The organism is Erwinia sp. (genome assembly GCF_049696395.1).
Lineage (GTDB): Bacteria > Pseudomonadota > Gammaproteobacteria > Enterobacterales > Enterobacteriaceae > Erwinia.
Window position 1 is genome coordinate 1 of the sequence record NZ_JBAVTT010000012.1, and the last position, 56,463, is coordinate 56,463.

At 52.4% G+C, this 56,463-nt stretch carries 52 protein-coding genes, 1 pseudogene and 1 other annotated feature; of the genes and pseudogenes, 24 read left to right on the plus strand and 29 right to left on the minus strand.

What is annotated here, in order from left to right:
- Nucleotides 1–86: 86 nt before the first annotated feature.
- On the minus strand, nucleotides 87–383 hold the full coding sequence (locus tag WCC56_RS01575; protein ID WP_424690689.1) for a YciI family protein: 297 nt from the start codon (nucleotides 381–383) through the stop codon (nucleotides 87–89).
- A gap of 205 nt (nucleotides 384–588) precedes the next feature.
- Between WCC56_RS01575 and tonB the strand changes: the two genes are divergently transcribed.
- A complete protein-coding gene (gene tonB, locus WCC56_RS01580) occupies nucleotides 589–1,329 on the plus strand; it encodes a TonB system transport protein TonB (RefSeq protein ID WP_424690690.1) in 741 nt (246 codons plus the stop codon).
- Nucleotides 1,330–1,392: 63 nt separating this feature from the next.
- On the opposite strand, the gene yciA is transcribed toward tonB, so the two are convergent.
- From yciA to WCC56_RS01595, 3 genes are all read right to left on the minus strand, one after another.
- Nucleotides 1,393–1,824 carry an acyl-CoA thioester hydrolase YciA gene (gene yciA, locus WCC56_RS01585; protein WP_424690691.1) on the minus strand — a complete coding sequence of 144 codons (432 nt, stop codon included), beginning with the start codon at nucleotides 1,822–1,824 and terminating at the stop codon, nucleotides 1,393–1,395.
- Nucleotides 1,825–1,874: 50 nt separating this feature from the next.
- Complete coding sequence (locus WCC56_RS01590; protein WP_424690692.1) at nucleotides 1,875–2,411, minus strand: septation protein A; 537 nt, start codon at nucleotides 2,409–2,411, stop codon at nucleotides 1,875–1,877.
- A gap of 68 nt (nucleotides 2,412–2,479) precedes the next feature.
- Nucleotides 2,480–3,217, minus strand: a complete 738-nt coding sequence (locus tag WCC56_RS01595; RefSeq protein ID WP_424690693.1) for a YciC family protein — start codon at nucleotides 3,215–3,217, stop codon at nucleotides 2,480–2,482.
- A 342-nt stretch (nucleotides 3,218–3,559) separates the two neighbouring features.
- Between WCC56_RS01595 and ompW the strand changes: the two genes are divergently transcribed.
- Nucleotides 3,560–4,192 carry an outer membrane protein OmpW gene (ompW, locus tag WCC56_RS01600; RefSeq protein WP_424690694.1) on the plus strand — a complete coding sequence of 211 codons (633 nt, stop codon included), beginning with the start codon at nucleotides 3,560–3,562 and terminating at the stop codon, nucleotides 4,190–4,192.
- A 59-nt stretch (nucleotides 4,193–4,251) separates the two neighbouring features.
- On the opposite strand, the gene WCC56_RS01605 is transcribed toward ompW, so the two are convergent.
- From WCC56_RS01605 to WCC56_RS01630, 6 genes and pseudogenes are all read right to left on the minus strand, one after another.
- Nucleotides 4,252–4,566, minus strand: a complete 315-nt coding sequence (locus WCC56_RS01605; protein ID WP_424690695.1) for a BON domain-containing protein — start codon at nucleotides 4,564–4,566, stop codon at nucleotides 4,252–4,254.
- A gap of 156 nt (nucleotides 4,567–4,722) precedes the next feature.
- Nucleotides 4,723–5,529, minus strand: coding sequence for a tryptophan synthase subunit alpha (gene trpA, locus WCC56_RS01610; protein ID WP_424690696.1), 807 nt, complete (start codon nucleotides 5,527–5,529; stop codon nucleotides 4,723–4,725).
- Nucleotides 5,529–6,719 (minus strand): tryptophan synthase subunit beta, encoded by a 1,191-nt coding sequence (gene trpB, locus WCC56_RS01615; RefSeq protein WP_424690697.1) that lies wholly within the window; start codon nucleotides 6,717–6,719, stop codon nucleotides 5,529–5,531. Before trpB ends, trpA begins: the two co-directional genes overlap by 1 nt.
- Before the next feature lie 46 nt (nucleotides 6,720–6,765).
- Nucleotides 6,766–8,127, minus strand: coding sequence for a bifunctional indole-3-glycerol-phosphate synthase TrpC/phosphoribosylanthranilate isomerase TrpF (trpCF, locus tag WCC56_RS01620; protein ID WP_424690698.1), 1,362 nt, complete (start codon nucleotides 8,125–8,127; stop codon nucleotides 6,766–6,768).
- 2 nt (nucleotides 8,128–8,129) lie between these two features.
- Nucleotides 8,130–9,722: pseudogene (gene trpD / locus WCC56_RS01625) on the minus strand (bifunctional anthranilate synthase glutamate amidotransferase component TrpG/anthranilate phosphoribosyltransferase TrpD).
- The gene (locus WCC56_RS01630) at nucleotides 9,722–11,284 is read right to left on the minus strand and encodes an anthranilate synthase component 1 (protein WP_424690699.1); all 1,563 of its coding nucleotides are present in this window, start codon (nucleotides 11,282–11,284) and stop codon (nucleotides 9,722–9,724) included. The pseudogene trpD and the gene WCC56_RS01630 overlap by 1 nt, the downstream one beginning before the upstream one ends.
- Nucleotides 11,285–11,309: 25 nt before the next feature.
- Nucleotides 11,310–11,409: a sequence feature (Trp leader region), on the minus strand.
- Between the two features lie 122 nt (nucleotides 11,410–11,531).
- Here WCC56_RS01630 and rnm point away from each other — a divergent pair.
- Together rnm and WCC56_RS01640 are read left to right on the plus strand one after the other, a co-directional pair.
- The gene (gene rnm / locus WCC56_RS01635) at nucleotides 11,532–12,443 is read left to right on the plus strand and encodes an RNase RNM (RefSeq protein ID WP_424690700.1); all 912 of its coding nucleotides are present in this window, start codon (nucleotides 11,532–11,534) and stop codon (nucleotides 12,441–12,443) included.
- Nucleotides 12,444–12,476: 33 nt separating this feature from the next.
- Nucleotides 12,477–13,097 (plus strand): L-threonylcarbamoyladenylate synthase, encoded by a 621-nt coding sequence (locus WCC56_RS01640; RefSeq protein ID WP_424690701.1) that lies wholly within the window; start codon nucleotides 12,477–12,479, stop codon nucleotides 13,095–13,097.
- Between the two features lie 99 nt (nucleotides 13,098–13,196).
- On the opposite strand, the gene WCC56_RS01645 is transcribed toward WCC56_RS01640, so the two are convergent.
- Nucleotides 13,197–13,823 carry a serine protease gene (locus WCC56_RS01645; protein WP_424690702.1) on the minus strand — a complete coding sequence of 209 codons (627 nt, stop codon included), beginning with the start codon at nucleotides 13,821–13,823 and terminating at the stop codon, nucleotides 13,197–13,199.
- Between the two features lie 913 nt (nucleotides 13,824–14,736).
- On the opposite strand from WCC56_RS01645, the gene rluB reads away from it, so the two are divergent.
- Nucleotides 14,737–15,705, plus strand: a complete 969-nt coding sequence (gene rluB / locus WCC56_RS01650; protein WP_424690703.1) for a 23S rRNA pseudouridine(2605) synthase RluB — start codon at nucleotides 14,737–14,739, stop codon at nucleotides 15,703–15,705.
- A 79-nt stretch (nucleotides 15,706–15,784) separates the two neighbouring features.
- On the opposite strand, the gene cobO is transcribed toward rluB, so the two are convergent.
- Together cobO and WCC56_RS01660 are read right to left on the minus strand one after the other, a co-directional pair.
- Nucleotides 15,785–16,375: a cob(I)yrinic acid a,c-diamide adenosyltransferase gene (gene cobO / locus WCC56_RS01655; protein WP_424690704.1), complete on the minus strand. Its 591-nt coding sequence runs from the start codon at nucleotides 16,373–16,375 to the stop codon at nucleotides 15,785–15,787.
- Entirely contained in the window at nucleotides 16,375–17,136 is a 762-nt protein-coding gene (locus tag WCC56_RS01660; protein WP_424690705.1) for a YciK family oxidoreductase, read from the minus strand. Before WCC56_RS01660 ends, cobO begins: the two co-directional genes overlap by 1 nt.
- A gap of 217 nt (nucleotides 17,137–17,353) precedes the next feature.
- Between WCC56_RS01660 and sohB the strand changes: the two genes are divergently transcribed.
- The gene (sohB, locus tag WCC56_RS01665) at nucleotides 17,354–18,403 is read left to right on the plus strand and encodes a protease SohB (RefSeq protein ID WP_424690706.1); all 1,050 of its coding nucleotides are present in this window, start codon (nucleotides 17,354–17,356) and stop codon (nucleotides 18,401–18,403) included.
- A gap of 31 nt (nucleotides 18,404–18,434) precedes the next feature.
- Here the strand turns inward: sohB and WCC56_RS01670 are convergent, their stop codons facing one another.
- A complete protein-coding gene (locus tag WCC56_RS01670; protein ID WP_424690707.1) occupies nucleotides 18,435–18,680 on the minus strand; it encodes a DUF2498 family protein in 246 nt (81 codons plus the stop codon).
- 408 nt (nucleotides 18,681–19,088) lie between these two features.
- On the opposite strand from WCC56_RS01670, the gene topA reads away from it, so the two are divergent.
- From topA to acnA, 4 genes are all read left to right on the plus strand, one after another.
- Complete coding sequence (gene topA, locus WCC56_RS01675; protein WP_424690708.1) at nucleotides 19,089–21,803, plus strand: type I DNA topoisomerase; 2,715 nt, start codon at nucleotides 19,089–19,091, stop codon at nucleotides 21,801–21,803.
- A 207-nt stretch (nucleotides 21,804–22,010) separates the two neighbouring features.
- The gene (cysB, locus tag WCC56_RS01680) at nucleotides 22,011–22,985 is read left to right on the plus strand and encodes an HTH-type transcriptional regulator CysB (RefSeq protein ID WP_424690709.1); all 975 of its coding nucleotides are present in this window, start codon (nucleotides 22,011–22,013) and stop codon (nucleotides 22,983–22,985) included.
- A gap of 504 nt (nucleotides 22,986–23,489) precedes the next feature.
- A complete protein-coding gene (locus tag WCC56_RS01685; RefSeq protein WP_424690710.1) occupies nucleotides 23,490–23,648 on the plus strand; it encodes a YmiA family putative membrane protein in 159 nt (52 codons plus the stop codon).
- Nucleotides 23,649–24,306: 658 nt separating this feature from the next.
- Nucleotides 24,307–26,991 (plus strand): aconitate hydratase AcnA, encoded by a 2,685-nt coding sequence (acnA, locus tag WCC56_RS01690; protein ID WP_424690711.1) that lies wholly within the window; start codon nucleotides 24,307–24,309, stop codon nucleotides 26,989–26,991.
- Nucleotides 26,992–27,056: 65 nt separating this feature from the next.
- Here acnA and ribA read toward each other — a convergent pair whose 3' ends face one another.
- Nucleotides 27,057–27,650 (minus strand): GTP cyclohydrolase II, encoded by a 594-nt coding sequence (ribA, locus tag WCC56_RS01695; RefSeq protein ID WP_013202380.1) that lies wholly within the window; start codon nucleotides 27,648–27,650, stop codon nucleotides 27,057–27,059.
- Nucleotides 27,651–27,880: 230 nt separating this feature from the next.
- Between ribA and pgpB the strand changes: the two genes are divergently transcribed.
- The 5 genes from pgpB to yciH all read left to right on the plus strand — a co-directional run bounded on the left by pgpB (nucleotide 27,881) and on the right by yciH (nucleotide 31,534).
- Nucleotides 27,881–28,642 carry a phosphatidylglycerophosphatase B gene (gene pgpB / locus WCC56_RS01700; RefSeq protein WP_424690712.1) on the plus strand — a complete coding sequence of 254 codons (762 nt, stop codon included), beginning with the start codon at nucleotides 27,881–27,883 and terminating at the stop codon, nucleotides 28,640–28,642.
- A 143-nt stretch (nucleotides 28,643–28,785) separates the two neighbouring features.
- The gene (locus tag WCC56_RS01705; protein WP_424690713.1) at nucleotides 28,786–29,094 is read left to right on the plus strand and encodes a LapA family protein; all 309 of its coding nucleotides are present in this window, start codon (nucleotides 28,786–28,788) and stop codon (nucleotides 29,092–29,094) included.
- A 6-nt stretch (nucleotides 29,095–29,100) separates the two neighbouring features.
- Complete coding sequence (gene lapB, locus WCC56_RS01710; RefSeq protein WP_424690714.1) at nucleotides 29,101–30,270, plus strand: lipopolysaccharide assembly protein LapB; 1,170 nt, start codon at nucleotides 29,101–29,103, stop codon at nucleotides 30,268–30,270.
- 221 nt (nucleotides 30,271–30,491) lie between these two features.
- On the plus strand, nucleotides 30,492–31,208 hold the full coding sequence (gene pyrF, locus WCC56_RS01715; RefSeq protein WP_424690715.1) for an orotidine-5'-phosphate decarboxylase: 717 nt from the start codon (nucleotides 30,492–30,494) through the stop codon (nucleotides 31,206–31,208).
- The gene (gene yciH / locus WCC56_RS01720; RefSeq protein WP_053142860.1) at nucleotides 31,208–31,534 is read left to right on the plus strand and encodes a stress response translation initiation inhibitor YciH; all 327 of its coding nucleotides are present in this window, start codon (nucleotides 31,208–31,210) and stop codon (nucleotides 31,532–31,534) included. The genes pyrF and yciH overlap by 1 nt, the downstream gene beginning before the upstream one ends.
- Before the next feature lie 91 nt (nucleotides 31,535–31,625).
- On the opposite strand, the gene osmB is transcribed toward yciH, so the two are convergent.
- Nucleotides 31,626–31,844 (minus strand): osmotically-inducible lipoprotein OsmB, encoded by a 219-nt coding sequence (gene osmB / locus WCC56_RS01725; protein ID WP_424690737.1) that lies wholly within the window; start codon nucleotides 31,842–31,844, stop codon nucleotides 31,626–31,628.
- 387 nt (nucleotides 31,845–32,231) lie between these two features.
- On the opposite strand from osmB, the gene araD reads away from it, so the two are divergent.
- Together araD and WCC56_RS01735 are read left to right on the plus strand one after the other, a co-directional pair.
- Nucleotides 32,232–32,933, plus strand: coding sequence for an L-ribulose-5-phosphate 4-epimerase (gene araD, locus WCC56_RS01730; RefSeq protein WP_424690716.1), 702 nt, complete (start codon nucleotides 32,232–32,234; stop codon nucleotides 32,931–32,933).
- Nucleotides 32,934–33,130: 197 nt separating this feature from the next.
- Entirely contained in the window at nucleotides 33,131–34,000 is an 870-nt protein-coding gene (locus WCC56_RS01735; protein WP_424690717.1) for a crotonase/enoyl-CoA hydratase family protein, read from the plus strand.
- On the opposite strand, the gene pdeR is transcribed toward WCC56_RS01735, so the two are convergent.
- The 5 genes from pdeR to WCC56_RS01760 form a co-directional block, all read right to left on the minus strand.
- Nucleotides 33,997–35,979 carry a cyclic di-GMP phosphodiesterase gene (gene pdeR, locus WCC56_RS01740; RefSeq protein ID WP_424690718.1) on the minus strand — a complete coding sequence of 661 codons (1,983 nt, stop codon included), beginning with the start codon at nucleotides 35,977–35,979 and terminating at the stop codon, nucleotides 33,997–33,999. The genes WCC56_RS01735 and pdeR overlap by 4 nt on opposite strands.
- A gap of 159 nt (nucleotides 35,980–36,138) precedes the next feature.
- The gene (locus WCC56_RS01745; RefSeq protein ID WP_424690719.1) at nucleotides 36,139–36,429 is read right to left on the minus strand and encodes a YbdD/YjiX family protein; all 291 of its coding nucleotides are present in this window, start codon (nucleotides 36,427–36,429) and stop codon (nucleotides 36,139–36,141) included.
- Nucleotides 36,422–38,488 carry a carbon starvation CstA family protein gene (locus tag WCC56_RS01750; RefSeq protein ID WP_424690720.1) on the minus strand — a complete coding sequence of 689 codons (2,067 nt, stop codon included), beginning with the start codon at nucleotides 38,486–38,488 and terminating at the stop codon, nucleotides 36,422–36,424. The genes WCC56_RS01745 and WCC56_RS01750 overlap by 8 nt, the downstream gene beginning before the upstream one ends.
- Before the next feature lie 177 nt (nucleotides 38,489–38,665).
- On the minus strand, nucleotides 38,666–40,606 hold the full coding sequence (locus WCC56_RS01755; RefSeq protein WP_424690721.1) for an exoribonuclease II: 1,941 nt from the start codon (nucleotides 40,604–40,606) through the stop codon (nucleotides 38,666–38,668).
- Between the two features lie 116 nt (nucleotides 40,607–40,722).
- On the minus strand, nucleotides 40,723–43,032 hold the full coding sequence (locus WCC56_RS01760) for an FdhF/YdeP family oxidoreductase (RefSeq protein ID WP_424690722.1): 2,310 nt from the start codon (nucleotides 43,030–43,032) through the stop codon (nucleotides 40,723–40,725).
- Between the two features lie 286 nt (nucleotides 43,033–43,318).
- Here WCC56_RS01760 and WCC56_RS01765 point away from each other — a divergent pair, with 286 nt between their 5' ends.
- Nucleotides 43,319–44,866, plus strand: a complete 1,548-nt coding sequence (locus tag WCC56_RS01765) for a PTS transporter subunit EIIC (RefSeq protein WP_424690738.1) — start codon at nucleotides 43,319–43,321, stop codon at nucleotides 44,864–44,866.
- A 55-nt stretch (nucleotides 44,867–44,921) separates the two neighbouring features.
- Here the strand turns inward: WCC56_RS01765 and WCC56_RS01770 are convergent, their stop codons facing one another.
- A complete protein-coding gene (locus tag WCC56_RS01770; protein WP_424690723.1) occupies nucleotides 44,922–45,092 on the minus strand; it encodes a hypothetical protein in 171 nt (56 codons plus the stop codon).
- 178 nt (nucleotides 45,093–45,270) lie between these two features.
- Here WCC56_RS01770 and WCC56_RS01775 point away from each other — a divergent pair, with 178 nt between their 5' ends.
- Nucleotides 45,271–46,182, plus strand: a complete 912-nt coding sequence (locus WCC56_RS01775; protein WP_424690724.1) for a LysR family transcriptional regulator — start codon at nucleotides 45,271–45,273, stop codon at nucleotides 46,180–46,182.
- A gap of 13 nt (nucleotides 46,183–46,195) precedes the next feature.
- Here WCC56_RS01775 and WCC56_RS01780 read toward each other — a convergent pair whose 3' ends face one another.
- The 7 genes from WCC56_RS01780 to pspF all read right to left on the minus strand — a co-directional run bounded on the left by WCC56_RS01780 (nucleotide 46,196) and on the right by pspF (nucleotide 54,171).
- The gene (locus WCC56_RS01780; protein WP_424690725.1) at nucleotides 46,196–47,359 is read right to left on the minus strand and encodes a CMD domain-containing protein; all 1,164 of its coding nucleotides are present in this window, start codon (nucleotides 47,357–47,359) and stop codon (nucleotides 46,196–46,198) included.
- Nucleotides 47,360–47,578: 219 nt separating this feature from the next.
- Complete coding sequence (sapF, locus tag WCC56_RS01785) at nucleotides 47,579–48,388, minus strand: putrescine export ABC transporter ATP-binding protein SapF (RefSeq protein ID WP_424690726.1); 810 nt, start codon at nucleotides 48,386–48,388, stop codon at nucleotides 47,579–47,581.
- On the minus strand, nucleotides 48,388–49,380 hold the full coding sequence (sapD, locus tag WCC56_RS01790) for a putrescine export ABC transporter ATP-binding protein SapD (protein WP_424690727.1): 993 nt from the start codon (nucleotides 49,378–49,380) through the stop codon (nucleotides 48,388–48,390). Before sapD ends, sapF begins: the two co-directional genes overlap by 1 nt.
- Nucleotides 49,381–50,271: a putrescine export ABC transporter permease SapC gene (gene sapC / locus WCC56_RS01795; RefSeq protein ID WP_424690728.1), complete on the minus strand. Its 891-nt coding sequence runs from the start codon at nucleotides 50,269–50,271 to the stop codon at nucleotides 49,381–49,383.
- Nucleotides 50,258–51,223, minus strand: coding sequence for a putrescine export ABC transporter permease SapB (sapB, locus tag WCC56_RS01800; protein ID WP_424690729.1), 966 nt, complete (start codon nucleotides 51,221–51,223; stop codon nucleotides 50,258–50,260). Before sapB ends, sapC begins: the two co-directional genes overlap by 14 nt.
- A gap of 2 nt (nucleotides 51,224–51,225) precedes the next feature.
- Nucleotides 51,226–52,848, minus strand: coding sequence for an ABC transporter substrate-binding protein SapA (sapA, locus tag WCC56_RS01805; protein WP_424690730.1), 1,623 nt, complete (start codon nucleotides 52,846–52,848; stop codon nucleotides 51,226–51,228).
- Between the two features lie 327 nt (nucleotides 52,849–53,175).
- A complete protein-coding gene (gene pspF / locus WCC56_RS01810; RefSeq protein ID WP_424690731.1) occupies nucleotides 53,176–54,171 on the minus strand; it encodes a phage shock protein operon transcriptional activator in 996 nt (331 codons plus the stop codon).
- 174 nt (nucleotides 54,172–54,345) lie between these two features.
- On the opposite strand from pspF, the gene pspA reads away from it, so the two are divergent.
- From pspA to WCC56_RS01835, 5 genes are all read left to right on the plus strand, one after another.
- On the plus strand, nucleotides 54,346–55,011 hold the full coding sequence (gene pspA / locus WCC56_RS01815; protein ID WP_424690732.1) for a phage shock protein PspA: 666 nt from the start codon (nucleotides 54,346–54,348) through the stop codon (nucleotides 55,009–55,011).
- A gap of 72 nt (nucleotides 55,012–55,083) precedes the next feature.
- The gene (gene pspB / locus WCC56_RS01820) at nucleotides 55,084–55,311 is read left to right on the plus strand and encodes an envelope stress response membrane protein PspB (protein WP_424690733.1); all 228 of its coding nucleotides are present in this window, start codon (nucleotides 55,084–55,086) and stop codon (nucleotides 55,309–55,311) included.
- A complete protein-coding gene (gene pspC / locus WCC56_RS01825) occupies nucleotides 55,308–55,673 on the plus strand; it encodes an envelope stress response membrane protein PspC (RefSeq protein ID WP_424690734.1) in 366 nt (121 codons plus the stop codon). Before pspB ends, pspC begins: the two co-directional genes overlap by 4 nt.
- Before the next feature lie 53 nt (nucleotides 55,674–55,726).
- The gene (gene pspD, locus WCC56_RS01830; RefSeq protein ID WP_424690735.1) at nucleotides 55,727–55,963 is read left to right on the plus strand and encodes a phage shock protein PspD; all 237 of its coding nucleotides are present in this window, start codon (nucleotides 55,727–55,729) and stop codon (nucleotides 55,961–55,963) included.
- A gap of 63 nt (nucleotides 55,964–56,026) precedes the next feature.
- A partial coding sequence (locus WCC56_RS01835) for a YcjX family protein (RefSeq protein WP_424690736.1) occupies nucleotides 56,027–56,463 on the plus strand: 437 nt, incomplete at its 3' end.

A 56,463-nucleotide genomic window follows, 5' to 3' on the forward strand; every position in this document is an offset into this window, starting at 1 on the left:
TTGTGTACTTGAATGTGTACCATTAGTATTTTCTGGCTCAATCAATTCAATCTAACTAATTGATTTTGATGATTTATGTAAGCTAATCAAAAGACTCGTTTGAATGGCTTCACCGCAACTTGCTTATAAACGCCAGCGGCGATATAAGGATCATCCTGAGCCCAGGACTGAGCTTCTTCCAGTGACGAGAACTCCGCGATAACCGTGGATCCGCTGAAGCCCGCTTTTCCCGGTTCATTACTGTCCACGACTGGCATCGGGCCAGCGACAATCAGCCGACCTTCATCCTGCAACAGTTGCAGACGCGCAAGGTGAGCAGGGCGTACAGCGGTACGCTTCTCGAGTGAATCAGCATTATCTTCCGCGTAAATTACATAGAGCACGTTTACAACTCCTGTCAGGTCAATATAGTCGGCCCTCACGTTAAGTGATCGTTAACGAATCTGCAAATTAAAGCGCACTCTGGCTTGATTAGGGTCAGTGCAAGGCGTTTTTCTTGCGAAATCGACGGCCTAAAGCTGAGAGGTTGTTGAAACTGATTGCTATTTGCATTTACACTTACGCTTCAACACTAACAGCAGAAAGATTATGACGACGCTTGCAGAACATTCTTTACCCCGCCGCATTTCGCTGCCAATGCTGTTCTCAGTAGGACTGCATGCCGTGGTGATTGGGGGGATCCTTTATGCTTCTTTTCACCAGGTTGTTGAAGTGCCAAAAGCGTCGCAGCCGATCAGCGTGTCTCTGGTCGCTCCTGAAGTGCAGCCAGAGCCTCAGCCTGCGCCGCAACCTGCTCCAGAGCCGGTAGCAGAGCCAGAGCCGGAACCGGTGCCTGAGCCAGCACCAGAGCCGCCAAAGCCGGAGCCGGTGCCAATCCCTAAACCGGTGCCTAAGCCCAAGCCTAAGCCGGTGAAGAAGGAAGTGGTTAAGCCAAAGAAAGAGATCAAGCCGCACACTGAACCGCGTCAGGCTTCGCCGTTCAATAATGAGAAGACGGCTACCGCACCGAAGCCTTCAACGGCACCTAAAACGTCGCCAGCGCCGGCTACAGCCGTTTCCACCGGGCCTAAGGCCGTCAGCGTTGGTAAGCCAGCCTATCCAGCTCGTGCCTTTGCCTTGCGTATGGAAGGGCGTGTGCGTGTGCAGTTTGACGTAGACGGTTCAGGTGAGGTGAATAACGTGCGCATTCTGTCGGCAGAGCCGCGCAATATGTTCGAACGTGAAGTGAAGCAGGCGATGAAGAAGTGGCGCTATGAAGCCAATAAGCCAGGTAAGGATTTGACGATGAACATCGTCTTCAAAATCAACGGTGGCAGCAGCATCGAATAGAAAAAGGCGGGGAAACCCGCCTTTCTGTGATCGGTAACCTTCCACATTGAAAGCGAAGGAAACTCACTCCTGCTCTACGTAACTGAAGTGGCTTTTCCCTTCAGGCAGAGGGCGGGATTTTCCTGCACCATCCACCGCGACATAAACGAAAACGGCTTCCGTTGTACAGTAGCGCTGACCTATAGGTTCTGAAGAGACTTTCTTGATCCACACTTCAATATTGATGGTAATAGAGCTGGTTCCGGTGCGGATGCAGCGAGCGTGACAGGACACAACATCCCCTACAGCAACCGGCTTCAGAAAGGTCATGCCATCGGCACGCACGGTGACCACACGACCATTGGCAATCTCTTTAGCCAGGATCGCGCCGCCCATATCCATTTGTGACATCAGCCAGCCACCAAAGATATCGCCATTGGCGTTGGTATCTGCAGGCATGGCTAACGTACGAAGCACCATTTCGCCCTGCGGCACTCTGTTGTTGTCATCATTCATTGTCAGGCTTCTCAGTAAAAAAAGGCAAAAGGCCCGAACGGGCCCTGTGGTTATTTTTCTTCTTGTGGCATCAAACGATAAATATACAGACCGCTGATGACGGTAAAGAGCAGGGTGAGTCCGGTCAGGCCGAACACTTTAAAATTAACCCAAAACGCCTGAGATAACCAAAACGCGACGTAAATATTGGCCAGGCCGCAGGCGAGGAAGAAGATGGCCCAGGCAATATTCAGTTTTTTCCAGGCGAATGACGGCAGGGTCAGCTCTTTACCCAACATGCTCTGGATCAGCGGTTGCTTCATCCAGAACTGGCTGAACAGCAGCGCAACGGCAAACAGCGTGTAAATCACGGTCACTTTCCATTTGATGAACTCATCGTTATGGAACACCAGCGTCAGGGTGCCAAACACGGCAACCAGCACGAAGGTGATAATGGTCATCTTTTCCAGCTTGCGATACACCACCCAGCTGATCACTAACGTCAGCGCGGTAGCGGCGATTAACGCGCCTGAGGCGACAAAAATATCGTACAGCTTATAGAAGATGAAAAAGACCACGAGTGGGAGGAAATCGAGTAACTGCTTCATAGAGGCTTCCGGATACCAGGCTTGGAAATTACGTAGCGTCTGCACGCCCTGAAGCGCGCAGACAGCCATCAACGTAATAGCATATACAGACGATAGAGGTAAATGATCAGTATCGCTGAGATAAGGTTGCTGAGCGCGTTCAGTAGCACGGAGGCTACATTGGCCGGCAGAATAGTCAACGAAGAGGCCAGGAACAGCACCACAACTTTTGCCAGCAGCCAGACAGCGATAGCCGGAGCGACTACCTTCATATGGCGCCAGACCAGACGTGTGCTGGTGCGCATGGCGGCAAACACACCGATCTTTTCTGTGGCAAGGATCACTGGCGACAGAGCCAGCACCACAGCAAGGATCAGCCCCGGTACAACCAGTGCCATAAACCCTAACTGAATAATCAGCGTCATCAGAAACACCAGCAGCAGCAAACGTGGCAGGGTCGGTGCAGAAGCACCAATCGCACGCAGTGCACTGACGCGCTCACCGGCTGACACCATCGGCAGCAGGCTAAGCATGCCACCCAGCAGCAGAGTGTTACCCACCAGAGAGGCAAATGTGCCAGCCGCAGAAGCTTTCAGCAGAACGCTTTGCTGATCGGGTGACATGTTTTGCACCATTTCGATCAGGCTCATGCCAGAGCCACTGTCACCGTCGGTCAGGATCGACAGCTGATCGGCACCCGGCGTTAACGCATGGCCAATCAGCACGGTGATAAATGAGGTGAGCAACGCCATCAAAATGATGGTAACCAGTTGATGGCGGAAAAAATTCCCCGTGTCACGGTATAACGAACCCGCCGTGAATGACATGTAGACTCCTTGAAAAGCCGATTATTGCGATCCGGCGATTGTACATGGTCTGCAGGCAACCTGGCACCCTGACTTACATAACTTTCGATTAAAGAAGACATTAGCGGTCAAAAATGCGGGTTTAACGTCACCAGGTCTATTTGTCTGATTGCGTCAGCAAGGGAGAAAGTCGACAGAGAGATTACTCAATCAGGCTGGAAAATTGATCCAAATCAACTCTATGTTTTTTAAGGACTTTGAAAGAATTGATTCGGATGATCTTTGTGAAAATTAAAGTAAAACTGTCGCCAATAAAAACAACGATGGCGCTAGTGCGCACTTTAACTTTGCAAAGGAGTGATTATGAAAGTGAAAGCTTTGGTTCTGGCCGTGGCGGCATTACTGCCGGTAGTGGCTTCTGCTCATCAGGCAGGGGATTTCTTTATGCGTGCGGGTTCGGCTACGGTTCGTCCTACCGGTGGCTCTGATAACGTGCTGGGTCTTGGTGAGTTTGACGTCAGCAATAACACCCAGCTGGGTCTGACCTTCACGTATATGGCAACCGACAATATAGGTATTGAACTGCTCGGCGCAACACCCTTCCGCCACAAAGTTGGGCTGGGGGCGACGGGGACGCTGGCTACCGTTCACCAACTGCCGCCAACGCTGATGGCACAATGGTATTTCATGGGCAATACCAGCAAAGTTCAGCCGTATGTGGGGATTGGTGTTAACTACACCCTGTTCTACGATAACGACTTTAACCAGACAGGGCGTGATGCCGGTTTAAGTAACCTGAGCGTGAAAAACTCGTGGGGCATGGCCGGACAGGTGGGTCTGGATTATCAACTGACCCCAGACTGGATGCTGAATGCTTCCGTTTGGTATATGGATATCAAAACCAAAGTTGGCTTCGATTCACCAGCCGGTCACCAGAGCATCGATACCAACATCAATCCTGTGGTGTTCTTCTTCGGCGCGGGTTACCGCTTCTAATCCGTCCTGAGACCATAAAAAAAGGCGCTAATCAGCGCCTTTCGTTATTAGCAGATAAACTACTTAATCTGCATATTGTTCGTTACAGAGGTTACACCTTTAACAGTACGGGTGACTTGCACCGCACGGTTAGCAGCTGCTGAACTGGACACGAAACCACTCAACTGTACGCGACCTTTGAAGGTTTCTACATTGATCTCGGTAGATTTCAGGTCTTTAGTATTAAGCAGTTCAGATTTAACTTTAGTGGTGATCACGGTGTCATCAAGGTAGCCGCCGGTGCCTTCTTTGGTTGAAGTAGGCGCACAGGCGCTGACACTGATCGCGACAACAGCCGCAACAACCATACCCGTCAGGATTTTAAACAACTTCATTGTATTCTCCCTGTCATTCAATATTTGGCTTAAGCCGTGTGTACAGAGTCGCTCTGTCTCAGAAGCTTAGCCTCAGTCAGGGATATTTCCAGCGCAGGATGTCATAAAGAGTGAAAAAGTAATGCCTTATCCGCAGGATAAGGCATGTGAGGGGAATTAACGCGTGGCGGCTTTCAGTGAACCAGTAAAGGCTTTCAGTTCTGCCAGCATGACCGGCGGATTGGCGTGGTTTTTCTCAATAATCTTCACCACAGCGGAGCCGGAAATTGCCCCGGCAGCCCCGGCCTGCAGCGCTTCTTTAACCTGACCAGGCTCAGAGATGCCAAACCCCTGAATCGGCGGTGCAGCGTGATACTCATGCAGCTTATCAACCAGATGCTGCAATGAATGGCTGACGCCACGGCTTTCAGTGCCTGTCACACCAGCGCGTGAGAGCAGATACGTGTAACCCCGGCCATGAGAGGCAATCTCACGCAGGAGATCGTCGCTGGCGTTAGGCGGACAGATAAAGATCGGGGCCACGTTATGACGCATAGCGGACTGACGGAAGGGAGCAGACTCCTCAATCGGCACGTCGGCGACCAGCACCGAGTCCACACCCACTTCTTCACAACGGGCATAGAAGTTATCGATGCCGTTTGAAAACACCAGGTTGGCATACATCAGCAGGCCAATCGGGATTTCCGGGTACTTCTGTCGGATAGTTTTCAGCATCTCAAAGCATTGTGACGGTGTCACTCCTGCGGCAAAAGCCCGCAGTGCAGCACCCTGAATGGTTGGGCCATCGGCCAACGGATCAGAGAACGGGATGCCCAACTCAAGCGCATCCGCGCCGCCTTCAACCAGAGCATCAACGATCTGCAAAGAGAGTTCAGGCGAGGGGTCACCCAGCGTGACGAAAGGAACAAAAGCCCCTTCTTTTTTGTCTGCAAGGCGTTTGAAAAGCAGGTCATAACGCTCCATCAGATTTCTCCCTTAGCGGTCAGAATGTCATGAACGGTGAAGATGTCTTTGTCGCCACGGCCGGAAAGATTGACCACCAGCAGCTGCTCTTTCTCTGGCGCTTCACGCATCATTTTCAGCGCGTGGGCAAGGGCATGAGAAGATTCAAGCGCCGGGATGATGCCTTCGCTGCGGCAAAGGATTTTAAAGGCATCCATCGCTTCATCATCGGTGATTGAGACATATTCCGCACGGCCAATGCTGTTGAGGTAAGCATGTTGCGGGCCGACTGAGGGGAAGTCCAGACCTGCAGAGATCGAATAGGACTCTTCTATTTGCCCATCTTCGGTCTGCATCATTGGCGACTTCATACCAAAGTAGATGCCTACGCGGCCATGTTTCAACGGCGCGCCGTGTTCACCACTCTCAATACCGTGTCCGGCTGGCTCTACACCAATCAAACCTACGGAAGCTTCGTCGATGAAATCAGCAAACATGCCGATAGCGTTCGAGCCGCCGCCAACACAAGCGATAATCGCATCCGGCAAACGACCTTCGCGATCGAGGATCTGCGCTTTGGTCTCTTCACCAATCATGCGCTGAAACTCGCGGACGATAGTCGGGAACGGGTGGGGGCCAGCGGCCGTGCCGAGCATGTAGTGCGCGGTATCATAGCTGCCGGACCAGTCACGCAGGGCCTCATTACAGGCATCTTTCAACGTGGAAGATCCACTGTGAACTGGGATCACTTCTGCACCCATAAGACGCATTCTGAACACGTTTGGCGACTGGCGTTCAATGTCTTTCGCGCCCATATAAATGCGGCATTTCAGGCCAAGTAAAGCACTGGCTAAGGCTGAAGCTACGCCATGTTGCCCGGCACCGGTCTCGGCGATGATTTCGGTTTTGCCCATGCGTTTAGCCAGCAAGGCCTGTCCCAACACCTGATTGGTTTTGTGCGCGCCGCCGTGGAGCAAATCTTCACGTTTCAGATACAGTCGAGTTTTGGTGCCTGCGGTCAGATTCTTACACAGCGTCAGCGCTGTCGGGCGTCCGGCATAGTTTTTCAACAGGTCAGTAAATTCAGCCTGGAAAGCGGGATCGCGCTGGGCACTAACAAAAGCTTCTTCCAGCTGGTTCAGGGCTGGCATCAGGATCTGCGGCACATACATGCCACCAAACTCACCAAAATAGGGATTTAATAACGTCATTTCGCTTCTCTTATCGTTACAGGGGCCGCCGTAGCCGCCCCAACGGTCAGTACGCCTTCAGGGTGTGAAACACTGAGGCAATCTTCGAGGCATCTTTGATCCCAGGTGCGCTTTCCACCCCGGAATTGAAATCCAGACCGGCGCAGCCGAGTTGGGCCGCTTCAACACAGTTGTCAGCCCCTAAACCCCCGGCTAACAGCACGTTGTCAAGCTTCTCACCCTGCAGCAGGGACCAGTCAAAGCGTTGGCCGCTGCCACCGTTACCGTTATCAAACACGTAACGATCGATATGTGGCCAGTCACGGGCAGGAAGCGCCTCTTTGATGCTAAAAGCTTTCCAAATCTTCACCGCCTCAGGCAGTTCAGTGCGTAATGCGGCAACAAAAGTCTGGTCCTCATCACCATGCAGTTGAACCGCGTGCAGGTTGAGGGCACTGACATAAGTGACAATGTCACTTACACTGTTATTGCGGAATACGCCTACGTACTTCAATGGCGCGCCAGACATTACCTGACGAGCTTTCTCCACATCAACCTGACGAGGAGATCCCTCTGCGAAGATCAGACCTCCGTAAATGGCGCCGGCTTCATGCGCACTTCGGGCATCTTCTTCGCGAGTCAGCCCACAGACTTTGTTGTCGCCGAGGATTACCCGGCGAATCGCGGCGGAGAGGTCGTCCTCTGACATCAGAGCGGAACCAATCAGGAAGCCGTTAGCAAAGTGGCTCAGGTCACGGACCTGGGAATAGCTGTTAATCCCGGACTCGCTGATAACCGTTACGCCGTGTGCCACTTTAGGGGCAAGACGACGAGTGCGATCCAAATCGATAGAAAGGTCGCGCAAATCGCGGTTATTGATGCCGATAACTTTCGCGCCCAATGCGGTGGCTCGCTCAAGTTCTTCATCACTGATCACTTCCGTCAGCACACCCATATTCAGGCTGTGCGCCACGGCTGCCAGCTGGCGATACTGATCGTCATTCAACACCGACAGCATCAGCAAAATGGCATCAGCCTGGTAGAAACGTGCCAGATACACCTGATACGGATCGATCATAAAATCTTTGCACAACACCGGCTGGGTAATAGCGGCGCTGACAATTGGCAGGAAGTCGAAACTTCCCTGGAAATATTTCTCATCGGTCAGGACGGAAACTGCAGAAGCATAATGTTTGTAGATCCCGGCGATAGTCGCAGGATCAAAGTCTTCGCGGATCAGCCCTTTAGATGGAGAGGCTTTCTTGCATTCAAGAATGAAAACGGTCCTGGCGCCCTGCAGTGCATCGTAAAAACTGCGGGTGGACGGTTTTACCTCATTCTGGAAGGAGGACAATGGCTGCTGTTGCTGGCGTTCGCTCAGCCAGATCGCTTTGTCCTGCACAATTTTATTCAGTACGGTTTCCTGCATGATTATCCTCTTGCTGCCAGAGCGACAACGCGCTCGTAAGCCTGACCACTCCGTATGGTGCGCAGCGCGTGCTGGGCATTCTCACGTAAATCTTCATGACCAAAAATTTTAAGAAGCAGGGCGACGTTAGCGGCAACCGCTTCTTCGTGCGCGCGCTCGCCTTTACCCTGGAGTAATCGCGTCAGAATGTCACGGTTTTCTTCCGGGGTTCCACCTGCCAGCGCTTCCTGCGGATAGCTGTTCAGACCAAAGTCTTCTGGCGTCAGCTGGTAACTGGTGATTTCGCCTTCACGGAGTTCTGCAACATGGGTGGCACTGTGCAGGGCGACTTCATCCATGCCGCCGCCATGCACAACAGCCGCACGCTGGTAACCTAGCACTTTCAGTGTCTGAGCAATGGGCAGAACCAGCTCAGGGCTGTAAACGCCAATCACGGCCAGCGGAGGACGTGCAGGGTTAATCAGCGGGCCGAGCACGTTAAATAAGGTGCGGGTTTTCAGCTGCTGGCGGACCGGCATCGCATGGCGGAAACCGGTGTGATACTGCGGTGCAAACAGGAAACAGACGTTCAGCTCATCCAGTGCCTGACGAGCCTGCTCAGCAGGCAAATCCAGGCTGATACCGAAGGCTGCCAGCAAATCAGAGGAGCCAGACTTGCTGGAAACGCTGCGGTTACCGTGCTTCGCGACTTTCAGTCCACAGGCTGCTGCCACAAAGGCACTGGCCGTGGAGATGTTAATGCTGTTACTGCCGTCACCCCCCGTCCCGACGATATCCGCAAAAGGATAATCCGGGCGCGGGAAGGGTTTAGCATCTTCCAGCAGAGCGGTAGCCGCACCGGCAATTTCTTCCGGACGTTCACCGCGAACTTTCATGGCAATCAGCGCTGCTGCCAACTGGGTTGGTTCAAGCTGACCGGTAATAATGGCCGAAAAAAGCTGGTGGCTTTCCGCCTGCGTCAGGGTGTTGGCCTGGTAAAGTTTTTCAAGAATAGCGTTCATCAGTGTCTCCTTGTTTTACGCCAGCGCCCAGGCGAGTGTTTGTTCCAGCAGGATTGCGCCCTGAGTGGTCAGAATGGATTCCGGATGGAACTGGAAACCACAAACCCGATCTTTATCGTGACGAACGGCCATCACCATGCCATTGAACGTGGCATTAACCGTCAGCTCTTCTGGCACGTTGCTGCCGACCAGCGAGTGATAACGGGCAACCGGCAGCGGATTGGTTAGCCCGGCAAACATGCCCCGATCGTCATGAGCAATCGCCGAGGCTTTACCGTGCAGGATTTCACCTGCCTGACCTACGTGACCGCCGTAAGCCTCAACAATGGCCTGATGACCTAAACAGATGCCGATAATCGGCAGACGGCCACGCAGACGAGTCAGCATTTCTGGCATACAGCCTGCTTCAGCCGGTGCGCCTGGCCCTGGTGACAGCATCAGCACCGGGTTTTCCATACTCTGCAAACGGTCAATCAGCGTATCTGCAGGCACGTTGTTGCGGTAAATCACCACGTTATGGCCAAAGGCGCGTAACTGGTCGACGAGGTTATAAGTAAACGAGTCAATATTGTCGAGCAGCAGAATATCGGCCATCAGAAAATCTCCTTGCAGTGATGTGCGGTTGCAATAGCGCGCAACACTGCGCGAGCTTTATTGCGGCTCTCGTCGGCTTCAGCCTGAGGCACAGAATCAAGAACCACGCCTGCGCCAGCCTGAACCGTCGCCACGCCGTCTTCCACATAGGCGGAACGGATAACAATGCAGGTATCCAAATCGCCGCTGGCCGTGAAATACCCCACCGCGCCGCCATAGCTGCCACGACGAGTTCCTTCAGCCCCCGCAATCAGCTGCATAGCACGTACTTTTGGTGCGCCACTCAGCGTGCCCATATTCATACAGGCACTGTAGGCATGCAGCACATCCAGATCTTTACGCAACGTTCCCACTACTCTTGAAACCAGGTGCATCACGAATGAGTAACGGTCAACTTTAGTCAGGTCAGCTACGTAGCGACTGCCAGGTTCACAGATGCGTGCCAGGTCATTACGCGCCAGGTCAACCAGCATCAGATGCTCGGCCAGTTCTTTGTGGTCAGTACGCATTTCCAGCTCGATGCGGCTGTCCAGATCGCGGTTAAGTGAACCATCCGCATGACGACCACGTGGGCGCGTACCGGCGATGGGATAGATCTCAATCTGACGGCTTTCGGCATCATATTTCAGCGAGCTTTCCGGCGAGGCGCCAAACAGGCTGAAGTCCTGATCCTGCATAAAGAACATATAAGGGCTGGGGTTGCTGTTCTTCAGCGTGTCATAGGCCGCCAGCGGAGAAGGGCAAGGCAGCGAGAAACGACGGGAAGGCACAACCTGGAAAATTTCACCAATGCGGATAGCTTCCTGCATCTGGCGAACCACCGCGCAATACTCTTCATCGCTCTGGTTGATGCTCAGCGCCATCTCTTCAACATGTTGAACGGGCAGCGGGTGGGCTGGCTGTAACATCTGCGTGTGCAGCTGCTCGATACGGCTCTGCAGGCGCAGGAATTCGCTTGGTGCAGGGGTGAACAGGGACGCCTGCAACTGGGCAGTCTGGTTTTGATGGTCAATCACCAGCAGGGTTTCTGCCAGATAGAAGCAGTAATCCGGGCAGCGTTGCTGGTTGTCCAGCTCAGGGAGATCTTCAAAACTGGCGACCAGGTCATAGGCGAACAGCCCCCCCAACAGGACGGCCTTACGCTCTTCTGCCGGGCTGTTAACCAGATGGGGGATCAGACGCAGCGCGTCAAACACGGAGATTGCTTTCAGGCGAGAATCTTCATCCTGGACTGCTGTATTAGCAGGAAACGTTAATTCACGGCCATCCGGACGAACGGTGCTGATGACGGAAGCGGGCAGCGCGGCATCGAGCAAAGGAAGGATGGCGCGGCCGTTCTCTGAAAGCGCCTGAACGGTAACAATATTGCCCAGCGCTTTAATGCGCAGGGCGCTGTCGACGATCAACAGACTTTGCAGATTTTTTTTGCTGTCGATGTCTGCAGACTCCAGCAACAGCGTAGCCGGGCGCGCACCACACAACTGATGGAACACAGCAGCCGGATCCTCGCGGTAAGGTGCGTTGCCGGTAATCAACTTCACTGTAGGTTTGGCATTTTGCATGAGGTCTGTTCTCTACATTTTTCTAAAAAAAAAGCCCGCTTTTGGCGGGCCTGGGTATCTGCACAACGTCTGGTTGCGTGCATGACTCCTTCGCCCATTCAGGGAGAAGTGCGCCACCAACCAGTCATCATTGTCTGTGTCATAGTCATGATTGCGATACCCTTACATGTGAACTTGCGTACTAGTTAACTGGTTCGCGTTAAAAAAGTCAATACTCTTTTTCCCCGCGCAGATAATTCTGGGTATCATGCTGCGACATTTATCCGCCAACGCCGGAGCCGTTTTGACCGATCCAACCCCGCTGAATCCCTATCCTATTTATGACTTACATAGCCACACCCGCGCCTCGGATGGGCTGTTGACGCCAGAAGAGCTGGTCCTGCGGGCGGTAGAGCATCGCGTTGGTGTGCTGGCGATCACCGACCATGACACAATTGATGGCGTGCAGCCAGCGCGTGAGGCGATTGCGAAACACCAGTTGCCGCTAAAATTAATGGCTGGGGTTGAAGTCTCGACGCTGTGGGAAAACCATGAAATTCATATCGTCGGACTAGGCGTGGACTGTGACAACCCCATTCTGACCGCGTTTTTGCAGGAACAAACCGAACGTCGGATGGCGAGAGCAGAACTGATTGCTGAGCGTTTAGAGAAAGCCCACATCCCGGATGCCCTGGCTGGCGCGCTGGCGTTGGCAGAGGGCGGTGCGATCACCAGAGGCCATTTTGCCCGTTTTCTGATTGCTCAGGGCAAGGCCGATAATATGGCTCAGGTGTTCAAAAACTATCTGGCCAGAGGCAAAACCGGCTACGCTCCGCCACAGTGGTGTACAATTAAACAAGCTATTGATGCCATTCATCATTCTGGTGGGCGAACCGTGCTGGCTCATCCAGGACGCTACGGTCTTTCTGCCAAGTGGCTGAAGCGACTGATTGCCCACTTCAGTGAAGAGGGCGGTGATGCGATGGAAGTGGCTCAGTGCCAGCAAGCGCCGAATGAGCGAACTCAGCTGGCACGTTATGCGCAGGATTATCAACTCGCCGCTTCACAAGGTTCTGATTTCCATCAGCCTTGTCCGTGGATCGAGTTGGGGAAAAAATTATGGCTGCCTGGAGGGGTTGAAGCTGTCTGGCTTCGTTTCCCGGAAATTGCTCCCGAGTGATCTCCTCCAGGTGCGACAGATAAGAGGGCAGTTATGAGTCAATTTTTCTATATTCATCCGGAAAACCCGCAACCAAGATTAATCAAGCAGGCCGTTGAGCTACTGAATAAAGGCAGCGTGATTGTCTACCCAACGGATTCGGGTTATGCGCTGGGTTGCAAGCTGGAAGATAAAAACGCGATGGAGCGTATTTGTAAGATCAGAAAGCTGGATGGTAACCACAATTTCACACTGGTTTGCCGCGATCTGTCTGAGTTGTCGACTTATGCGCACGTGGACAACACGGCCTTCAGGCTGATCAAAAACAATACGCCGGGCAATTACACCTTCATTCTGAAGGCGACCAAAGAGGTGCCACGTCGTTTAATGAACGACAAGCGTAAGACGATTGGGCTGCGTGTGCCGTCGAATCCGATTGCACTGGCCCTGCTGGAATCGCTGAATGAACCGATGATGTCGACGTCGTTGATGCTACCGGGCAATGACTTTACTGAGTCAGATCCCGAGGCGATTCAGGACAGTATAGGTAAGCTGGTGGATTTGATTATTCACGGCGGCTATCTGGGACAACACCCAACAACAGTGATAGACCTCACCGAAAACACGCCAGAAGTGGTGCGTGAGGGTGTGGGCGACGTTCAGCCCTTCTTATAATAATTCCAGGCTCGCCAGCAAGAATATTCTCTGGCGGGCCCGGATGTTATAAGATGCATTTACTCTTCCCTTTATCATGTCAGTCCGTCGTTATTTGCTTTAAGTCGTTGATTTACTCAGCCAGTCTTTGAAGTCATTGTAAGGGATATAAAGTGACACATCCTTAAGAGGAACTGCTGAATTTTTATGACGTTTAATTTCTTTGGTATAACCAACAATCACCCCACCGATAGTGTCATCCTGATTATAAACCGCGCCACCTGACATCCCTTTCACTACCCCAGCATTAGAAACCATGGCTACGCAGGGACGTTTATTCCACTCATTCCGGATACCGGTCAATGCCAAATTTACCCCAGAGGATTCAACCGGCATGGCGCTAATAAAGCTGTAACCGTACATTTTTACCGGATCACCTACATCGCCAGTGCGGAATTTAGGCAAGGATTTTATGTCGTTCTTGTGGTAGATAATCGCGAGGTCACAGTAAGGATGGTAGGCCTTAACCCGTTGCACAGAAAGCTTCGCCACATGGGCTGCGGTGAGGCTGTACTCCGGGGTTAACGGGATGCTGGTGCCAAGCGCACCGACGCCCAGAATGGTAGGAATGCCGGTAAAATTCATATCGACACGCTTCATGGCTTCACTGCTGTACTCATATTTACCGACAGAGCAGCCGGTCAGCATTAGCACAGCTAATGCCGGGAGGGTCATTATATTTTTCATTATGATCACACTATGTCGGACACGTCAGTAAATCCCTGGTGAAGATTGATGACGTGTAAGGCCGATGCTGACACAAGTTCAGCGTATTTTTTTGAGGAGTCTTGCTCCTCTTTTTTTAATTAAATAACAATAATTCTTATGTTTTAATTTTACGTACTTAAACTAAATTATAATATTTATTTAACAATCCAATAAATTCGCCCTCGAATGGCTTGAGTGAATTCTACACAAACTTATTAGTAGAGCAAATATAATAACGACACCACAGTGTTAAAAATAGTGATGATCAAGAATTAACTCAACCTGCTATTTAAATAGACTGACTATTTGCAGTTGGCCTTGTTAATACTGGGGTTCATTGGTATTACTTCAGCATGAAATGCTATTGTTGTATTTAAAAGTGGTGTTAACAGCTATCGTTGATTTCATTGCTGGCAGGGTGCGCTACCAAGGTGGTTATTTGGCTTTATTTTTGTCGAAAGTCGAGGGCTGGCGGGCTATTAAAGCTGACTGGATGAATCATTATTATCCGTAAATAGCACATTATATTATTTAACAAGGTAGTAACATTAGTTATTTTTTTCTGCGAAATCATTAGCGTGGCGACGATTTTCACCTAACCCTATGTTAAGCCTGGCAAAAGGTTCTGGACAGCAATAGAGGGTCTGAGAGGAGGCGGCACAGGCGTAAAACAGCCCCTCTTTGCAGGTTTACACTAATGTATCCAGCAGGGTGTTGAAACAAGCGCATACCGTTATCAATAGAAGGCAACTTAGTGTAGAATGCGCTTCCCCTGAAAAAGGGCAGAGGATCGGTGGTGTGCATCGCGCAGGGCGCGGCACAGCAACCTCTGCTGCTGTCACGGGCCACTTGAATAGCATGACGCCTGGGAAGGCGACACAGAGGTAGCGCCATGAGCGAAAAATTACAGAAAGTATTAGCACGCGCCGGACACGGTTCCCGCCGCGAAATTGAAACCATGATTTCTGCCGGACGCGTCAGCGTGGACGGCAAACTGGCCACGCTGGGCGACCGCGTGGACTCCAGCCCTTCTATTAAGATCCGCGTTGATGGCCATCTGGTCTCCGTTGCAGAATCCACCGCTGAAGTTTGTCGTGTGCTGGCGTACTACAAGCCAGAAGGCGAACTTTGCACGCGTAACGATCCTGAAGGGCGTCCGACCGTATTTGACCGTTTACCGAAACTGCGTGGTGCACGCTGGATTGCCGTTGGTCGTCTGGATGTGAACACCTGTGGTCTGCTGTTATTCACCACTGATGGTGAACTGGCAAACCGTCTGATGCACCCAAGCCGTGAAGTTGAAAGGGAATATGCCGTGCGCGTATTCGGTGCCATCGATGATGATAAAATCCGTCAGCTGAGCCGTGGCGTTCAGTTGGAAGATGGTCCAGCCTCCTTCAAAACCCTGAAGTTCACCGGCGGTGAAGGCATTAACCAGTGGTACACCGTGACCCTGACTGAAGGCCGAAACCGTGAAGTGCGTCGTCTGTGGGAATCCGTGGGCGTGCAGGTTAGCCGTCTGATCCGTACTCGTTACGGCGACATCCAGTTGCCTAAAGGTCTGCCACGTGGCGGCTGGACTGAACTTGAATTAGCACCGACTAACTATCTGCGCGAACTGGTCGAATTGCCGCCAGAAATCACCAGTAAAGTTGCGGTAGAGAAAGACCGTCGTCGCACTAAAGCGAATCAGATTCGCCGTGCTGTTAAGCGTCATTCGCAGGTTGCTCCTGCGGGACGTCGCTCTTCGGGTAAAGCATCAGGTAAAGCTGCAGCTAAACCTGCAGGTGCTTCTTCCGCAAGACCAGCGGGCAAATCTTCCTCCAGATCAGCAGGTAAGCCTTCTGCTAAACGTGGCTAATTACCCGTAGTCTGGTTAAGAAAAACCCCCTGATGTTTTGCATCAGGGGGTTTTTATTTGTGCGTAGGGTCGGCAACACTTACCAGTCGATGCCTTGCTGAGCCTGAATGCCCGCGTCAAAAGCATGTTTGGTCGGGCGCATCTCCGTTACGGTATCCGCTATTTCCAGAATATCCCGGTGGCAGCCTCTTCCGGTAACAATCACACTTTGATGGGCAGGGCGATTGTTCAGCGCGCTGAGGACCTCTTCCAGCGGCAGATAATCGAAGCTGACCATATAAGTCAGCTCATCCAACACCACCAGATCAAGAGTGTCATCCTGCAGCATCCGCTTGCCATGCTCCCAGACTTGCAAACAGGCTGCAGTATCCGTTTCGCGGTTCTGAGTATCCCAGGTAAAGCCGGTTGCCATCACCTGAAACTCAACGCCATGCGGTTCAAGTAAATTTCGTTCACCGTTGGGCCACTCACCTTTAATGAACTGGATCACACCTGCTCTTTTTTGGTGGCCAACCGCACGGGTTGCGGTACCAAAAGCCGCAGTGGTCTTTCCTTTTCCGTTGCCGGTGAAGACCATCAAAATCCCGCGCACTTCAGTGGCCGAGGCAATCCGCGCATCGACTTTCTCTTTCAGCTTCTGCTGGCGTTGCTGGTGTCTGTCTTCCGTCATTATTCCGCCGCTCCTGGTTTACGTCCCGGCTGGGCATCATAACTGATGCCGGTTTTACGCTTGCTGTCGTCACCCATCAGGAACAGGTACAGCGGCATAATATCTGCCGGAGTTTTCAGCTTGTTAGCATCTTCCTCGGGGAACGCGCTGGCACGCATTTTCGTGCGTGTCCCGCCAGGATTGATGCAGTTAACCCGCAGATGCTTGCTGTCATACTCATCAGCCAACACCTGCATCATTCCTTCGGTAGCGAATTTAGACACGGAGTAAGCGCCCCAACCGGCGCGTCCCTGGCGCCCTACACTTGACGTGGTAAACACCAGCGAGGCCGAAGAGGATTTCAGCAGTAAAGGCAGCAGAGCCTGGGTCAGGAAGAAGGTCGCATCTATGTTTACCCGCATAACCTGCTGCCAGACCTGAGGATCTTGCTGATCCATCGTCACAATATCACCAAGGAGTCCTGCATTATGCAGCACGCCATCCAGGCGTGGCACATGCTGAGCCACTTCATCAGCAAGTTGCTGGCAGCGTTCGGGAGTCGCTTGCTCTAAATCCAGAATAAACCACTGAGGGGCTGGTTTACCGGTAGCGGTAATCTCATCTGCCACGGCCTGCAATTTATCGGCATTACGCCCCAGCAGTAATACCTGGGCACCGTAACGTGCGTAGGTCACCGCGGCCTCGCGACCAATCCCATCGCTGGCCCCGGTGACCAGAATGATTTTGCCCGTAAGCAGGTTGTCTTTAGGTTGATAGTGCACGTTGAATTCCTCTGGCGGTGGTGATGGAGCGCTCAGCCGGCCCTGCCGCTAAGCCTTTGCCCGCAATAGATAATGGGCTTTATGCCCTAAAATGGTGAGCAGTTCAATCTTCAATAAGCGGCAAAGCGTGCGGCAGGAAGGGGATTCGGGCGACTCCTGGCCGTGACTCAGCTACAATAGCTGCTGATCTAATACGATGTTAAATAAGGCGGAATGAGTGGATTTACTCTCTTATTATGGGCTTTTTCTGGCCAAAACGGTCACCGTAGTGGTGGCTATCGCGGCCATTGCCATTCTGATCACCAACCTGGCCATGCGCAAGCGTGCTCAGGGTGGTCAGTTGAAGCTGACTCACCTCGGCGAGCGCTATCAGGAAATGAAAGATGACATGATGCTGGCAAAAATGAAGCATCAGGATCAAAAACTGTGGCACAAAGAGCAAAAGAAGAAAGACAAACAGGAAGCAAAAGCCGCTAAACAGCGTGCGAAGCAAGGTCTGAAAACCGAGAGTACCAAGCCAACGCTTTACGTGCTGGATTTCAAAGGGAGTATGGATGCCCATGAAGTCAGCTCGCTGCGTGAGGAGATCTCTGCGGTGATGGCGGTGGCTAAACCTGAGGATGAAGTGCTGTTACGTCTGGAAAGCCCGGGCGGTGTCGTCCATGGCTATGGCCTGGCGTCATCACAGCTTCAGCGCCTGCGTGATAAAGGTATACGCCTGACGGTAGCGGTGGACAAAGTGGCTGCCAGTGGTGGCTACATGATGGCTTGTGTGGCCGATCGCATTGTTGCTGCTCCGTTTTCTATCGTGGGATCGATTGGCGTGGTAGCGCAAATCCCGAACTTTAATCGCTTACTGAAGCGCAACGAAATTGATGTGGAGCTGCACACGGCTGGCGAGTACAAACGCACGCTAACGCTGTTTGGTGAAAACACGGAGCAGGGACGGGAAAAATTCCGTGAAGACCTGAATGAAACGCATCTGCTGTTCAAGCAGTTTGTGCATCAGATGCGTCCTTCACTGGATATTGACAGCGTTGCCACCGGCGAACATTGGTTCGGCACTCAGGCTCTTGAAAAAGGGCTGGTTGATGCTATCGGCACCAGTGATGATTTGATCATCGATCAGATGGCCAATCACGAGGTTATTTCAGTGCGTTATACCCTTCGTAAGAAAATGATCGACCGCTTTACGCAAAGTGCGGCTGGCAGCGCAGAACGACTGTTGCTTCGCCTCTGGCAGCGTGGTGAAAAACCGCTGCTGTAAAACAGCAACAGCGCCCGCTAAGTGGGCGCTGTTACTCAATCCTGTAAAGAGGAGAGAGTTCTACTGCCAGATACTTGAACAGGTTAAACACCAACGTACTTTTCTCACCAGGTAATCCCTGTTCATCTAAGAAGTAGTCGCCCCGGAAGATCAGCACATCCCCTTTCTGCTCCACGTCGGTTGCCACCAATCCCGGGAAAAAATCCTTATGCCCGGCAATCAGCTCGTTGGCAATGTCGAGCAGGGCGGGACGATCTATAGTCTGGGTCTGATTCACGTTTTTTCTCCTTTATAGTAGGCGTGCGCGTAAGAGTATATTACGTCCGCGTTAAACTATTCCACAGGGTTTATGGGTGTTTGCGTCAGCTAACCCTTTTTAACCTACTTTCTGGCGTAAATCGCGGGCAGATGCTAATTAAGTTGCGTATCGAATTTTATCAGGTACAGTGTGGGCGTTTCGGGTTCCGGGCGTAAAACTAGCTTTACGCAATGTTTGAAATGCACAGAACAGGTTGTAAAAAGTGTCGTTAATCAGCAGGTTGGCTTCCTAAGTCAGGAGCGCCAACAGAGCAAAAAGCGACGGGTTGAAAATTATTTCCCCGGTCGCCATATCGTTAACGCGTCTCGCTTGCTCTGGCAAACGGCACAATTTACTCTCGGATGTTTTAATCAGGTAAAGGTAAATATGGGCAAAGCTCTCGTAATAGTTGAGTCCCCGGCAAAAGCCAAAACGATCAATAAATATCTTGGAAATGACTACGTGGTGAAGTCCAGCGTGGGTCATATCCGTGATTTGCCGACCAGTGGATCAACAGTTAAAAAGAGCGCTGACTCTACAACCAGTAAACCAGCAAAAAAAGTGAAGAAGGACGAGAAAGCGGCGCTTGTCAGCCGCATGGGTGTCGATCCTTTTCACGGTTGGGAAGCGGATTACCAAATCCTTCCTGGCAAAGAAAAAGTGGTTGCAGAGCTGAAGTCTCTGGCCGAAAACGCTGACCACATCTATCTCGCAACGGACCTTGACCGCGAAGGGGAAGCCATTGCCTGGCACCTGCGGGAAGTGATCGGTGGCGATGACTCACGCTTCAGCCGCGTGGTGTTTAACGAAATCACCAAGAATGCGATTCGTCAGGCGTTTGAAAAGCCGGGCGAACTGAATATTAACCGTGTGAATGCGCAACAGGCACGCCGGTTTATGGACCGTGTAGTGGGCTATATGGTCTCGCCACTGCTGTGGAAAAAAATTGCCCGTGGTCTGTCCGCTGGCCGCGTCCAGTCTGTGGCCGTGCGTCTGGTCGTAGAGCGCGAACGCGAAATCAAAGCGTTCACGCCTGAAGAGTACTGGGAGCTGCACGCTGACCTGAACACGCCTAAAGGTACCGGTCTGCCGATGGAAGTGACTCATCAGCATGACAAGCCTTTCCGTCCGGTTAACGGCGATCAGACTCATGCGGCCGTCAGCCTGCTGGAAAAAGCCCGTTATGTGGTGGCCGATCGTGAAGATAAGCCAACCAGCAGCAAGCCTGGCGCGCCTTTCATCACCTCCACGTTGCAACAGGCGGCAAGTACCCGTCTGGGCTATGGCGTGAAGAAAACCATGATGATGGCGCAGCGCCTGTATGAAGCTGGCCACATTACTTACATGCGTACTGACTCCACGAATCTGAGCCAGGATGCGGTGAGCATGGTGCGTGGCTATATTGAATCTGAGTTCGGCGAGAAGTACCTGCCGAAAGCGGCCAATGTCTACAGCAGCAAAGAAAACTCCCAGGAAGCGCACGAAGCCATTCGTCCTTCTGATGTGGCCATCCAGTCCGAGCAATTGAAGGATATGGAAGCCGACGCGCAGAAACTGTATCAGCTAATCTGGCGCCAGTTTGTTGCCTGCCAGATGATGCCAGCCCAGTATGACTCCACCACGCTGACCGTAGCGGCGGGTGACTTTAAACTGAAGGCCAAAGGCCGTACGCTGCGTTTTGATGGCTGGACTGCCGTCATGCCAGCGCTGCGCAAAGGCGATGAAGATCGTACTTTGCCGCCGATCGAAGTGGGCGAGGAACTCAAGCTCCAGCAGCTTAAGCCAAGCCAGCACTTCACTAAGCCACCGGCTCGCTTCAGCGAAGCCTCACTGGTGCGTGAACTGGAAAAACGCGGTATTGGTCGTCCTTCGACCTATGCTTCGATTATCTCAACTATCCAGGATCGTGGTTACGTCCGCGTTGAGAGCCGTCGTTTCTATGCTGAGAAAATGGGTGAAATCGTTACCGATCGTCTGGAAGCCAACTTCCGCGAATTGATGAACTACGATTTCACCGCGCATATGGAAGACAACCTCGATAAGGTTGCTAACAACGAAGTGCAGTGGAAAAAGGTGCTGGATCAGTTCTTTGCGGATTTCAGCCAGCAGTTGGAAAAAGCGGATAAGGATCCTGAAGAAGGCGGCATGCAGCCTAACCAGATGATCCTGACGTCAATCGACTGCCCGACCTGTAGCCGTAAAATGGGCATTCGCACCGCAAGTACCGGTGTGTTCCTCGGTTGCTCGGGTTATGCCTTGCCACCGAAAGAACGTTGTAAGCAGACCATCAACTTAATCCCTGAGAATGAAGTGCTGAATATTCTTGAGGGAGATGATGCTGAAACCAACGCGCTACGTGCACGTCATCGTTGCCAGAAGTGTGGCACCGCTATGGACAGTTACCTGATTGATAACCAGCGCAAGCTGCACGTTTGTGGTAACAATCCAGGCTGTGACGGGTATGAGATCGAGCAGGGTGAATTCCGCATTAAAGGCTACGATGGCCCGATTGTTGAGTGTGAAAAATGTGGTTCTGAAATGCACCTGAAAATGGGACGTTTCGGTAAGTACATGGCTTGTACTAACGATGAATGCAAAAACACCCGTAAGATCCTGCGTAATGGCGATGTTGCGCCACCGAAAGAAGATCCGGTGCCGTTACCTGAACTGACTTGTGAGAAGTCAGATGCTTATTTCGTGCTGCGTGATGGGGCTGCAGGTGTGTTCCTGGCGGCTAACACCTTCCCTAAATCAAGGGAAACCCGTGCGCCGCTGGTGGAAGAGCTGCAACGCTTCCGCGATCGACTGCCTGAAAAACTGAGCTACCTGGCCGATGCGCCAGTCAGCGATGAAGAAGGCAATAAAGCGGTAGTTCGCTTCAGCCGTAAAACCAAACAACAGTACGTCAGTACCGAGAAAGACGGGAAAGCGACAGGTTGGTCAGCGTTTTATGTTGATGGCAAATGGGAAGTTGCCAGCAAAGCTGCGGCTACCAAAGCTGCACCGGCTAAAGCGGCCGCCAATAAAGCAACGGCTACTAAAGCCACTGCGACTAAAACCCCGGCGACTAAAGCCACTGCTAAGAAAGCGGCGAAGAAGTAATCTGAGGGGCCAGCGCCAGCTGGCCCTTTCTTGCTCCCCCCGGCCTTGCTGAGCTATACATCTCCCCTGATTTTGTTATAGTTGTTATAGATATCCCTTTCCTTATTATTAAATCGCATTAGACCGGACTCCTCATGGGCGGTGGTATTTGCACAGCTCTCTGCACGGACTTCGGCGCGTGGCTTCAAACCTCAGATGGAATGAAAAATGAAATTGCAGCAGCTGCGTTATATCGTTGAAGTGGTCAATCACAACCTGAACGTCTCCTCCACCGCAGAAGGGCTTTACACCTCACAACCCGGCATCAGTAAGCAGGTACGCATGCTGGAAGATGAGCTGGGGATCCAGATTTTTGCCCGCAGTGGTAAACACCTGACTCAGGTTACGCCAGCCGGACAAGAAATTATTCGTATTGCGCGTGAAGTCTTGTCGAAAGTAGATGCTATCAAATCCGTTGCTGGCGAACACACCTGGCCAGATAAAGGTTCGCTCTATGTCGCCACCACACACACTCAGGCGCGCTATGCGTTGCCGAATGTGATTAAAGGCTTCATCGAACGCTATCCTCGCGTGTCGTTGCATATGCATCAGGGCTCGCCAACTCAGATTGCTGAAGCCGTATCCAAAGGCAATGCCGACTTTGCGATTGCCACCGAAGCGCTGCATTTGTATGACGATTTAATCATGCTGCCTTGTTATCACTGGAACCGAGCGATCGTGGTCACTCCCGATCACCCGCTGGCAGGAAAGGCCAAAGTGTCGATTGAAGAACTTGCAGAATACCCGTTAGTCACCTATACGTTCGGTTTTACGGGCCGTTCAGAACTGGACACGGCGTTTAACCGAGCTGGTCTGACCCCGCGCATCGTCTTTACTGCTACCGATGCTGATGTGATTAAAACCTATGTACGTCTGGGACTGGGAGTAGGGGTGATTGCGAGCATGGCAGTGGACCCTGTATCCGATCCTGACCTGGTAAGGATTGAAGCAACTGATGTATTTAGTTTCAGTACGACCAAAATCGGCTTCCGTCGCAGCACCTTCTTACGCAGCTACATGTATGACTTTATCCAACGCTTCGCCCCGCACCTGACGCGCGATGTGGTTGATACTGCTGTAGGTTTACGTACAAACGAAGATATCGAAGCGATGTTTAAAGACATCAAGTTGCCTGCAAGATAATTTCCCCCGTGAGTAGTAGTGTTATGTCAAGGGCCGCTGATGCGGCCTTTATTATTGCACTGGCCCTTTCTATGACTCTTATCGATTAACACTTTTTATTCTTTTTACGTAAATGAAACATGTATCACATGTTTTCTGATTGTTATTCATTAAATGAGAAATGGTACACACTTTTGGCTGACAGGCTTTGCGTGAACCTAAGATGATTCTCATACTCTTGTTAAAGAGACGCGGGGAATGGCGGTTCTTAAGGGTAGGTAAAGATTTCTCCAGTAATGAATGGATCTGAAACGCTCTGTTATCACTGGTATTTGAGTTAAGGCGTAATTAATTGACTTAAGTTTGATTAAACACAAAGCATATAGTTTTTCTTGTTTGATAAATGCCATTAATCGTTTTGTTCAATAAAAATTACTGGATTTCGCTCAGAATAATGTTTAGGATTCATCCTAATTTCTGATTGGTTCAAACAATCGTTTTCAATGAGAGTGATTATCAAAAACTATGAACACTAAATTATCAGTACAACCTGTTTTCGGACATGAAACCATCAAGGTTCAGCGTAGCGCCAACATCAAACGCAAAGCCTGGTTGGCGGTATTCGCTGGCTCAGCGCTGTTTTGGATTGTTGCTGCATTAATGATTTGGCGTGTGTGGGGTTAACTATGCATTTTCAGACTTTGAATCAGAAACCACAGCAGACCACGAAAATGAAGGATCGTTTTTGCAAGGGTAAACCCACTGATCACGTCATTGTTCCTGACTCATGGGGCCTGAGCGAGTTGCAGCGCAGTTTTATTGATTCAATGATCGACAAAAAAACGAAATAATAAGCGTTCTATTCTTTTTTCGGTCAATTGGCTGAACAGTATAATTCAAATAGTTACCCATGTTGCAATTAGCCGACTACTTAGGCTGGGCACGTTATTGCCTGAATGAGGGTAAAACCCTCAAAAAACGGTTGAATCATTCGCATTGAGTAATGATTTATACGCTGTACGTTTTAAGGTCTCACGGACCTGGGGAGTGAAACATGAATTTAACTCAAATAACCTGGTTCAGTACCTGGACTTTCTCCGCTTTATTCTGGACTACTGCCGTTTGGGCCGGACTATTGATGCATTTATAATGCATATGTAAACAAACGAATTTAAATAAAAACGCCTCGCTGACTAGTACAGCGGGGCGTTTTTGTTTTTACCGGTTGTTTCCAATCTTGTCGATTCGTGTTGTTATCAAAACGTTACCTTCTGTTTGTACTATCTTTAAATCAGACCCTGTAATTACTCAGGTTATGATTTAGTCCAATGAAGGAGGAGTAATGTCGTCTACCCTACATAATAAAGCCAGGACAACACTGGATGTTAAAGGCCAGCGCTACAGCTACTACAGTTTGCCCCGCGCTGCGGAACAGCTTGGTGACCTTTCCCGTCTGCCTAAATCCCTGAAAGTGCTGATGGAAAACCTGCTCCGTTGGCAGGACGAAGATTCCGTCACGGAAGCGGATATCGAGGCGCTGGCCGGGTGGCTGAAGCAGGCTCATGCTGACCGTGAAATTGCCTACCGTCCGGCCCGTGTACTGATGCAGGATTTTACCGGTGTGCCTGCCGTCGTCGATTTAGCAGCAATGCGTGAGGCTGTTAAACGTCTTGGCGGTGATGTGGCTAAGGTAAACCCGTTATCACCAGTAGATCTGGTCATTGACCACTCCGTCACCGTTGACCATTTTGGCGATGACGATGCCTTTGAAGAAAATGTCCGGCTGGAGATGGAGCGTAACCATGAACGCTACGTTTTCTTACGCTGGGGACAAAAAGCCTTTAATCAGTTCAGCGTGGTTCCGCCAGGCACTGGCATCTGCCACCAGGTCAATCTTGAGTATCTGGGCAAAGCGGTATGGCATGAGCAACAGAATGGGGAAGAGCTGGCCTATCCAGACACTTTGGTGGGGACAGACTCCCATACCACGATGATCAATGCGCTGGGTGTGCTGGGTTGGGGAGTGGGTGGCATTGAGGCGGAGGCCGCGATGCTTGGTCAGCCCGTTTCAATGCTTATTCCGGACGTGGTCGGGTTTAAGCTTACCGGTAAACTTAAACCCGGCATTACCGCTACTGACCTGGTCCTCACCGTCACCCAAATGCTGCGCAAACATGGCGTGGTAGGTAAATTTGTAGAATTCTACGGTGACGGGCTGGATGACCTTCCGTTGGCTGACCGCGCGACCATTGCCAATATGGCACCTGAATACGGGGCAACCTGTGGGTTCTTCCCGCTCGATGCGGTCACTATTGGCTATATGACGCTTACCGGGAGAAGTAGCGAGCAGGTGTCACTGGTCGAAGCCTACGCCAAAGCTCAAGGTCTGTGGCGCAATCCAGGTGATGAACCGGTGTTCACCAGTTCCCTGGCGCTGGATATGAATGAAGTTGAAGCCAGCCTTGCCGGGCCCAAGCGTCCTCAGGACCGCGTGTCACTTGGTGATGTGCCCAAAGCATTCCAGGCCAGCAATGAGCTGGAAGTCAATCAGTCGCAGAAGCAGCATAAAGCCATCACCTATACCGACAGCAAAACCGGCCTGCAACAAACGTTAAAGGATGGGGCAGTGGTCATCTCTGCCATCACCTCCTGTACTAATACCTCGAATCCCAGCGTGTTAATGGCAGCAGGATTGCTGGCTAAAAAGGCTGTCTCGCTTGGCCTTAAGCGTCAACCCTGGGTAAAAGCCTCTCTGGCCCCAGGTTCTAAAGTCGTGTCGGATTATCTCGCTACGGCAGGTTTAACGCCCTATCTGGATCAGCTTGGATTCAATCTGGTGGGGTACGGCTGTACAACCTGTATAGGTAACTCTGGTCCTCTGCCAGACGAAGTTGAAACCGCGATCAAACAAGGTGATCTCACTGTTGGCGCAGTGCTGTCCGGAAACCGTAACTTTGAAGGTCGTATTCATCCTTATGTCAAAACTAACTGGCTGGCTTCACCGCCATTAGTGGTGGCCTATGCGCTTGCAGGTAACATGAATATTAACCTGCAACAGGATCCTATCGGTCAGGATAAAGCGGGTAATCCAGTCTATCTGAAAGATATCTGGCCTTCGCCAGAAGAAATTGCCGAAGCTGTACAACTGGTGTCGACCGACATGTTCCATAAAGAGTATGCAGAAGTATTTGAAGGCACACCTGAATGGCAGCAAATCAAAGTCAGTGAAGCGGCAACCTACGACTGGGACGAAGGGTCGACCTATATCCGTCTGTCGCCGTTCTTTGACCATATGGGCAAAGTGCCTGAGCCTGTCAAAGACATTAAAGGTGCACGGATCCTGGCAATGCTCGGTGACTCGGTCACTACTGACCATATTTCACCGGCGGGCAGCATCAAAGCTGAAAGTCCGGCAGGGCGCTATTTACTCGATCACGGCGTAGAGCGTAACGATTTTAATTCCTATGGTTCTCGCCGTGGTAACCATGAAGTGATGATGCGCGGGACCTTCGCTAACATCCGTATCCGTAATGAGATGGTGCCGGGAGTGGAAGGTGGCGTTACCCGTTTTGTGCCAGGTGACCAACAATTAGCTATTTACGATGCGGCGATGAAGTATCAGCAGCAAGGAACGCCACTCGCTGTTATCGCAGGGAAGGAATATGGCTCTGGCTCCAGCCGTGACTGGGCGGCCAAAGGACCACGCTTGCTGGGCGTAAGAGTGGTTATCTCTGAATCCTTCGAACGTATTCACCGATCCAATTTGATCGGCATGGGGATCCTGCCGCTTGAATTCCCGGAGGGTGTCACGCGTAAAACGCTGGGATTAACCGGAGACGAATGGATAGATGTGGAAAACCTGACTCAGTTACAGCCGGGCGGGACGGTTAACGTCACGCTGACCTATGCCGATGGCCGTAAAGAGGTGTTGGCAACCCGTTGTCGCATCGATACCGGCAATGAGCTTACCTACTACAAGAATGATGGCATTCTGCACTATGTCATCCGTAATATGTTGGATTCCTAGTCGTAGGGGATCAACTGAAATGAAAAGGGCCACTAAGTGTGGCCCTTTTCATTACTGATAGAGGATCAGTCTTTAGATAACAGATGGCCCATTTTGGCCGCCTTGGTATCAAGATAGTGCGCGTTCTCAGGATTACGCCCAACAATCAGCGGGACGCGTTCCACAATGTTGATCCCAGCTTCGCTGAGGATCTCCACTTTGCGGGGATTGTTAGTCAGCAGACGGACTTCATTCACGCCTAACAGCTTGAACATATCGGCACAAAGGGTGAAATCTCGTTCATCAGCGGCAAAGCCGAGCTGGTGGTTAGCTTCTACCGTGTCATAGCCTTTGTCCTGCAAGGCATAAGCACGGATCTTATTCAGCAGACCAATATTACGTCCTTCCTGACGATGGTAGAGCAGCACGCCCCGACCTTCTTCAGCGATGTGGTTCAGTGCAGCTTCAAGCTGGAAGCCACAATCGCAACGCAGGCTGAACAGCGCATCGCCGGTCAGACATTCGGAATGTACGCGGGCAAGTACCGCATCGCTGTTGGTAATATCTCCATAAACCAGTGCCACATGATCGTGACCGGTTGCCAGTTCTTCAAAACCAACCATCAGGAAATCTCCCCATGGCGTGGGCAGTTTGGCTTCTGCTACCCGTTTAAGCTGCATGTGACTCTCCAGAACCATCAAGTGTTGCGCTATCATCATGGTAGCGCGCTGTCAGCAAACTGACACAATTCATAACGCTTATTTTGCCACAATCAGGGCGAGGGCGGTTAACGAGTTAGAGCGATTGTAGTGATACCGCACAATTATCACCTTGTCAGTCAGTATGTTATTATTTTTTATCATAAACTTAACTGATTTTGATGAAAGACCCGGACCCTTAAAGGAACACGATGAGAGAAATTGCCCTGCGCACCACGATTGGTGCCCTGTTATTGCTTATTATGCCAGCAGTTGTCTGGCTTTCTGGTTGGCACTGGCAGCCCGTTGAGATGGGCCTCGGCTACAAAATGCTGTTCTGGCTGACCGAAACGGTGACCAGCCCATGGGGAATATTGACCAGTGCTATTCTCTGTGGCTGGTTTTTATGGTGCCTGCGCTTCCGTTTCAAACCTGCGCTGTTGTTGCTGGTTATTGTGATTTCGGCGATTCTGGTGGGCCAATATGCCAAGACCTTTATAAAAGAGCAGGTGCAAGAGCCTCGCCCTTATGTTCTCTGGCTTGAGCACAGTAACGGGCTTGATGAAAAAACGTTCTACGAACAAAAGCGTCCTGAACGCAGCACGCTGGTACGCAATGCGCTGATCGATAACACACAACTGCCAGACTGGTTGAAGCAGCATTGGGAATTTGAAACCGGCTATGCGTTTCCTTCCGGGCATACCATGTTTGCGGCAAGTTGGGCGCTGCTGGGGATTGGGCTGCTTTGGCCGCGTCGCCGCATTGTTACAGTGGTAATATTAGTTGCCTGGGCTGTTGGTGTGATGGGCAGCCGACTGGTGCTGGGCATGCACTGGCCACAAGATTTGATCACCGCCACAGCGATCAGTTGGGCACTGGTGACGCTGGCTAGTTGGTTAGTGCAACGCTATTGTGGGCCGTTGACCGTGCCGCCGCAGGAAGAACAAGAAATTGAACAGCGTGACGCTGAGTGATTGCAATTCTGCCGTTTGCCCCCATAACAGAGTGATGAGCAGGATTTTTTCACGGTCTCCGCTTTTACGGACGCATCGGACAAGCAACAGCGCTTTTTTTTTGGCATAATTCATCTGGTTAACACCAGACTATGGGATGGACTGTGAAATATTTGCTGATTTTTTTACTGGTATTGGTGATCTTTATCATCTCTATTACGCTTGGGGCGCATAACGATCAGGTCGTCTCATTCAATTACCTGTTGGCGCAGGGAGAATACCGCGTATCAACGCTGCTGGCCGTGCTGTTCGCCGCAGGATTCTTACTTGGTTGGGCGATTTGCGGTCTGTTTTGGCTGCGTGTCCGTGTATCCCTGGGCCACACTCAGCGTAAATTAAAACGCCTTCAGCATCAGCTGGGGCAGGCAGAAGAGACCGTGACGGTGTCACAAGTCCCTGCCGTTAAGGAATAATCTCTTATGTTGGAATTGCTGTTTCTGTTACTGCCTGTTGCCGCCGCTTACGGCTGGTACATGGGGCGCCGCAGTGCGCAACAGGACAAGCAACAAGAAGCCAGCCGCCTGTCACGTGATTACGTGGCGGGCGTTAACTTCCTGCTCTCCAATCAGCAGGATAAAGCGGTCGATCTGTTCCTTGATATGCTTAAAGAGGACAGCGGCACGGTGGAAGCTCACCTGACGTTAGGCAACCTTTTCCGCTCCCGTGGCGAAGTGGACCGCGCAATCCGCATTCACCAGGCGCTGATGGAAAGTGCTTCTCTCACCTACGATCAGCGCCTGCTGGCGGTGCAGCAACTCGGCCGCGATTATATGGCTGCCGGTTTTTACGATCGTGCTGAAGAGATGTTCAGCCAGCTGACAGATGAAACGGACTTCCGCGTTGGCGCGTTACAACAACTCTTGATTATCCACCAGGCAACCAGCGACTGGCCAAAAGCGATTGAAGTGGCAGAACGGTTAGTGAAGCTGGGTAAAGATAAGCAGCGGATGGAAATAGCCCATTTCTACTGTGAACTGGCTCTGCAAGCGATGGGCAGTGATGATCTGGACCGCGCCATGAGCCTGCTAAGAAAGGGCGAGTCTGCGGATCGGCAGAGCGCACGAGTCTCGATCATGATGGGGCGCATCCATATGGCGAAAGGCGAGTTCGCGAAAGCCGTAGGGCATTTGCAGCGCGTGCTTGAGCAGGACAAAGAGCTGGTCAGTGAAACGCTGGAAATGCTGGAAACCTGCTATCAGCAACTCAATCAACCTAAAGCCTGGGCTGAGTATCTTAAACGCTGCGTGGAAGAGAATACCGGCGCGGCGGCAGAGCTTTACCTTTCCGATGTGATTGAACGTGATGAGGGCGGGGAATTGGCCCAGCTTTACATTAACCGCCAGCTGCAACGCCACCCAACCATGAGAGTGTTTCATCGCCTGATGGATTATCACCTGCATGAAGCTGAAGACGGCAGGGCGAAAGAGAGCCTGATGGTGCTGCGCGATATGGTGGGTGAGCAGATCCGCACCAAACCCCGTTATCGCTGCCATAAATGTGGCTTCACCGCTCATGCACTCTATTGGCATTGTCCTTCATGCCGGGCGTGGTCTTCGGTTAAACCTATCCGCGGTCTCGACGGCCAGTAACTTTTTATCGGGTTGCTGGCCTGTTTAATGCGCCCATTTTAGTTACAACATACTAAAGGATCTTGTTATTAAGATAACCTGAACATCGGCGTTGTTAACTGCCTGGCAGGGCAGACTGACGAAAACTGCTGCGCCAACCTGTGATTTTGCCGGTGTCGCAGGTAGAATGTTTGCCGTTTATCTCTTGTGCTAAAGGCGCATCACTTTAAGAGGGCTTTCCCATGCAATCACCTCAGGTAACCGGTTCCCCCATTCTGGTCGCGCTGGATTATAACGATCGCGCCGCCGCTATGGCGTTTGTGGATCGGATTGACCCGCAGAGTTGCCGTCTGAAAGTGGGCAAAGAGATGTTTACCCTGTTTGGCCCTGAGCTGGTTAAAGAGCTGCACAAACGGGGATTTGAAGTCTTTCTGGATTTGAAGTTCCACGATATCCCAAACACCACGGCGCATGCCGTTGCGGCGGCCGCTGAGCTGGGCGTGTGGATGGTAAACGTCCACGCCAGCGGTGGAGCAAGAATGATGACCGCTGCGCGGGAGGCTCTTCTGCCCTTTGGCAAAGACGCCCCTCTGCTGATTGCCGTCACCGTGCTCACCAGCATGGAAGCAGCAGACCTTAAAGATCTGGGAATTGATGCAACGCCTGCTGACCATGCAGAGCGTCTGGCTCGCCTGACTCAGCAATGTGGGCTGGATGGCGTAGTCTGCTCAGCGCAGGAAGCGGTTCGCTTTAAACAGGCTTTTGGCACAGACTTTAAACTGGTCACGCCAGGTATTCGCCCTACAGGCAGCGATGCAGGTGACCAGCGCAGGATCATGACCCCCCAACAGGCGCAGCAGGCAGGCGTAGATTATATGGTGATCGGGCGTCCAATTACCCAATCAGCCGATCCTGAAGCCACGCTGAAAACCATCCTCGCGTCTTTACAGGAGGCATAATGGCCGATAATAACAGCCGTCTGGTCTACTCCACTGAATCAGGGCGGATTGATGAGCCTAAACAGGAAGTCCAGCGTCCGAAAGGAGACGGTATCGTCCGTCTTCAGCGACAAACCAGCGGCAGAAAAGGAAAGGGCGTCTGCCTGATCACCGGGCTGGAGATGAATGATGCGGAAATCGAAAAGCTGGCGGCGGAATTGAAAAAAAAATGCGGCTGCGGCGGTTCTGTCAAAGAGGGTGTCATCGAGATTCAGGGCGACAAGCGGGACCTGCTAAAAACGCTGCTCGAAGCCAAAGGTTTGAAGGTGAAGCTGGCTGGAGGGTGAGGTTAGCTGCTGAAATTGAGGCATAATAAAGGCCGCGGCTGTCGCGGCCTTTGGCTATAGATGCCAGGCAAAGCCCAGTTATTTATCGTTATTATTTGCTGACTTGGTGGCCAATAATCCCACCTACGGCGGCACCACCAACGGTACCCAACCCGCTACCATTAGAGAGGACATTTCCTCCTATGGCACCCACACCAGCACCTATTGCCGTATTACGATCGCGTTTTGACCAGTTTGAGCAAGCGCTCAAAGAAAGCACCAGAGTTGCGGCTAACAGGCCGGCGGTAATTCGTTTAGCGGTCATTGACATCATCAATTCTCCTTAATGTCATTTACAGAGATATCTTTCTGAGTATAGCTTCTGCTCTGCGTTGATGGCCCAGTCCAGGCACATTTATGAGTGGTTTATCTCACTTAAAGGAAATTAACCGCTGTTAAATTTTGTGCTTTCCGCGTCGCCGGAACTTGGTCAATCTGCAGCAATTGCGGTGATAAAGATAGAAGTCTAACTATCACCTAAGGTTCTATTGCTACTCTGTATTGTATTCACCGCTGATCATCTTCACAGGTAAAAAATCCTAATTGCAGCCGCATTATTGGTTCTACAGCAAATTCCTGCTGAGCATCCAGCTAAAACCTCCATACCCAGCATCCAGGTCGCGGGAGAAAATGGAGAAAATAGGGCTGGAGAAGAAAAATGTTAGAACAGTTAAAACAACAGGTACTGGAAGCCAATCTGGCGTTGCCAAAACACGGTCTGGTGGTCTTTACCTGGGGCAACGTCAGTGCGATAGATCGCGACAGCGGGCTGATGGTCATTAAACCCTCCGGTGTAAGCTATGACGTGATGCAGCGTGACGATATGGTGGTGGTCAATGTCGCCACTGGTGAGGTTGTTGAAGGAAGCAAACGACCTTCATCTGATACTGACACGCATCGGGCTCTCTACCAGGCCTGGCCAACTGTAGGCAGTATCGTCCATACACACTCACGCCATGCAACGATCTGGGCGCAAGCCGGTCGTGATATTCCTGCCTGGGGAACTACCCATGCTGATGACTTCTACGGTGCTATTCCCTGTACCAGACAAATGACGCCTGAAGAGATTCAGAACCGATATGAGTGGGAAACGGGGCAGGTTATCATCGACACTTTCCGTCAGCGTGAAATCGATCCGCTGGCTGTTCCTGCCGTGTTGGTAAACTCTCACGGGCCATTTTGTTGGGGGAAAACCGCCGACGACGCGGTGCATTCTGCCGTAGTGTTGGAAGAAGTCGCTTACATGGGGATTTTCAGTCAACAGCTTACCGCCAACCTTCCTGCCATTCAGCAGCCGCTGCTGGATAATCATTATTTACGTAAGCACGGCAGTAATGCCTGGTATGGTCAAAAAAAGTAATTTAATCAGTCTTATTAACGTTATTCAGGCAAACGTTTTGTCTGAATGACGTTTCAGAGAATATCCGCACTTTTTCGCTTGACTGACCTTATTCTGAACCTGTTTTATCTTAAAAATCAAAACCAGATTTTGTGATCTCCCTCTCTGGATTACGCTGGGACCGCGCTTAAGCGCTCCCACAACCAGAGGATAAGACAATGACAGTAATTAATCAGACTACATGCAGGTTGTTTAGCGAAGTTGGACAAACCACACAGCTTTCCGCGTACTACGAGGAAGGTCGTCGTACCATGTGGATGTTACTTCGTGCGCAACCCCGTCCAAGCTTCAATCATGAGCTGATCGAAGAGATCATGAACCTCAGCTATGCCGCGCAGCGATCTGGCTTACCCATCGACTTTTGGGTAACCGGATCGTTGGTTCCGACGATGTTTAACGCCGGTGGCGATCTGCGGTTCTTTGTTGAATCGATTAAAAATGGACGGCGTGAAGCACTGAGGGCTTATGCCCGAGCCTGTGTGGATTGCATTCATGCAGCTGCACGAGGTTTTGATACGGGTGCAGTCAGTATTGCGATGATCGAAGGCAGTGCTTTGGGAGGGGGATTTGAGGCTGCACTGGCCCATCACTTCATCCTGGCACAAAATACGGCGCGAATGGGCTTCCCCGAAATTGCGTTTAACCTGTTTCCTGGCATGGGGGGCTACTCACTGGTCGCCCGTCGTTCAGGCATGAAACTGGCTGAAGAGCTGATCTGTGAAGGGGAATCGCATACCGCTGAATGGTTCGAGCAACGCGGCCTGGTCGACAAGGTGTTCCAGCCAGGAGAGGGATACCAGGCTACCCGCACCTTTATCGACACGATGAAGCCAAAACTGAACGGCGTGAAAGCGATGCTGAAAGCGCGTCAGCGTGTGTTACAGCTGACGCGCGCAGAGCTGATGGATATCACGGAAGACTGGGTAGACTTCGCGTTCACCATTGAACCGAAGGATATTGCTTATATGGAACGTCTGGTCCAGTTGCAAAACCGCCACAGTGCTCAGGTTTTACGTAAAGTAGGCTAAGCCTTAGTCCAGTTAGCCAGCCAGTGCTCGATATCTTCGGCGGGCATTGGCCTGGCATATAAATACCCCTGGCGGGAATCCACACCACTCGCCAGGACAAATGCCTCTTCCTCTTTGGTTTCGATCCCTTCCGCAATCACCTGCAAATCCAGCGCTTTGGCGACCGCAACAATGGCTTTCACCAACGACTGAGACACAGGCTGATCGTTTACTCCCCGCACGAAGCTCTGGTCGAGCTTGATTGCGTCGATTGGCACTCGTGCCAGTTGAGAAAGCGAAGAATACCCGGTGCCGAAGTCATCCAGATGAACTTCAGCCCCCAGCTGCTGGAACTGCAGCATCAACGCCAGCGCCTTCTGTTCATTCTCAATCAGACAACTTTCCGTCAGTTCAATGTCGATCGGGCAGCGCGACAAATTCAACTGCTCCAGCGCCAGCTTCAGGTCAGTATAGATGCTCTGATCGGTCAGCTGACGAGCGGAGACATTCACCGCCACACGCAAATCGATCCCTTTTTCACGCCAGCGAACGACTTGTTCGAGTGCGGTCAGCATTACCCAACGGCCAAGCGGGACGATTAAGCCTGACTCTTCTGCATAAGAGATAAAATCGCCCGGCGGCACAAGCCCCCGCTCCGGCGAAAGCCAACGCACTAACGCCTCAACGCTCTTCACTTCGCCATTAGGATCAATTTTTGGCTGATAATGGATAATCAGCTGATTCTGATCCAGCGCCTTACGGAGATTGGTATCCAGCCACAGATATTCAAATACCCGTTGGTTCATTTCTGCGGAGAAGATGCAGAATTTACCACGACCATTTTCTTTGGCTGTATACATGGCTGTATCAGCATTCCGCATCAGACTTTCTTTGTCTTCGCCATGCTGCGGGCTGACGGCAATGCCAATAGAGCACCCTGAATAGACTTCAATCAGGCCGATACGGAAGGGCTGCTTCAGACGATCAAGAATGCGTGAAGCCATCGCTTCCAGCGAAGCCTGGCTCGCTGCGGTCGCCAGCACAATAAATTCATCCCCCCCCAAACGAGCAAGGGTCTGATCTTTATCCAGACAGCTTAAAATCGCCAGCGAGACGGCTTGTAACAACTGATCGCCAAACATGTGCCCGTAGGCATCGTTGACTTTCTTAAAGTTGTCCAGGTCGAGATAGACGATGCCAACCTGCTGGTCAACACGCTGTTCCAGCGCCTCAGCGATAGCGTGGTTAATCGCATTGCGGTTTGGCAGACCCGTGATGGTATCGGTATTGGCCAGCACGCGCAGACGCTCCTGAGCGCGTCGTTCTTCAGTAATGTCTGTACCGGAGCAAATCAGGAAGATTTCATTCTTGCCGCTGCCGCTGTGCACAAATTTATTGCGGAACAGAAACAGACGCTGCCCCTTTTTGGTTTTGATCCAGCGCTCCACTTCGTAGGAGCTGCCATCGCGGAAAAAACCGCTGATATTACGGCGAGAGGAGGAGGCTTCCTGCTTGGTCATAAATAACTGGAACACGTTACGACCAATCACTTCATGCTCTTTAAGGCCGGTGTACTCTTCGCTGAGGCGGTTGAAACGCTGGATATTGCCACGCTGGTCGACGATGACGATCACCGAGTTGGCTTCAGAAACCACCTGCTCAGCAAACGAGAGACCCAGCACCAGGTCGCGGGCCACGGCGGAAGTGTCTCCCCATGCGGAAGCGCTTCCTGCCCATGAGGTTTGGTTAACTCTTCTGCCCACCAGATGCATGGAGAGAGGCTCACCATAAAGAGAGAGGGTCAGGTTAACGCTGGAAGTAATTACCGTCATGCTGCGGATCAGGCTGGCCTGGGGTCCGGTCAGCGCAACCGCTATATGAGTGCTTGCCTGTTCATCTTCAGCAAAAAGAAGGGCATCGCTGTCGGCCATTAAACGCCAATGAGGGCTGGTGGTACCAAAATAGGTATAGAGTAATGATTGCCCTGGTTCATCGGTCATCTGGTGTCTCCTTGAGGGATGCAATGAAAGCTGTATCTTCTTATTTTAGCAACAGTATTCGGCAACCAGTAGAATCTCAAGGTGTATCTCAGATATATTTTCCCGGCGGAAATTAACGGGCAGAAGAAACGGCCCCGATCTGGCGATCGGGGGCGGGGATTAGCAGGGGCATTTGCCTAACTTCCCAGCTTCACTCGGGAAGCGGGCGTCAAGACAGTAGCGATGAAATTCTTTCTCTGTCATAGGTTTAGTCTGAGGATGTTGCAGATTCATGTGCCGAAGATAAGTAGGGTAATCCTGCACGCCGACCATCAGACGGAAGCTTTGCGCCAGACGTGACATTAGTAGGCGTAACGTTAATTTCTCTGGTGATTTTGTGCTATTCAGCGCAATGCAGCGGTGAATGATCAGAGAACGTCGTTTCGGGACAGCGAAAATGGCATCAGACATGACGTGCCTCACTTCGTAAGGAGACTTCGGTTTCCCTGGTGGTCGGCGTGGGGCTGTTAAGCGCACGACGGATCACAAAGAAAGCTGAAATCAACATAGTGACCGCCACCAGCATAAAAAAGGCGCACAGCGCGGCGTTTATTTGATTGCTGAAAACGATCGTTTGCATATCAGCCACGGTTTTAGCCGGGGCAATGATCACACCGTTATCAATCCCTTTTGAGAATTTATTGGCCTGAGCAAGAAAACCAATGCTCGGTTTTTCGTGGAAAATTTTCTGCCAGCCAGCGGTCATCGAGGTGATAAACAGCCAGACTGTCGGCACAATGGTCACCCAGGCGTAACGCTGTTTCTTCATTTTAAACAGCACCACGGTACCCAGAATCAACGCCATCGACGCCAGCATCTGGTTTCCGATCCCGAACAGCGGCCACAGCGTATTAATTCCGCCCAACGGGTCGACAACGCCTTGATAGACGAAGAAGCCCCAGCCAGCCACCGCCACGGTCGTGCCTGCCATATTGCCTAACCAGGAGCGGTTATTGGCCAGTGAAGGCACCACAACGCCGACCAAATCTTGCACCATAAAACGACAGGCACGAGTACCGGCATCCACCGCGGTAAGAATAAACAACGCTTCAAATAAAATAGCGAAGTGATACCAGAACGCCATCATCACCCGGCTGTTAAACACTTCGGTAATGATATGCGCCATTCCCACAGCGAAGGTTGGCGCACCGCCAGCACGGGAAAGGATCGTCGTTTCGCCCACGTCTCTGGCGATGCCGGTCAGCATTTCCGGCGTCACCACAAAGCCCCAGCTGTTAATGGCCTGAGAAGCGGTTTCAACCGTGGTGCCAATCAGTGCAGCAGGCGAGTTCATCGCGAAGTAGACGCCAGGTTCAATCACCGAGGCACAAATCAGCGCCATAATGGCCACGAAAGACTCCATCAGCATCGCCCCGTAACCGATAAAGCGAATATGGCTTTCACGTTCAATCAGTTTTGGTGTGGTGCCGCTGGAGACCAGCGCATGGAAGCCAGAGATAGCACCACAGGCGATGGTGATAAAGAGGAACGGGAACAGGGCGCCGGAAAACACCGGACCGCTACCGTCGATAAAACGGGTGACGGCGGGCATTTTCATTTCTGGCATCGCGAAGAGGATCCCCACCGCCAGACCGGCAATAACACCAATTTTCAGGAAAGTAGACAGATAATCACGCGGGGCCAGCAGCAGCCAGACCGGCAGGACAGAAGCAATAAACCCATACACCACCAACACCCAAGTCAGCGTGGTTCCTTTCAACGTGAAGAAGGGGCCCCAGTAGGGATGCTGAGCGATATCGCCACCATAAATGATCGCCGCCATCATCAACACAAAACCGATCAGGGAGACTTCAGCAATTTTCCCTGGGCGGATAAAGCGCATATAAACGCCCATAAACAGCGCAATCGGGATGGTTGCGGCAATGGTGAACATTCCCCAGGGACTGTTTGCCAGGGCTTTTACCACGACCAAAGCCAGTGCTGAGAGGATAATGATCATCACGCCCAGCGCACCGAGCATGGTGACCACACCGGCAAACGCACCGAGTTCCTGCTTGGCCATCTCTCCGAGCGATCGGCCATCTCTTCGGGTAGAGATAAAGAGGATCAGGAAGTCCTGAACGGCACCGGCCATCATCACACCGACCAGGATCCAGATTGTGCCGGGAAGAAAGCCCATTTGCGCGGCAAGTATCGGCCCAACCAATGGGCCAGCACCGGCAATCGCGGCGAAGTGGTGGCCGAACAGCACCCATTTATTGGTGGGCACATAGTCCAGACCGTCATTGTTGCGTTCCGCTGGTGTACGCCGGCGATCGTCTAATTCAAAGATATTTTTAGCAATAAACAGGCTGTAAAAACGATAAGCAATGCTGTAGCAAGCTATCGACGCCACCACTAACCACAATGCATTAACATGTTCGCCGCGGCTGAGCGCCAACATGGCAAACGCCCCGGCACCGACTAACGCCACCGCTGACCAGGTGACGACCGTTTTGACGTTTTTCATCACAATACTCCTTGCAGGATCCATAAGAAGGTCTGAACAAGAACTTAAAGTAATGTAATTGTTTGTTAATGAAAGCGAAGGTGGGGAGAAGTGTGAGGCGAGAAGCTTTTTTTCTTTCGGAGAGTGGGCGATGAGAGAGCAGGCGGAATAACTTGCGCTATCCCGCCTGATTAGCCGTTAAGCTACCGGGCGTGCCACTACGCTGCGGTTTTCCATACGGACTTCAGCAATGGTCACTTCGATCAGATCGGTAACGCGGTAAACCACTTCACCTTTGATTTGTACGGTGCCATTTTCCTGACTGCAGACCAGCTCATCACGCACGGCGTGAATAAACGGCGCAGGGATAAAGGCAACTGCACCGTTAGCCGTCAGACGTACACGCATACCGCCACGCGAAACGTCGATGACTTCAGCCCCGAAACGCTCATCGGTTCCGGCAGCGCTCTGCAGGAATCGGGAGTATAACCAGTCGCCGACGTCACGCTCAGCCATACGGTTTTGACGGCGACGTTCGCCCATCTTCACCGTAATGTCAGCGTTTGGACGGGCGGTTTCTTCACCTTTGATCATCGCTTTCAGCAGGCGATGGTTGATCATGTCGCCGTACTTACGGATCGGTGAAGTCCAGGTAGCGTAGGCCTCAAGACCCAAACCGAAGTGCGGGCCTGGCTCTGTGCTGACTTCTGCAAATGACTGGAAACGACGGATACGGCTGTCCAGGAACTGGGTAGGCTGAGAATCCAGCTCGCGACGCAGTTCGCGGAAACCTGACAGCGTAGCAATCGCCAGCGGATCCACTTTCAAGCCGTGGTTTTCCAGCATGGTGGCCGCCAGTTCAGCTTTCTCGGCATCAAAACCAAGGTGGATGTTATAGATGCCGAAGCCCAGTTTCTCGCGCAGAACGGTGCCTGCACAGATGTTGGCGGTGATCATCGCTTCTTCCACAATGCGGTTAGCGATGCGGCGATGCTCGGCAATAATATCCAGCACTTCGCCTTTCTCACCCAGCAGGAAGCGGAAGTCAGGGCGGTCTTTGAACACCAGCGCATGGGTCTGACGCCATTCGCTACGGGCCAGGCAAAGGCGATGCAGCAGACGGATCTGACCGGCAATGGCGTCGTTCTCAGGCTGCCACTCACTTGCTTCGTTGCTTTCCAGCCAGTCGGAGACGTTATCGTAAGCCAGTTTGGCTTTGGACTCGATCCACGCCGCAAAGAAGTGAATCTCTTCACTCAGCGTGCCATCAGCCGCCACGTTAACGCGGCAAGCCAGCACCGGACGGCGCTCGTTAGGGCGCAGTGAACAGATATCATCAGACAACTGACGCGGCAGCATCGGGATGTTGAAGCCCGGCAGATAGTTAGTGAATGAGCGCTCTGCGGCAATCGCATCCATTTCGCTGCCTGCAGGCACATAAGCCGTAGGATCGGCGATGGCGATGGTCAGGCGAAGCGCACCGTCAGCGGCTTCTTCCACATACAGCGCATCATCCATATCTTCGGTGCTGGCGCTGTCGATGGTGACGAATTCGAGCGCAGTGAGGTCTTCACGCGCCAGTTGCTCATCCAGCATTTCGCCGGCGTTAGCTTCTGGTGCTTCACGCTCAAGATTATGACGGGAAAGAGTGACCCACCACGGCGCGAGGTGATCGTCTGCTGTGGTGATGAACGCGGTCAGATCGGCGTAGAAAGTGCGGTCACCCTTCAGCGGATGGCGGCGCATTTCAGCCACAGCCCAGTCACCATTCTGGAAATCATGCGTGACGTTGCGGTCAGCGCGGCACTGAATAGCGTCTTTCATCAGAGGGTGATCGGGAACGATCGACAGGCGATCGTCTTTGCGCTGGACGCGGCCGACAAAACGGGTCAGGAAAGGCTCGATCAGCTTTTCCGGATCGGCAACTTCACGATCTTTATCGGTTTGCAGGACGGCGACAACGCGATCGCCGTGCATGACTTTTTTCATGAACGGCGGGGGAATAAAGTAACTTTTCTGTGCATCGACTTCCAGGAAGCCAAAGCCTTTCTCGGTGCCTTTCACTACCCCTTCAACACGCGGCGTCTGGGAGTGGAGTTTCTCTTTGAGCTGCGCGAGCAGCGGGTTATCCTGGAACATAATCTCAACAGTTTTCGTGGCCTAAGAGCGGCAGACAGTTTTACGCGATTAACCGCTTCGCGGCAAGTAAAAAGCCGGGAAACCCGGCTTTGTTTACATCTGAAAATGCCCTTAACTCAGGCGATACGCAGGCCTGGTTTCGCCTCGGAAAGGGTGATTTTCACCGGCACCGATTTGGAGGTTGGCGTACCGCTGCCGTCACCAAAGCTGGAAAGGGGAACCAGCGGATTGGTTTCAGGGTAATACGCGGCGAGGTTACCTTTTGGAATATTGTAAGAGACCAACTTGAAGTTGAACACTTTACGGATAATGCCGTCATTCCACAGGGTTTCGATATCCACGTCATCCCCGGCAGCGAAGCCCAGTTTAGCCATATCTTCCGGATGCATGAACAGCACTTCACGCTGGCCATAAACGCCACGGTAACGGTCATCAAGGCCATAAATTGTGGTGTTGTACTGATCGTGAGAACGCAGAGTTTGCAGCGTGAACGGCACGTCAATATCGCCCAACTGAGGGAATAAAGAGTCCGGTAAACGGGCGCTGCTGAACTGGGCTTTATTGTTCAGGGTATTGAAACGGAACTCCGCTGCGGCATTTCCCAGGTAGAAACCGCCTTTAATGTCGCACTTCTCATTAAAGTCGGTGAAGCCAGGAATAGTCGCGGCGATATGATCGCGGATTTTATTGTAATCCCCTGCCAGTTCCAGCCAGTCCAGCTTCTGATTACCGAGCACGGCATTGGCGATGCCTGCAACAATGGCGGTTTCAGAGCGCTGAGTATCAGCAATAGGTTTACCAACACCTTCAGAGGCGTGAACCATACTGAAGGAGTCTTCAACAGTGATGAACTGCGGCCCGGAAGCCTGAATATCCTGCTCTGTACGACCAATTGTTGGCAGGATCAGCGCATCGATCGCGCCAGGGCAAAGGTGGCTGCGGTTCAGCTTGGTGCTGATTTGAACCGTAAGCCCGCAGCGGCGCAGCGCATCTTCAGTGCGCGGGCTATCCGGCGCGGCAGCGGCCAGGTTTCCACCCAATGCAATCAGCACTTTGATTTCATCACGCAGCATCGCTTCCAGCGCTTCAACGGTGTTATGACCGATACCGCGTGGCGGTTCAAAGCCGAAATGTTCAGCCATGCTGTCGAGGAAAGCTTTAGAAGGCTTTTCATCAATGCCCATGGTGCGGTTGCCCTGCACGTTACTGTGGCCGCGAACCGGGCAAAGGCCAGCGCCTTTTTTACCCAACTGACCAAACAGCAGCTGCAGGTTGGTAATTTCGCGCACGGTATCCACGGAGTGTTTATGCTGCGTGATGCCCATCGCCCAGGTACAAATCACCCGTTCAGCACTCTGGTAAATGGCTGCCGCTTCGCGGATTTGCTCTTCACTAAGGCCGGACTGCTGCACGATTTGCTGCCATTCAGTGGCTTCAACTACCGCCAGATAATCCTCCATCCCTTCGGTTTTGGCGTTGATGAACACTTCATCAAACAGGCCTTTCTCACCGGCAGCGATCAGCTCGTGATGAGACTGAGACAGGGCTTTGACCATGCCACGAATAGCGGCCATATCGCCACCAAGATTCGGCTGGTAATACGTTGAACTGATGGTGCCGGCTTTGCTGGTAACGACTTCCAAAGGCTTTTGTGGATCGGCAAAGCGTTCCAGACCGCGCTCGCGCAGGGTGTTGAAGGTGACGATTTTAGCGCCATGATCTGCCGCGTGACGCAGGCTATGCAACATACGGGGATGGTTGGTGCCAGGGTTTTGGCCGAAGACAAAGATCGCATCGGCATGATCAAAATCATCCAGGCGGATGGTGCCTTTACCCACGCCAATACTGCGTTTCAGGCCAGTACCGCTGGCTTCATGACACATATTTGAGCAGTCAGGGAAGTTGTTGCTGCCGTTCATACGGCCAAACAGCTGATATAACCAGGAGGCTTCATTACTGGCACGGCCAGAGGTGTAAAGCTCCATCTGATCCGGATTGTCCATCGCCTTAATGTGCGTGGCGATCAGTTTGAAGGCATCGTCCCAGCCGATCGGCTCGTAATGATCCGTTTCGCGGTTATAACGCAAAGGTTCGGTCAGACGTCCCTGATACTCAAGGAAGTAGTCACTTTGTTGATACAGGGCAGAGACACTGTACTGCTCAAAGAAGCTGGCATCGACAAAGCGGCGTGTCGCTTCCCAGGTCACGGCTTTTGCTCCGTTCTCACAAAAGCTGAAGGTGCTTTTATTGTCATCACCCCAGGCGCAGCCCGGGCAGTCAAAACCTTTGGCTTTGTTCATGCGCATCAGGTTACGCATGTTTTTCAGAACTTGTTTGCTGTCAAAGACAAAGCGGGTGGTGGCCTCAAGAGATCCCCAACCGCCAGCCGCAGCCTTATAGGGCTTAATTGCAGTTTTAAATTTCATAGCGCTTCACAGGTGATTTAATTGTTTTAGAGTTGTTAAGAAACTATTGCTTCTTTTGTGGGATTAGTCTGCAACCTGGTAAAATAATTGTCTAATTGATTGGTTTAATGGTGCGATAGGCACTGTTTATCGCAAAAGCGTGAAGCCGATCAAAGAATCGCCTCACACGTTGTGCGTTTAACAGGCTTATCGGCCGGGGCAGGCTAATAATTACTCTTTCTTCAGTAACGAAGAGGTGCCTGTGAAAGAATTTGCCAGCAAAGTCCATGCGTTCGGCAAGGCTCTGATGATGCCGATTTCGGTGATTGCCGCCGCCGGTATTTTCCTTGGCGTGGCCGCCGCCATGCAGAATCCGGCGATTACTGGCGAAGCCTTTGCCAGCCTGCATGTTCCGCAATTAATCATTGGTTTTATTCGTAAAGTGGCGGGAGCCCTGTTTGCCAATCTCCCTTTGTTTTTTGCTGTAGCGAGCGCGATTGGCCTGGCAAAAGCAGAAAAACCCACCGCAGCTTTTGCTGCCGTGATTGGCTTTATCGCGATGCATGTTGGGGTAAGCGCCACGCTCGGGGCACAGGGACTAACGGCGGCGAGCACCACGCCAGAAGCGCTGCAGGCAAAAGGCATGGCGCAGACCGCGGCGATGATGACGTCGGCTGAATATATCCAGATGTTGGGCATATTTACTTACAACATGAGCGTGCTGGGCGGGGTCATTTCGGGGCTTTTGACGGTCGTTATTCATAACCGTTTTTACACAACGCAGCTGCCCACGGCAATCAGCTTCTTCGGCGGCAGGCGTCTGGTGCCGATCATTACGGTACTGGTCCTGCCGCTGGTTGGGGTATTACTGGCAATGATCTGGCCGACGATTGGTGCAGGGATTGCGTGGGTCGGTGAGCTGATTGGCAAAAGCGGTCAGTACGGTGCATTCCTTTATGGCACCAGTGAGCGCTTGTTAATTCCAACGGGCCTGCATCATATATTGAATGAAACGGTGCGCTTTACGCCGATCGGCGGGGTGGCAACTGTAGACAACCAGACGATAGTCGGTGCGCTGAATATCTTTAATACTGCCTTAACCCATCCAGGATCGATTCCTGACGAAACGGTGCAGAATGCCACTAAGTTTCTGGCTCAGGGTAAAATCCCGGTGATGATGTTTGGCTTGCCCGCAGCGGCACTGGCGATGTACCACACGGCCAGGCCAGAGCATAAGCAACGAGTCAAAGCGCTGGTGCTGGCCGGGGCGTTAACCTCCTTCACCACTGGGATCACAGAGCCGCTGGAGTTCTGTTTTATCTTTGTTTCGCCGGTACTGTATCTGTTCCACGCGGTGCTGAGTGGGCTCTCATTTATGCTGATGTCCGCACTGCATCTGATGATTGGCAACATTCAGGGCGGGGCGATTGATCTGGTGGTCTTCGGCATCCTCGGTGGTAGCAAAACGCAGTGGTGGTGGAGCATTGTGCTCGGCCTGATCTATGTGCCGGTTTACTATTATGGCTTCAAATTTGTGATCACCAGAATGCGGGTAGAAACCCCAGGCCGCGAGTCAGAGGAAGCCGAAACTGCGCCGCAAAAAGTCTCTGCCGATCAACGTACTCAGGTGATCATCAGTGGGCTGGGCGGCGAGGCCAATATAGAGGACGTCGATTGCTGCTTCACCCGGTTGCGCGTTCGGGTAAAAGAGATGAAGGAAGTGGTGGATCAAACGCTTATGTCGACGGGGGCTAACGGGGTGAATCGGGTGAGCGATCATGATGTGCAGGTCATTTATGGCCCGCAGGTAGAAAAAATTGCCCTTGAGGTGAAAACAGCACTGGGCGTTGCCTGAGTATTGCCGATAAAAAAATACCGGCTGTAAGGGCCGGTATGGTGGACAGTCACGATCAGGATTGCGGTTGACCGACTGGGCCGGAACCTTGAGTTCCGCCTGGTGAGGCTTGTCCACTTGGCGCATGAGGGCGACCATCGCTGCCCACGGCGCTGCTGTCTTGCTGGCAACCTGATAATGCCGTCATTGCCATCACAATGAGGATACCGCTAACGTATTTTTTCATTCTGCTTCCCCAGTTTTAAAAATCTTGTTAAGAGAGTAAAGGGTAGTAGACTTCAGGATAACTTCCAGAAAATAGCTAACTCATTCAAACTGATAACGCTGTTTTCCCCAAAAGTTTAAACACTTTCCGCCAGCCTTGCGGCAGGATGTCTTTGTTAACCGGTTGAAATATAGAAATTATGGACATTAAGCAGCTCATTTACCTGTGCAACCTTGAGCGTGAGCGCCACTTTGGGCGTGCGGCTGAAGCCAGTTTTGTCAGCCAGCCTACGCTGTCGATGCGCCTGAAGAATCTGGAAAAAGAGCTCGGTCTCTCGCTGATCAACCGCAGCAATAACTTTGATGGCTTCACTGCGGAAGGGGAAAGAGTGCTCTCCTGGGCGCGTGAAATCGTCTCTGTTTATCAGGGACTGAAGCTGGAAGTGGAATCTCTCAAGCACGGCGTTACAGGTACGTTACGCATTGGCGTGGTTCCGCAGTGCAGTATTTCACTGCCGATGATGCTGAAGGGCATCAGTGACCGCTATCCTCATCTGGATTATCGGGTTGCCGTGTTAAGCGCCGACCAGCTGCTGGATGCGCTTAACAGCCACACGGTGGACGTTGGCATTGGCTTCTTCGAGCTGGCAACCCTGCGCGAACTGCATTTTCAGGCTGAACCCTTAAGGGATGACGGCGTTGAAGTGGTGTTCCATCCGCAGCATTTTCCCGAGTTGATCGGAGAAATACCGCTGGCTTTAAGCGATCTGGCTGAAATCCCACTTTGTCTGGCTGAGCAGACCCGGTATTTCCGTCGCTATCTTGATACGCATTTCCGCGAGGCAGAAATTAAGCTGCGAGTAGTTTTGGAAACTACCTCCGTCTTTCAACTGGTGCAGGGGATTCAGGTTGGTCTGGGTTGTCTGATTTCGCCGTGCGGACATTTGTTGCCTGAAATGACCCCAGACCTGCATAGCCGTAAGCTGGACATTGCGCCGATGTCACGCCAGGCTGCGGTGGTCATTGCCGAGCCTGGCCGGGCAACGCCGCTGGCGCAGCACTTTTTCGATGAGGTTCGCCGCTGGTTAAGCGAAGGACAGGGCGGAAGGTAAATCCGCCCCAATACTAAGAGGCTGCATCCGTCAGGGGCGTTGTTGAACCTAATGCCTGCATCAGTCGGTTATTCCAGGCCGCCAACGCGATGCTTTGCACAATGTTAAACACGGCTTTATCGGTGAAACCGGCTTCATTCAGCGGCTGCAAATGGGCTGCACTGAAGCGTTCCGGAGAACGGGTTAGCTGAGCCGCACAGTGGATCACCGCTTTCTGCTCAGGGGAGGCTACTTGCAGCGCCTGGTCTACGCTCTCAAGAAGTGCCTCACGCAGTGACTCATCAGCAAACTGCTGGAAACACAGCGGACTGCCATTGATCCGCGCACTCACAGCGGCCGCCAGGCGACTTTCTTCAGTTGCCATCGTCTCCTGCTGAGCATTCAATAAACATCCCCAGCCATACAGAGCCTGATCGTCGTGGGCCAGCAGCCAGGCGCTGTCACGCAGTAACGCTTGCGGCTGGCACCAGGTCAGTGCTTCCAGCTGTCCGGCTGAAGCGTAACGCAACTCAACCGGCGGCAATAAAGGACGCCATGCCGTCAAATGCTCAAAACAGTCGGGCTCAGCGTCTTCTGGCTGAGTAACGCCAGGGATCCAGCGTACCGGCAAAGCCAGCAGGGCATTCATCCCAGCCACAATACGCGCCTGATAACTGACAAAACCAATCAGCTGATGGAAAGTCACTATATCCGGGGCCGTTAGCCCAACTTCATCAAGACGGGATAGCGCCACGTTGTCGACTAACGTGGGCTGGCTCGCCAGCTGACGGGCATATTCCGTAATCTGGGTCAGGCGACGATTACTCTCGCGGGATGAGTCCGGCCCTGAAAGCGGATTCAGCCTCGCGGCATAGTGATTACAAAGCCGTTGAATTCCGGTCACCTGAGCCACCGTTAGCGCGGTGCTCAGACGATCGTAAATAGACAGCGTATGCGTCTTGCTGGTGGTCAGCTGCTGGGGTAACAGCAACTGATATAAATCCCTCGAGGCCAGCATTGCAGGCTGGCACTGCTTTAGGGTTGCCCCTAACGCTTCGTCATACTGTTGAGCCAGACCAAGCAGAAAACGGTCTTCAATTTCAGCCGCTTCTGGAAAGAGCGGCGCAGCATGGGGCGTTAGAGTGGACTGCGTTTCATGATACCAGTGGCTGTTGCCGGGAAAACGGCGCTGTTCCATGATCATTCCTTTTTCAAGTTAACCGGCCCGGTGAACCAAAAAAGAGGGTAGAGCGCGTCATCGGGCCTGAAGAGCCTGACTATCCTCGCGCAAGCGCTCAGGTGTACAAAAGAATGATCGGTGCTAACACATAGCGGAATGGTATAACGGCGCGGGAAAGGGGATGAACCGTGCCAGAATCAGCTTTTTCCGCACGATTCTGGCAGAGCTTAGCTGAATTTATGCCTGATCTTTACGCCAGGCGTCGGCCGTCAGGGCTTCACCAAAGTGGCTGCTAATCAGGCGTTTGGTCAAATCGTGCAGCGGACAGGCCAACACCTCTGCCGTGCTGCCTCGTTCTACCACTTCGCCCTGATGCATAACGATCACCTGGTCACTGATATGCTTCATCATGCCCAGATGCTGGGTGACGTAGATATAAGAAATCCCGTGCTTAGCCTGTAATTCGAGCATCAGATTGATCAGCTGCGAGCGCATCGACATATCCAGCGAAGCCATCGCTTCATCAGCGATAATCACCTTAGGTTGCAGGATCAGCGCGCGGGCAAGGCCAACACGTTGTTTCTGGCCTGGTGCAAGCATATGCGGATAGTAAGCTGCATGATCACGCAACAGCCCGACCTGTCGCAGGGTAGCGATGATCCTTTTTTCCCGCTCTTCGGCAGTGAGTTCTGTATTCAGACGAAGAGGGAAGTCCAGAATCTGGCCGATGCGCTGGCGCGGATTGAGGGACGTGGAAGGATCCTGAAAAATCATTCTGATGCGCTGGCTACGGTAGCCATAATCACCATATTCCAGCGGATGGTCATCAATCAGAATGTCGCCTGCGCTTGGCGCAATCATGCCGCTGAGCATTTTGGCCAGCGTCGATTTCCCTGAACCGTTCTCCCCAATGATTGCCAGCGTCTGCCGCTCCCTGAGCATAAAGCTGACCTCTTTCACCGCCTCAACATGTTGACGACGAAACAGCCCGGTGCGATAGCGGAACGTTTTGCTGAGATTGCGGACTTCCAGCAGCGTTTCAACCATTACTGACTCTCCATGTTAAGCGGGAAGTGGCAGGCGAACAGATGGGACTTCGCGCCTGACAGCCTTGGCGTTTCAATGCATTTCTTCTGTGCATAAGGGCAGCGTGGGCCCAGGCGGCAACCAATCGGTAAGTGTTCGAGCGAAGGAATAGCGCCAGGTAAGGTGTTCAGTCGGCTTTTATGCGGGAGCGAAACGCCAAAATCAGGCATCGCTCGGATCAGCGCCTGGGTGTAAGGATGATGCGGGGCGACAATCAACTCCTCACTTGGTGCAGTCTCAACCGTCTGCCCGCAGTACATCACGTTAATTCGGTCAGCCCAGTGGCTGAGCATCTGCAAATCATGGCTGATCAGCAGAATGGTGGTGTTGTTGTTCTGGTTCAGACGAGCCAGCAGGCGGAAAATTTGTGCCTGAGTGGTCGGTTCCATCGCATTTGTGGGTTCATCCGCAATCAACAGACGCGGCTGATTAGCCAGCGCAATGGCAATCATCACTTTCTGGCACTCCCCGTCGGTCAGCTCATAGGGAAAGCTGCCCATAATGTCTTTATGATCCTTAATGCCGACGCGGTGCAATAACTCTATTGCACGGCGGTGACGCCAGCGGAAACGTTGATACCAGCGTCCCTTGTAGGTCCAGCCCGGAATAGCCTGCACAATTTGCTGGCCTACGCTCTCGGAAGGATCCAGACAGGACTGCGGCTCCTGGAAGATCATCGAGACGTTGTGGCCGATGATTTTGCGCCTTTCGCGCGGGGAGAGATGCAGCAGATCGATATCATCAAAACGCATCCGGTCTGCGGTTATGCGCCAGTTATCTTTGGTCACGCCGCAAATAGCTTTCGCAATCAGGCTTTTGCCTGAGCCGGATTCACCCACCAGACCGCGCACTTCACCTTCTGTTAGCGTAATGCTGACCCGGTCAACGGCCTTCACCGGGCCGTCAGCGGTCATAAATTCAATCGTCAGATTACGAATATCAAGCAGCGGCATCTATTCAACTCCCGCAACGATGGCCCGGCGAATGCCGTCACCCAACAGGTTAACGACCAACACGCTGAGCATGATGGCTCCGCCTGGCAGCATCACCGTCCACGGCGCAACGTAAATCAGCTCCAGCGCATCGCCCAGCATTGCGCCCCATTCAGGGGAAGGTAACTGGGCACCCAGGTCCAGGAAGCCCAGCGCGGCAATATCCAGGATAGCCATCGACAGGGCGCGGGTAAATTCAGACACCAGCAGGGCCAGAATATTGGGCAAAATGGCATACCAGAGAATATTCAGGCTACTGGCACCGTCCAGCCTGGCTGCGATGACATAGTCTTTCTCCAACTCGTCATGCACGGCGGTGTAAATGGCGCGAACCAGCCGGGGAATGATCGCCAGAAACACGGCCAGCAGCGCATGCTCCAGACGCGGCCCAAGAAATGCCACCACGATAATCGCTAACAGCAGTGAAGGCAGAGAGAGCAGCGTATCCAGAATGTGGTTCATGATCGCTGAGCGTAAGCCTTTGGTCAGTCCCGCCAGCACGCCTAAAACCATGGCACAAACCGCCGCGAAAAACGTGACCAGAATCGCAGACCCGACGGTCGGAGCCGCGCCGCTAATCAGGCGGCTGAGAATATCGCGGCCTAAATCATCGGTTCCCAGGAAGAACGAGACATCGCCATAGCGCGACCAGGAAGGCGGCAGCAGTTGATACCCCAGAAATTGCTGATCCAGTCCGTAAGGTGCCAGCAGGCGACCAAAGATGCAAACCAGCAGCAGCGCGATAAAGGCATAGAATCCAACCATCGCGCTGGTGTCATGATAAAACAGGCGCCAGGCATTACGCAGCGTGCTCGGTAGCCGCTCTTCGGCATAAATATTATCGGACGGCATACCATTCCTTATGCTTAAGCGGCGTCAAAGCGGCACCCAGAATATCGGCCAACACGTTCACGGTGATCACCAGACCGCCAACTATCATTACCCCAGCGGAAATCGCTGCATAGTCCTGCTGGCGGATGGCATCCACCAGGAAGCGGCCAAGGCCTGGCCAGCTGAACACCACTTCGGTGATCATCGCCAGCGTTAACATGGTGGAAAATTGCAGAGCCAATCTTGGGATGACGGGTGGCAGCGCATTGTGCAACACATGGCGGCGAATAATCGTCAGCCGTGAAAGTCCTCTGGTGGCAGCCGCTTTAATGTAGTTTTGCTCCATCACTTCGCGCGTACTGATGCGCAGCAGACGAACCACCTCAGTGGTGGGTGCCACGGCAAGCGCAGTCACCGGCAAAATCAGGTGAGTCAGCGCACTGATCAACATCTCATGTCGCCACGGAGAAGGGCTGATCCAGGCATCAATCAGGGCGAAACCGGTGACGTTCTTCACCGGATAAAGCAGGTCGAACCGGCCAGAAACCGGCAGCCAGCCAAGATTCAGTGAGAAGAACAGCGTCAGCAACAGCGCCAGCCAGAACACCGGCATGGAAAAACCCAGCAACGCCAGGGCGCTGATGGTTTTATCCTGCCATTTATTGCGCATCACGCCAGCCGCAATCCCCATCGGGATACCAATCACCATCGCCAGCGCGAAAGCCATAATGCACAGCTCCAGCGTGGCAGGAAACACCTCACGGATCTGCTGTCCAATCGGCTCACCATTAATGCTGGAAACGCCAAAATCCAGCTGGAGCAGACCTTTGTACCAGAAGAAAAAGGCGTCGTAGAGCGAGGCTCCTTGCAAAGGGGCATGCGGCGTGAAGTAGCTAAGGCTGAAGCCCACCAGCGTCAGCATAAAGAGGGTAACCAGCCACAGCACCAGACGACGCAGCGTGTAAATCACCATGGTTACTTTTCCTCGCCTTTGTCACGGTGCACGCCTGCGAACGAAGCGTTACCAAACGGGCTCAAGACCAGGCCCTGAATATCGTGGCGATAGGCCTGCAGACGCAGAGAATACGCCAGAGGCAGTACCGGCAGCGACTGCGCGAGCATTCTTTGTGCCTGATCATAATAATCAATGCGCGAGGCCAGTTGCTGAGAAAGCAACGCCTTATGCAGCACCTCATCAAAGGCCGGGTCACACCAGTGAGCATAGTTGGTCTGTGAGCCAATCGCCGCGCAGCTTAACAGTGGGCGGAAGAAACTGTCGGGGTCGTTGCTGTCGGTAGACCAGCCGGTCAGCGTCAGGTCATGATTCATCTGCATCAGCCGGGCTTCCTGGAACCGGCCTTCGACAGGCACTATCGTTACCGTGACCCCAATTTGCGCCAGATCGGCCTGAATCAACTCCGCCGTTTTTAACGGGCTTGGGTTCCAGGATTGGGACGTTGAAGGCACCCATAAATTCAGATTAAGATCGGTCACGCCCAGCGCTTTCAGCTGCTCTCTGGCTTTCTGCGGATTGTATTCAGTGACCTTGGCTTCGTTATCATAAGCCCAGGAAGCTCGGGGCAGAATGGAGGCCGCTGTTTCGGCGGTGCCGTAATAGATGGATTCCATCAGGCGTTCATTATTGATCGCCAGCGCCAGTGCCTGGCGAACTTCAACGCGGTCCAACGGGGCTTTACGGGTATTAAAGGCCAGATAGGCAATGTTCATCCCTGGACGAAGCGTCAGGCGCAGGCGGGGATCATCGCGCAGGATTGAAATCTGAGAAGCCGCCGGATAGGCCAGCACGTCACACTCGCCGGTCAACAGTTTGGAAAGCCGGCCAGTGCCGCCAGCGCCCATATCAATCACCACTTGCGGCATACGCGGCAGGCCTTTCCAGTAGTCTGGATTACGCGCCAGGCGAATGTATTGTCCGGTGCGATAACTGCTTAACATAAATGGGCCGGTGCCAACCGGCTGGCGATCCATCTGCTCCTGACGATCTTCTTCAGTCAGCTTGTCGGCATATTCTGCCGAAAGCACCGGCGCGTAGTGGGTGGCAATGTGCCAGAGGAAAGAGGCATCAGGATTGTGCAGGCGAATTTCCACCGTGTCTTTATCCAGCTTCTTAACGCTCTGCACCGCATCGGAAAATTGCAGACTGTCGAAATAGGGGTAGCTGCCGCCGTTGACGTTATGCCACTGAGACTGACGATCAAAGACACGCTGGAAGCTAAACACCACATCATCGGCATTCAGCGTACGGGTAGGGGTAAACCAGGCCGTTTTCTGGAAATGGACATTATGACGCAGGTGGAAACGGTAAGTGGCGCCGTTATCCAATACTTCCCAGCTTTCCGCCAGTTCCGGGATCAGCCGGTAGGTATAAGGGTCAACATCCAGCAGGCGGTCATAGAGCTGTGCAGCCAGCGTATCAACCACTAACCCTCCGCTGGCCATCTGCGGATTGAAGGTAGTGACTGCGCCGTTAACGCAATAGACAAAACCGCTCTGACGAATATCGCCGGGCGAAGCGGACCAGGTTGAGGCACTGAACAGGCTCAGCCCCAGCAGAAGCGTGGAGAATAATGTGCGCATAAGTCATCTGAAATATCAGGCAATAGTCAGAGTGTACCGCACTCTCTGGTCTGCCCCAAAGTTTGCCGGGGTAACTGGCGCTTTTTCAGGCTAAAAGGGGCAATAAGGTTTCCACAGTCTGGTCAGGGTTGTTCAGAATACGCCCAGTATTGCTATGGTAATGAGAAATATTCTCAACAAAGTGCTTTACAGTAGATACTGAGAATGATTATTATTCCCCTGCGCTTCGACGGTGGCTCTACCGAAGAAGAGCACGACATTGCTCACATTGCTTCCAGTATTTTTTAGCCCGCCTAGAGCGGGCTTTTTTTTTGGCTGATGACAGCTTCACACGTTATCGACATTGATCCCGTGCTTTTTCATCATTGCCCGCAGCTGGTGATAGGTGACGCCCAGTAATTCTGCAGCCCGACGTTGGTTGAAGCGGGACGAAGCCAGACTCTTCTCCAGCAGATCTTTCTCCTGCCGGGTCTGCCAACGGCGCAAATCTAACGGCAGATTGGGAAGGGCATCGGCCTGAGTTTCTTCTGCCTTGTCAATCCGGGACTCTTTTGGTTTGAAAGGGTTGATGATAATGCTGTCCAGCTGCTGATCGATCTCGCTGTGGCGGTAAACCGATCGTTCAACCACATTCTTTAGTTCGCGCACATTACCCGGCCAGCCGTACTCCAGCAGCATCTTTCTTGCAGAAGCGGTAAAACCGGGGAACAGCGGCAGGCCAAGCTCGCGGCACATCTGGATGGCAAAATGTTCTGCCATCACCAGGATATCGCTGCGGCGCTCGCGCAGCGGGGGAAGCTGTACTACGTCAAAGGCCAGGCGATCGAGCAGGTCGGCACGGAACTTTCCCTCCTGCGCCAGCAGCGGCAGATCGTCGTTAGTCGCACAAACCAGCCGCACGCTAACCTGAAGCGGCTGACTGCCACCAACACGCTCTAAATGCCCGTATTCAATCACCCGCAGCAGTTTTTCCTGCACCAGCATTGGCGCCGTGGCCAGCTCATCCAGAAACAGGGTTCCGCCATCGGCACGTTCAAAACGCCCAAGATGGCGTTTCTGGGCACCGGTAAACGCGCCGGCTTCGTGGCCAAACAGCTCAGAATCGAGCAGGTTTTCATTCAGAGCGGCGCAGTTAAGCGAAATAAACGGGCCCTGCCAGCGATCGGACAGATAATGAAGACGGCTGGCGATCAGTTCTTTCCCGGTTCCGCGCTCGCCAATCACTAACACTGGCTTGTTCAACGGCGCAAGTCGGGAAACCTGTTCAAGCACTTCCAGGAAGTTATTGGACTCGCCCAGCAAGGTGTCGTTATTTTCGCTCATGAAATTCACCAGATGTTAGTTATTTACACCACATTAACCAATCAATGACAGGCTGTAAACCCTGAGAACGCCCATAAATCAATAAGATAAAAGTTGGCACGCGAATTGAATAGTCCTTACCGTAGCCGCACTTTGCTGCGCACATTCAACAAGACACAACCGAGGACTTTGATTATGGGTATTTTTTCTCGCTTTGCCGATATCGTGAACGCCAATATCAATTCGCTGCTGGAGAAAGCAGAGGATCCGCAAAAGCTGGTACGCCTGATGATTCAGGAAATGGAAGACACGTTAGTAGAAGTGCGTTCGACCTCCGCCCGTGCGTTGGCAGAAAAGAAACAGCTGGTTCGCCGCATCGACCAGGCTGAAGCGCAGCAGACTGAATGGCAGGACAAAGCGGAGCTGGCGCTGCGCAAGGAAAAAGACGACCTGGCCCGTGCTGCGCTGATCGAAAAACAGAAGTTGACCGATCTGATCGTTTCACTGAAACGTGAAGCAGAGCAGGTAGAAGAGACGCTGACCCGGATGAAAGGCGAGATTGGAGAGTTAGAGAAAAAACTCAGCGAAACCCGTGCTCGCCAGCAGGCGCTGACTTTACGTCATCAGGCTGCTTCTTCTTCCCGTGACGTTCGTCGTCAGCTGGACAGCGGTAAAATTGATGAAGCGATGGCCCGTTTCGAATCTTTCGAACGCCGCATCGACCATATGGAAGCTGAAGCGGAAAGCCAGAGCTTCGGTAAGAAGAAAACGCTGGATCAGGAATTTGCTGATCTGCATGCCGATGATGAAATCAGCGAGCAACTGGCCGCGTTAAAAGCCAAAATGAACCGCAGTGAGTAATGCCTGTGCCCGGCATCGCAGGCCTGATGCCCGTTCCTGAAAATGTTCAGGTCGATATTTCAAGGAGAATGAATGAGCGCGTTATTTCTGGCCATACCCCTGACAATCTTCGTGTTGTTTGTGGCGCCCATCTGGTTATGGCTGCATTACAGCAACCGTCAGAACACCGGAGCTGAGCTGTCGCAAAGTGAACTGCAGCGTTTGCAGCAGTTGACTCAGGACGCTAAACGGATGCGTGAACGTGTCCAGGCGTTGGAAGAGATTCTGGACGCAGAGCATCCGAACTGGAGGCAGCCATGAGCGGCGTAAGCATCAAAGGCAAGAAGCTTTATCGCATCCCTGCCAAAGGGAAGGTGAAAGGGGTTTGCGCCGGGGTTGCAGAGTATCTGGATATTCCGGTTCGTCTGGTGCGGGTGATTGTGGTGCTGTCGATGTTCTTCGGCCTGTTCATTATCACGCTGATCACCTATTTCGGCCTGGCTTATCTGCTGGACGACATGCCGGATGAACTGGACAGAAACGGTGAAAAAGCGCCGACGGCTCATCAGTTGCTGGATCAATTGAGCTCGGAGCTGAACAGCGGCGAAGCCAGTCTGAGGAATATGGAGCGTTATGTTACCTCCGAAACCTTCAGCGTCCGCAGCCGTTTTCGTCAGCTATAATCCCTCTGAGCGGGCTCGTGCGCGGGCCTTTCTCTTTTTCTAAGGAGTTCTGTATGCGTAACTGGCAATCAGCTGTGAAAAGTAATGCTACGCCCGCGTTTAAGAGGGTGGGCAAATTTGTGCTGATCAGCGCGCTGACTTACGGACCTGGTGGTCTGGCAGGTTGGGCGGTGAAATCTGTTGCTCACCGACCGCTGAAAATCTTCCTCGCCTGGGCGCTGGAACCGTTGCTGCGTCGGGCTGTTCGTGGCGCTTCAGCTCGCTGGAATAAATCTAAAAACTTGCCTTAATTTGCTACACTTGCTTTCCCGAAGACTGCAGTAAAAAGAACAATAAAAGGTGCCGACACCACAATGAAACGACTTCAAAATGAATTGCTGTCGCTGGTGAATCGGGGCGCGGATCGCCACCTGCGCCTTGCTGTCACTGGCCTCAGCCGCAGCGGGAAAACCGCTTTTATCACCTCTCTGGTCAATCAATTACTTAACGTCAATTCTGGCGCTCGCCTGCCGATGTTTTCCGCCGTTCGCGAAGAGCGCCTGCTGGGCGTGAAGCGCGTTCCACAGCGGGATATGGGTATCCAGCGCTTTACTTATGATGAAGGGCTTTCCCAGCTTTACGCTTCGCCGCCTGACTGGCCAACGCCAACTCGCGGCGTTAGCGAAATGCGCCTGGCGCTTCGCTATCGCTCAAGGGAATCTTTGCTGCGGCATTTTAAAGACACCTCAACCCTGTTTCTGGAAATTGTCGATTATCCCGGCGAATGGCTGCTGGATTTGCCGATGCTGGC

What these genes read in the sequence shown, in the direction of transcription:
- WCC56_RS01765 (WP_424690738.1), top strand. Translation starts at nt 43,319, where the DNA reads ATGATGCCGATTTCGGTGATTGCCGCCGCCGGTATTTTCCTTGGCGTG.
- WCC56_RS01640 (WP_424690701.1), top strand. Translation starts at nt 12,477, where the DNA reads ATGAGTCAATTTTTCTATATTCATCCGGAAAACCCGCAACCAAGATTA.
- topA (WP_424690708.1), top strand. Translation starts at nt 19,089, where the DNA reads ATGGGCAAAGCTCTCGTAATAGTTGAGTCCCCGGCAAAAGCCAAAACG.
- WCC56_RS01745 (WP_424690719.1), bottom strand. Translation starts at nt 36,429, where the DNA reads ATGTCTGATGCCATTTTCGCTGTCCCGAAACGACGTTCTCTGATCATT.
- pgpB (WP_424690712.1), top strand. Translation starts at nt 27,881, where the DNA reads ATGAGAGAAATTGCCCTGCGCACCACGATTGGTGCCCTGTTATTGCTT.
- WCC56_RS01780 (WP_424690725.1), bottom strand. Translation starts at nt 47,359, where the DNA reads ATGGAACAGCGCCGTTTTCCCGGCAACAGCCACTGGTATCATGAAACG.
- sapD (WP_424690727.1), bottom strand. Translation starts at nt 49,380, where the DNA reads ATGCCGCTGCTTGATATTCGTAATCTGACGATTGAATTTATGACCGCT.
- araD (WP_424690716.1), top strand. Translation starts at nt 32,232, where the DNA reads ATGTTAGAACAGTTAAAACAACAGGTACTGGAAGCCAATCTGGCGTTG.
- yciH (WP_053142860.1), top strand. Translation starts at nt 31,208, where the DNA reads ATGGCCGATAATAACAGCCGTCTGGTCTACTCCACTGAATCAGGGCGG.
- pspA (WP_424690732.1), top strand. Translation starts at nt 54,346, where the DNA reads ATGGGTATTTTTTCTCGCTTTGCCGATATCGTGAACGCCAATATCAAT.
- WCC56_RS01735 (WP_424690717.1), top strand. Translation starts at nt 33,131, where the DNA reads ATGACAGTAATTAATCAGACTACATGCAGGTTGTTTAGCGAAGTTGGA.
- WCC56_RS01755 (WP_424690721.1), bottom strand. Translation starts at nt 40,606, where the DNA reads ATGTTCCAGGATAACCCGCTGCTCGCGCAGCTCAAAGAGAAACTCCAC.
- WCC56_RS01685 (WP_424690710.1), top strand. Translation starts at nt 23,490, where the DNA reads ATGAACACTAAATTATCAGTACAACCTGTTTTCGGACATGAAACCATC.
- pdeR (WP_424690718.1), bottom strand. Translation starts at nt 35,979, where the DNA reads ATGACCGATGAACCAGGGCAATCATTACTCTATACCTATTTTGGTACC.
- pspB (WP_424690733.1), top strand. Translation starts at nt 55,084, where the DNA reads ATGAGCGCGTTATTTCTGGCCATACCCCTGACAATCTTCGTGTTGTTT.
- WCC56_RS01595 (WP_424690693.1), bottom strand. Translation starts at nt 3,217, where the DNA reads ATGTCATTCACGGCGGGTTCGTTATACCGTGACACGGGGAATTTTTTC.
- rnm (WP_424690700.1), top strand. Translation starts at nt 11,532, where the DNA reads ATGCTGCGACATTTATCCGCCAACGCCGGAGCCGTTTTGACCGATCCA.
- cysB (WP_424690709.1), top strand. Translation starts at nt 22,011, where the DNA reads ATGAAATTGCAGCAGCTGCGTTATATCGTTGAAGTGGTCAATCACAAC.
- sapB (WP_424690729.1), bottom strand. Translation starts at nt 51,223, where the DNA reads ATGGTGATTTACACGCTGCGTCGTCTGGTGCTGTGGCTGGTTACCCTC.
- WCC56_RS01590 (WP_424690692.1), bottom strand. Translation starts at nt 2,411, where the DNA reads ATGAAGCAGTTACTCGATTTCCTCCCACTCGTGGTCTTTTTCATCTTC.
- trpB (WP_424690697.1), bottom strand. Translation starts at nt 6,719, where the DNA reads ATGACGTTATTAAATCCCTATTTTGGTGAGTTTGGTGGCATGTATGTG.
- sapF (WP_424690726.1), bottom strand. Translation starts at nt 48,388, where the DNA reads ATGGTTGAAACGCTGCTGGAAGTCCGCAATCTCAGCAAAACGTTCCGC.
- WCC56_RS01645 (WP_424690702.1), bottom strand. Translation starts at nt 13,823, where the DNA reads ATGAAAAATATAATGACCCTCCCGGCATTAGCTGTGCTAATGCTGACC.
- WCC56_RS01775 (WP_424690724.1), top strand. Translation starts at nt 45,271, where the DNA reads ATGGACATTAAGCAGCTCATTTACCTGTGCAACCTTGAGCGTGAGCGC.
- cobO (WP_424690704.1), bottom strand. Translation starts at nt 16,375, where the DNA reads ATGACGGAAGACAGACACCAGCAACGCCAGCAGAAGCTGAAAGAGAAA.
- osmB (WP_424690737.1), bottom strand. Translation starts at nt 31,844, where the DNA reads ATGTCAATGACCGCTAAACGAATTACCGCCGGCCTGTTAGCCGCAACT.
- trpCF (WP_424690698.1), bottom strand. Translation starts at nt 8,127, where the DNA reads ATGCAGGAAACCGTACTGAATAAAATTGTGCAGGACAAAGCGATCTGG.
- pyrF (WP_424690715.1), top strand. Translation starts at nt 30,492, where the DNA reads ATGCAATCACCTCAGGTAACCGGTTCCCCCATTCTGGTCGCGCTGGAT.
- WCC56_RS01630 (WP_424690699.1), bottom strand. Translation starts at nt 11,284, where the DNA reads ATGCAAAATGCCAAACCTACAGTGAAGTTGATTACCGGCAACGCACCT.
- pspD (WP_424690735.1), top strand. Translation starts at nt 55,727, where the DNA reads ATGCGTAACTGGCAATCAGCTGTGAAAAGTAATGCTACGCCCGCGTTT.
- ribA (WP_013202380.1), bottom strand. Translation starts at nt 27,650, where the DNA reads ATGCAGCTTAAACGGGTAGCAGAAGCCAAACTGCCCACGCCATGGGGA.
- pspF (WP_424690731.1), bottom strand. Translation starts at nt 54,171, where the DNA reads ATGAGCGAAAATAACGACACCTTGCTGGGCGAGTCCAATAACTTCCTG.
- yciA (WP_424690691.1), bottom strand. Translation starts at nt 1,824, where the DNA reads ATGAATGATGACAACAACAGAGTGCCGCAGGGCGAAATGGTGCTTCGT.
- pspC (WP_424690734.1), top strand. Translation starts at nt 55,308, where the DNA reads ATGAGCGGCGTAAGCATCAAAGGCAAGAAGCTTTATCGCATCCCTGCC.
- lapB (WP_424690714.1), top strand. Translation starts at nt 29,101, where the DNA reads ATGTTGGAATTGCTGTTTCTGTTACTGCCTGTTGCCGCCGCTTACGGC.
- acnA (WP_424690711.1), top strand. Translation starts at nt 24,307, where the DNA reads ATGTCGTCTACCCTACATAATAAAGCCAGGACAACACTGGATGTTAAA.
- rluB (WP_424690703.1), top strand. Translation starts at nt 14,737, where the DNA reads ATGAGCGAAAAATTACAGAAAGTATTAGCACGCGCCGGACACGGTTCC.
- tonB (WP_424690690.1), top strand. Translation starts at nt 589, where the DNA reads ATGACGACGCTTGCAGAACATTCTTTACCCCGCCGCATTTCGCTGCCA.
- WCC56_RS01605 (WP_424690695.1), bottom strand. Translation starts at nt 4,566, where the DNA reads ATGAAGTTGTTTAAAATCCTGACGGGTATGGTTGTTGCGGCTGTTGTC.
- trpA (WP_424690696.1), bottom strand. Translation starts at nt 5,529, where the DNA reads ATGGAGCGTTATGACCTGCTTTTCAAACGCCTTGCAGACAAAAAAGAA.
- WCC56_RS01750 (WP_424690720.1), bottom strand. Translation starts at nt 38,488, where the DNA reads ATGAAAAACGTCAAAACGGTCGTCACCTGGTCAGCGGTGGCGTTAGTC.
- sapA (WP_424690730.1), bottom strand. Translation starts at nt 52,848, where the DNA reads ATGCGCACATTATTCTCCACGCTTCTGCTGGGGCTGAGCCTGTTCAGT.
- WCC56_RS01770 (WP_424690723.1), bottom strand. Translation starts at nt 45,092, where the DNA reads ATGAAAAAATACGTTAGCGGTATCCTCATTGTGATGGCAATGACGGCA.
- ompW (WP_424690694.1), top strand. Translation starts at nt 3,560, where the DNA reads ATGAAAGTGAAAGCTTTGGTTCTGGCCGTGGCGGCATTACTGCCGGTA.
- WCC56_RS01760 (WP_424690722.1), bottom strand. Translation starts at nt 43,032, where the DNA reads ATGAAATTTAAAACTGCAATTAAGCCCTATAAGGCTGCGGCTGGCGGT.
- sapC (WP_424690728.1), bottom strand. Translation starts at nt 50,271, where the DNA reads ATGCCGTCCGATAATATTTATGCCGAAGAGCGGCTACCGAGCACGCTG.